General features: G+C 55.5%; 55 protein-coding genes and 1 pseudogene (1 of these 56 only partly in view). 42 read left to right on the forward strand and 14 right to left on the reverse strand.

Features of this window, described 5'->3' with window-relative positions:
* The first annotated feature begins 63 nt into the window (after nucleotides 1-63).
* Complete coding sequence (locus HF984_RS04060; RefSeq protein ID WP_281727782.1) at nucleotides 64-2382, forward strand: FdhF/YdeP family oxidoreductase; 2319 nt, start codon at nucleotides 64-66, stop codon at nucleotides 2380-2382.
* A gap of 179 nt (nucleotides 2383-2561) precedes the next feature.
* Here HF984_RS04060 and HF984_RS04065 read toward each other — a convergent pair whose 3' ends face one another.
* Nucleotides 2562-4010: a glyceraldehyde-3-phosphate dehydrogenase gene (locus HF984_RS04065; RefSeq protein WP_168614405.1), complete on the reverse strand. Its 1449-nt coding sequence runs from the start codon at nucleotides 4008-4010 to the stop codon at nucleotides 2562-2564.
* Nucleotides 4011-4618: 608 nt separating this feature from the next.
* Here HF984_RS04065 and HF984_RS04070 point away from each other — a divergent pair.
* The 18 genes from HF984_RS04070 to HF984_RS04155 all read left to right on the forward strand — a co-directional run bounded on the left by HF984_RS04070 (nucleotide 4619) and on the right by HF984_RS04155 (nucleotide 19480).
* On the forward strand, nucleotides 4619-5050 hold the full coding sequence (locus HF984_RS04070; RefSeq protein ID WP_168614406.1) for a hypothetical protein: 432 nt from the start codon (nucleotides 4619-4621) through the stop codon (nucleotides 5048-5050).
* A 58-nt stretch (nucleotides 5051-5108) separates the two neighbouring features.
* Nucleotides 5109-6053, forward strand: coding sequence for a carbohydrate kinase family protein (locus tag HF984_RS04075; RefSeq protein WP_168614407.1), 945 nt, complete (start codon nucleotides 5109-5111; stop codon nucleotides 6051-6053).
* 78 nt (nucleotides 6054-6131) lie between these two features.
* Nucleotides 6132-6650, forward strand: a complete 519-nt coding sequence (locus tag HF984_RS04080; protein ID WP_168614408.1) for a YbhB/YbcL family Raf kinase inhibitor-like protein — start codon at nucleotides 6132-6134, stop codon at nucleotides 6648-6650.
* An 18-nt stretch (nucleotides 6651-6668) separates the two neighbouring features.
* Nucleotides 6669-7511, forward strand: coding sequence for a Cof-type HAD-IIB family hydrolase (locus tag HF984_RS04085; protein WP_168614409.1), 843 nt, complete (start codon nucleotides 6669-6671; stop codon nucleotides 7509-7511).
* Nucleotides 7512-7639: 128 nt separating this feature from the next.
* Nucleotides 7640-8479 (forward strand): glycerophosphodiester phosphodiesterase family protein, encoded by an 840-nt coding sequence (locus tag HF984_RS04090; RefSeq protein WP_168614410.1) that lies wholly within the window; start codon nucleotides 7640-7642, stop codon nucleotides 8477-8479.
* Nucleotides 8480-8883: 404 nt separating this feature from the next.
* On the forward strand, nucleotides 8884-9249 hold the full coding sequence (locus tag HF984_RS04095) for a hypothetical protein (protein WP_168614411.1): 366 nt from the start codon (nucleotides 8884-8886) through the stop codon (nucleotides 9247-9249).
* Nucleotides 9250-9640: 391 nt separating this feature from the next.
* The gene (locus tag HF984_RS04100) at nucleotides 9641-9943 is read left to right on the forward strand and encodes an urease subunit gamma (protein ID WP_168614412.1); all 303 of its coding nucleotides are present in this window, start codon (nucleotides 9641-9643) and stop codon (nucleotides 9941-9943) included.
* Between the two features lie 9 nt (nucleotides 9944-9952).
* Nucleotides 9953-10390, forward strand: coding sequence for an urease subunit beta (locus HF984_RS04105; protein ID WP_168614413.1), 438 nt, complete (start codon nucleotides 9953-9955; stop codon nucleotides 10388-10390).
* Between the two features lie 17 nt (nucleotides 10391-10407).
* Nucleotides 10408-12123, forward strand: coding sequence for an urease subunit alpha (gene ureC, locus HF984_RS04110; protein WP_168614414.1), 1716 nt, complete (start codon nucleotides 10408-10410; stop codon nucleotides 12121-12123).
* Between the two features lie 12 nt (nucleotides 12124-12135).
* A complete protein-coding gene (ureE, locus tag HF984_RS04115; protein ID WP_168614415.1) occupies nucleotides 12136-12627 on the forward strand; it encodes an urease accessory protein UreE in 492 nt (163 codons plus the stop codon).
* Between the two features lie 3 nt (nucleotides 12628-12630).
* Nucleotides 12631-13320: an urease accessory protein UreF gene (locus HF984_RS04120; protein WP_168614416.1), complete on the forward strand. Its 690-nt coding sequence runs from the start codon at nucleotides 12631-12633 to the stop codon at nucleotides 13318-13320.
* Nucleotides 13321-13514: 194 nt separating this feature from the next.
* Entirely contained in the window at nucleotides 13515-14129 is a 615-nt protein-coding gene (gene ureG / locus HF984_RS04125; RefSeq protein WP_168614417.1) for an urease accessory protein UreG, read from the forward strand.
* Between the two features lie 6 nt (nucleotides 14130-14135).
* Complete coding sequence (locus tag HF984_RS04130; protein ID WP_168614418.1) at nucleotides 14136-15002, forward strand: urease accessory protein UreD; 867 nt, start codon at nucleotides 14136-14138, stop codon at nucleotides 15000-15002.
* An 18-nt stretch (nucleotides 15003-15020) separates the two neighbouring features.
* Nucleotides 15021-15902: an urea transporter gene (locus tag HF984_RS04135; protein ID WP_168614419.1), complete on the forward strand. Its 882-nt coding sequence runs from the start codon at nucleotides 15021-15023 to the stop codon at nucleotides 15900-15902.
* A 22-nt stretch (nucleotides 15903-15924) separates the two neighbouring features.
* A complete protein-coding gene (locus HF984_RS04140) occupies nucleotides 15925-17004 on the forward strand; it encodes a FecCD family ABC transporter permease (RefSeq protein ID WP_228008134.1) in 1080 nt (359 codons plus the stop codon).
* Nucleotides 17005-17019: 15 nt separating this feature from the next.
* Nucleotides 17020-18000 (forward strand): ABC transporter substrate-binding protein, encoded by a 981-nt coding sequence (locus HF984_RS04145; protein ID WP_168614420.1) that lies wholly within the window; start codon nucleotides 17020-17022, stop codon nucleotides 17998-18000.
* Nucleotides 17997-18770, forward strand: coding sequence for an ABC transporter ATP-binding protein (locus tag HF984_RS04150; RefSeq protein WP_168614421.1), 774 nt, complete (start codon nucleotides 17997-17999; stop codon nucleotides 18768-18770). Before HF984_RS04145 ends, HF984_RS04150 begins: the two co-directional genes overlap by 4 nt.
* The gene (locus tag HF984_RS04155; RefSeq protein ID WP_168614422.1) at nucleotides 18767-19480 is read left to right on the forward strand and encodes a class I SAM-dependent methyltransferase; all 714 of its coding nucleotides are present in this window, start codon (nucleotides 18767-18769) and stop codon (nucleotides 19478-19480) included. Before HF984_RS04150 ends, HF984_RS04155 begins: the two co-directional genes overlap by 4 nt.
* 95 nt (nucleotides 19481-19575) lie before the next feature.
* Here HF984_RS04155 and HF984_RS04160 read toward each other — a convergent pair whose 3' ends face one another.
* Nucleotides 19576-20919, reverse strand: a complete 1344-nt coding sequence (locus HF984_RS04160; RefSeq protein ID WP_168614423.1) for a uracil-xanthine permease family protein — start codon at nucleotides 20917-20919, stop codon at nucleotides 19576-19578.
* Nucleotides 20920-21293: 374 nt separating this feature from the next.
* Between HF984_RS04160 and HF984_RS04165 the strand changes: the two genes are divergently transcribed.
* The 12 genes from HF984_RS04165 (at nucleotide 21294) to HF984_RS04215 (ending at nucleotide 31022) form a co-directional block, all read left to right on the forward strand.
* Nucleotides 21294-24359: a Na+/H+ antiporter subunit A gene (locus tag HF984_RS04165; protein ID WP_168614424.1), complete on the forward strand. Its 3066-nt coding sequence runs from the start codon at nucleotides 21294-21296 to the stop codon at nucleotides 24357-24359.
* Nucleotides 24356-24955 (forward strand): Na(+)/H(+) antiporter subunit C, encoded by a 600-nt coding sequence (locus HF984_RS04170; RefSeq protein WP_168614425.1) that lies wholly within the window; start codon nucleotides 24356-24358, stop codon nucleotides 24953-24955. Before HF984_RS04165 ends, HF984_RS04170 begins: the two co-directional genes overlap by 4 nt.
* 3 nt (nucleotides 24956-24958) lie before the next feature.
* Nucleotides 24959-26554 carry a Na+/H+ antiporter subunit D gene (locus tag HF984_RS04175; protein ID WP_168614426.1) on the forward strand — a complete coding sequence of 532 codons (1596 nt, stop codon included), beginning with the start codon at nucleotides 24959-24961 and terminating at the stop codon, nucleotides 26552-26554.
* Complete coding sequence (locus HF984_RS04180; protein WP_168614427.1) at nucleotides 26554-27210, forward strand: Na+/H+ antiporter subunit E; 657 nt, start codon at nucleotides 26554-26556, stop codon at nucleotides 27208-27210. Before HF984_RS04175 ends, HF984_RS04180 begins: the two co-directional genes overlap by 1 nt.
* Entirely contained in the window at nucleotides 27207-27545 is a 339-nt protein-coding gene (locus tag HF984_RS04185) for an MrpF/PhaF family protein (RefSeq protein WP_168614428.1), read from the forward strand. The genes HF984_RS04180 and HF984_RS04185 overlap by 4 nt, the downstream gene beginning before the upstream one ends.
* 3 nt (nucleotides 27546-27548) lie before the next feature.
* Complete coding sequence (gene mnhG, locus HF984_RS04190; protein ID WP_168614429.1) at nucleotides 27549-27950, forward strand: monovalent cation/H(+) antiporter subunit G; 402 nt, start codon at nucleotides 27549-27551, stop codon at nucleotides 27948-27950.
* 249 nt (nucleotides 27951-28199) lie between these two features.
* The gene (locus HF984_RS11455; RefSeq protein ID WP_247596461.1) at nucleotides 28200-28478 is read left to right on the forward strand and encodes a hypothetical protein; all 279 of its coding nucleotides are present in this window, start codon (nucleotides 28200-28202) and stop codon (nucleotides 28476-28478) included.
* Nucleotides 28433-29230 (forward strand): FecCD family ABC transporter permease, encoded by a 798-nt coding sequence (locus HF984_RS04195; RefSeq protein ID WP_343947473.1) that lies wholly within the window; start codon nucleotides 28433-28435, stop codon nucleotides 29228-29230. Before HF984_RS11455 ends, HF984_RS04195 begins: the two co-directional genes overlap by 46 nt.
* A 2-nt stretch (nucleotides 29231-29232) precedes the next feature.
* Nucleotides 29233-29712, forward strand: coding sequence for an ABC transporter ATP-binding protein (locus tag HF984_RS04200; protein WP_168614430.1), 480 nt, complete (start codon nucleotides 29233-29235; stop codon nucleotides 29710-29712).
* A gap of 29 nt (nucleotides 29713-29741) precedes the next feature.
* Nucleotides 29742-30002 carry an ATP-binding cassette domain-containing protein gene (locus HF984_RS04205; RefSeq protein ID WP_168614431.1) on the forward strand — a complete coding sequence of 87 codons (261 nt, stop codon included), beginning with the start codon at nucleotides 29742-29744 and terminating at the stop codon, nucleotides 30000-30002.
* Between the two features lie 17 nt (nucleotides 30003-30019).
* The gene (locus HF984_RS04210; RefSeq protein WP_168614432.1) at nucleotides 30020-30307 is read left to right on the forward strand and encodes an ABC transporter substrate-binding protein; all 288 of its coding nucleotides are present in this window, start codon (nucleotides 30020-30022) and stop codon (nucleotides 30305-30307) included.
* Nucleotides 30261-31022 carry an ABC transporter substrate-binding protein gene (locus HF984_RS04215; RefSeq protein WP_168614433.1) on the forward strand — a complete coding sequence of 254 codons (762 nt, stop codon included), beginning with the start codon at nucleotides 30261-30263 and terminating at the stop codon, nucleotides 31020-31022. The genes HF984_RS04210 and HF984_RS04215 overlap by 47 nt, the downstream gene beginning before the upstream one ends.
* Before the next feature lie 110 nt (nucleotides 31023-31132).
* Here HF984_RS04215 and HF984_RS04220 read toward each other — a convergent pair whose 3' ends face one another.
* The 3 genes from HF984_RS04220 to HF984_RS04230 are packed head-to-tail and all read right to left on the reverse strand — an operon-like array spanning nucleotide 31133 to nucleotide 35072.
* The gene (locus tag HF984_RS04220) at nucleotides 31133-31966 is read right to left on the reverse strand and encodes a glycosyltransferase family 2 protein (protein ID WP_168614434.1); all 834 of its coding nucleotides are present in this window, start codon (nucleotides 31964-31966) and stop codon (nucleotides 31133-31135) included.
* Complete coding sequence (locus HF984_RS11835; protein WP_210729569.1) at nucleotides 31960-32955, reverse strand: glycosyltransferase; 996 nt, start codon at nucleotides 32953-32955, stop codon at nucleotides 31960-31962. Before HF984_RS11835 ends, HF984_RS04220 begins: the two co-directional genes overlap by 7 nt.
* Entirely contained in the window at nucleotides 32952-35072 is a 2121-nt protein-coding gene (locus HF984_RS04230; RefSeq protein WP_168614435.1) for a glycosyltransferase, read from the reverse strand. The genes HF984_RS11835 and HF984_RS04230 overlap by 4 nt, the downstream gene beginning before the upstream one ends.
* 162 nt (nucleotides 35073-35234) lie before the next feature.
* Here HF984_RS04230 and HF984_RS04235 point away from each other — a divergent pair, with 162 nt between their 5' ends.
* Together HF984_RS04235 and HF984_RS04240 are read left to right on the forward strand one after the other, a co-directional pair.
* A complete protein-coding gene (locus tag HF984_RS04235; RefSeq protein ID WP_210729570.1) occupies nucleotides 35235-36227 on the forward strand; it encodes a WcbI family polysaccharide biosynthesis putative acetyltransferase in 993 nt (330 codons plus the stop codon).
* A complete protein-coding gene (locus HF984_RS04240) occupies nucleotides 36224-38536 on the forward strand; it encodes a glycosyltransferase (RefSeq protein WP_168614436.1) in 2313 nt (770 codons plus the stop codon). Before HF984_RS04235 ends, HF984_RS04240 begins: the two co-directional genes overlap by 4 nt.
* A gap of 21 nt (nucleotides 38537-38557) precedes the next feature.
* Here HF984_RS04240 and HF984_RS04245 read toward each other — a convergent pair whose 3' ends face one another.
* Complete coding sequence (locus tag HF984_RS04245; protein ID WP_168614437.1) at nucleotides 38558-39349, reverse strand: glycosyltransferase; 792 nt, start codon at nucleotides 39347-39349, stop codon at nucleotides 38558-38560.
* A 305-nt stretch (nucleotides 39350-39654) separates the two neighbouring features.
* Between HF984_RS04245 and HF984_RS04250 the strand changes: the two genes are divergently transcribed.
* A complete protein-coding gene (locus HF984_RS04250) occupies nucleotides 39655-40848 on the forward strand; it encodes a zinc-dependent alcohol dehydrogenase (RefSeq protein WP_168614438.1) in 1194 nt (397 codons plus the stop codon).
* Between the two features lie 73 nt (nucleotides 40849-40921).
* On the opposite strand, the gene HF984_RS04255 is transcribed toward HF984_RS04250, so the two are convergent.
* On the reverse strand, nucleotides 40922-41428 hold the full coding sequence (locus HF984_RS04255) for a nitroreductase family protein (RefSeq protein ID WP_168614439.1): 507 nt from the start codon (nucleotides 41426-41428) through the stop codon (nucleotides 40922-40924).
* A 75-nt stretch (nucleotides 41429-41503) separates the two neighbouring features.
* On the opposite strand from HF984_RS04255, the gene HF984_RS04260 reads away from it, so the two are divergent.
* Together HF984_RS04260 and HF984_RS04265 are read left to right on the forward strand one after the other, a co-directional pair.
* On the forward strand, nucleotides 41504-42724 hold the full coding sequence (locus HF984_RS04260) for a hypothetical protein (RefSeq protein ID WP_168614440.1): 1221 nt from the start codon (nucleotides 41504-41506) through the stop codon (nucleotides 42722-42724).
* The gene (locus HF984_RS04265; RefSeq protein WP_168614441.1) at nucleotides 42700-43092 is read left to right on the forward strand and encodes an alpha/beta hydrolase fold domain-containing protein; all 393 of its coding nucleotides are present in this window, start codon (nucleotides 42700-42702) and stop codon (nucleotides 43090-43092) included. The genes HF984_RS04260 and HF984_RS04265 overlap by 25 nt, the downstream gene beginning before the upstream one ends.
* A gap of 344 nt (nucleotides 43093-43436) precedes the next feature.
* Here HF984_RS04265 and HF984_RS04270 read toward each other — a convergent pair whose 3' ends face one another.
* The 4 genes and pseudogenes from HF984_RS04270 to HF984_RS04285 all read right to left on the reverse strand — a co-directional run bounded on the left by HF984_RS04270 (nucleotide 43437) and on the right by HF984_RS04285 (nucleotide 48248).
* Nucleotides 43437-44765 (reverse strand): MFS transporter, encoded by a 1329-nt coding sequence (locus HF984_RS04270; RefSeq protein ID WP_168614442.1) that lies wholly within the window; start codon nucleotides 44763-44765, stop codon nucleotides 43437-43439.
* A gap of 272 nt (nucleotides 44766-45037) precedes the next feature.
* Nucleotides 45038-46061, reverse strand: a pseudogene (gene nrdF, locus HF984_RS04275) (class 1b ribonucleoside-diphosphate reductase subunit beta).
* 38 nt (nucleotides 46062-46099) lie between these two features.
* Nucleotides 46100-46543, reverse strand: coding sequence for a class Ib ribonucleoside-diphosphate reductase assembly flavoprotein NrdI (nrdI, locus tag HF984_RS04280; RefSeq protein ID WP_168614443.1), 444 nt, complete (start codon nucleotides 46541-46543; stop codon nucleotides 46100-46102).
* Between the two features lie 220 nt (nucleotides 46544-46763).
* The gene (locus tag HF984_RS04285) at nucleotides 46764-48248 is read right to left on the reverse strand and encodes a peptide MFS transporter (protein WP_168614444.1); all 1485 of its coding nucleotides are present in this window, start codon (nucleotides 48246-48248) and stop codon (nucleotides 46764-46766) included.
* A 314-nt stretch (nucleotides 48249-48562) separates the two neighbouring features.
* On the opposite strand from HF984_RS04285, the gene HF984_RS04290 reads away from it, so the two are divergent.
* Complete coding sequence (locus HF984_RS04290) at nucleotides 48563-48718, forward strand: hypothetical protein (RefSeq protein ID WP_168614358.1); 156 nt, start codon at nucleotides 48563-48565, stop codon at nucleotides 48716-48718.
* Nucleotides 48719-48797: 79 nt separating this feature from the next.
* Here HF984_RS04290 and pgm read toward each other — a convergent pair whose 3' ends face one another.
* On the reverse strand, nucleotides 48798-50435 hold the full coding sequence (gene pgm / locus HF984_RS04295; protein ID WP_168614445.1) for a phosphoglucomutase (alpha-D-glucose-1,6-bisphosphate-dependent): 1638 nt from the start codon (nucleotides 50433-50435) through the stop codon (nucleotides 48798-48800).
* A gap of 460 nt (nucleotides 50436-50895) precedes the next feature.
* Complete coding sequence (locus HF984_RS04300; protein WP_168614446.1) at nucleotides 50896-52278, reverse strand: NAD-dependent succinate-semialdehyde dehydrogenase; 1383 nt, start codon at nucleotides 52276-52278, stop codon at nucleotides 50896-50898.
* Nucleotides 52279-52501: 223 nt separating this feature from the next.
* Between HF984_RS04300 and HF984_RS04305 the strand changes: the two genes are divergently transcribed.
* Nucleotides 52502-52831, forward strand: coding sequence for a rhodanese-like domain-containing protein (locus tag HF984_RS04305; protein ID WP_168614447.1), 330 nt, complete (start codon nucleotides 52502-52504; stop codon nucleotides 52829-52831).
* A gap of 290 nt (nucleotides 52832-53121) precedes the next feature.
* Nucleotides 53122-54681: an aminodeoxychorismate synthase component I gene (pabB, locus tag HF984_RS04310; protein WP_343947474.1), complete on the forward strand. Its 1560-nt coding sequence runs from the start codon at nucleotides 53122-53124 to the stop codon at nucleotides 54679-54681.
* 87 nt (nucleotides 54682-54768) lie between these two features.
* On the opposite strand, the gene HF984_RS04315 is transcribed toward pabB, so the two are convergent.
* Nucleotides 54769-55179 (reverse strand): DoxX family protein, encoded by a 411-nt coding sequence (locus HF984_RS04315; RefSeq protein WP_168614448.1) that lies wholly within the window; start codon nucleotides 55177-55179, stop codon nucleotides 54769-54771.
* A gap of 141 nt (nucleotides 55180-55320) precedes the next feature.
* Between HF984_RS04315 and pyrE the strand changes: the two genes are divergently transcribed.
* From pyrE to HF984_RS04330, 3 genes are all read left to right on the forward strand, one after another.
* Nucleotides 55321-55902, forward strand: coding sequence for an orotate phosphoribosyltransferase (gene pyrE / locus HF984_RS04320; protein ID WP_168614449.1), 582 nt, complete (start codon nucleotides 55321-55323; stop codon nucleotides 55900-55902).
* Between the two features lie 68 nt (nucleotides 55903-55970).
* Entirely contained in the window at nucleotides 55971-56705 is a 735-nt protein-coding gene (locus HF984_RS04325) for an RNA methyltransferase (protein ID WP_168614450.1), read from the forward strand.
* Nucleotides 56706-57053: 348 nt separating this feature from the next.
* A protein-coding gene (locus tag HF984_RS04330; RefSeq protein ID WP_210729571.1) for an MFS transporter crosses the window boundary here: on the forward strand, nucleotides 57054-57671 show its beginning. It continues 843 nt past the right edge of the window; only the first 618 of its 1461 coding nucleotides appear in the window; the start codon lies at nucleotides 57054-57056; its stop codon lies off the right edge, out of view.

Here is a 57671-nt window from a genome sequence, read left to right on the forward strand (position 1 = left end):
GTAATCTTTAACAACACGCAACCAAGAAAAGTCATACCACCACAACCCTGTTAGGTTAGAGCTATGAACGCTCCACTAGAATCAAAGAATATGCCGACGGTGAGTCGCGTTAGTGCAATCGCTAACGAGTACGACCACCCCAAAGTCGGTCACCGCGTCAAAGCGGCAGCAGGCACTGGCGGTGTCTTGCATGCAATGCAGCATGCGGTGCCCGCTCGTGGCCTTTTGCCCCTGATTAATATGAACCAGCACGGTGGCATCGACTGCCCCGGCTGTGCCTGGCCCGAGCCTAACCAGCAGGAACTTAATTTTGTTGAATTCTGCGAAAACGGTGCTAAGGCTGTTGCAGAAGAAACCACCCCCGACCGTGCGGGTGCTGACTTCTGGGCAGAATACAGCGTGACCGAACTGCGCGATAAGACCGACCACTGGTTGGGCAAGCGTGGACGTATCACTGAGCCGTTGCTCTACGATCGCTCATCGGGTGATGACCACTACCGCCCTGTTTCTTGGGAAAAGGCTTTCTCGCTGATTGCTGACCAGCTCAAGCGCACCGACCCCAATAAGGCTGTTTTCTACACCTCAGGACGCGCGTCCAACGAGGCAGCATATGCCTTCCAGCTTTTGGCCCGCCGCATGGGTTCTAACAACCTGCCCGACTGTGGCAACCTCTGCCACGAGTCAACCGGTACCGCTTTGAGCCAGACTGTTGGCCTAGGCAAGGGTTCTATCACCATGAAGGATTTGGAGACCACTGATCTCTATATCTCTATTGGTCAGAACCCCGGCACCAACCACCCCCGCGCGCTGACTACCTTCAAGAAGATGAAGGAAAACGGCGGCAAAATGGTTGTTCTCAACCCCATGCCCGAGACCGGTCTGATGAAGTTCAACGAGCCTCAGTCCATTAAGGGTGGCCTTGGCATCTCAGAGAAGCTCGCTGATGAGTACCTGCAGGTTCGTCTGGACGGTGACCGCGCTTTCTTTCAGCAGCTCAGCAAGGAACTGATTAAGCGCGATGCTCTCGACTGGGTATTCCTTAACCGCTTCTGCTCAGGCTATGAAGAGACCATTGAGCACATCAAAAACCTGGACGACGCTGAACTTGAGCGCGGCTCAAACATCTCTAAGGCTGAAGTCTCAAAGATCGCTGACATGGTAGAGAAGGCCGACTCAGCAGTTGTTGGCTGGACGCTCGGCGTCACCCAGCACAAGAACGCTGTTTCAACCCTGCGCGAAGTTGTGAACTTCTTGCTGCTCACCGGCAACATGGGCAAGCCCGGCGCAGGTACCGCACCCTTCCGCGGCCACTCCAACGTACAGGGCAACCGCACCGTCGGCATCTGGGAAAAGATGCCCGACCGCTTCATGAACGCCCTGCAGGAATACTTCGGCTTTGAAGTACCCAAGGAGCACGGTCTAGATACCGTTCAGTCACTGCAGCAGATGCGCGACGGCAACAACCAGTTCTTCATGTCGCTCGGCGGCAACCTGGTGCGCGTCGCATCCGACACCACCGCCTGCGAAAACGGCATGAGCCAGCAGGAAATGACCGTTCACCTTTCCACCAAGCCCAACGGTTCACATGCGTGGCCCGGTGAAAAATCACTGATTCTGCCTGTTCGCGCTCGCACCGACCTCGACATGCAAAAGTCAGGTCCGCAGAAGGTTACCGTTGAGAACTCGGCTGGCGTGGTGTCAGCATCCATCGGTAAGCGCACCGCTAACAAGGATCTTAACCTCAAGTCAGAGGTCGATATCATCTGCTCCGTTGGCCGTGAAACCTTTGGCGATGACTTCTGGCAACCCATGATTGACGACTACGGTGTAATCCGCGATGCTATCGAAGGTACTATTCCCGGTTTTGAGCGCTACAACGAGCGCATCGAAAAACCCGGTGGCTTCTACCTGCCCAACGGCCCGCGTCAGCGTGTCTTTAACACCGATGACGGTCGCGCGCACCTGACCATTAACCAGACCAACGTTCTTGACGTTCCTGAAGGCCACCTGCTGATGTCGACCGTGCGTTCGCACGATCAGTTCAACTCAACCATCTATGGTTTGGATGACCGCTACCGTGGCGTTCGCGAGGGTCGTCGCGTGATTTTCATGAACAAGGAAGACATTCGCGAACTTGGTTTAGCTGACGGCGAGCTGGTAGACATCGTTTCGGTGTGGTCGGACGGCGAGCGTCGTGCACCTAGCTTCCGCGTGGTTGAATACGATCATGCTAAGGGCTGTACCTCAACCTATTTCCCCGAGGCAAATGTGCTTGTACCCCTGGACTCAGTTGCAGAAGAATCAAACACCCCGGTCTACAAGTCGGTTTTGATTCGCCTGGAATCCTTGGGCAAGAACGCTAAGGATCTCGAGAAGAAGTAAGCTCTTCTTGCGCTGAAAAGTGCCCCACTGCGGTATGCAGTGGGGCACTTTTGCGTTTGCCGGTGTTTTGCGCAAAAAATTACTCCTAAAATGCGTTTGTACTGACACTGGCGTCAGTACAAACGCATTTTGGGAGTAACTCTTAGGCAGGACGCGCCGGAGGCTTTAGAGGGCCGGCCTTACAATTCCTCGGGCTTAGGGAAGACCGGGGTGGTGCGTCCTGACATGGTCTCAAGCACGCGGATGACCTGTGATGAGTAGCCGAACTCGTTGTCGTACCAGACGTAGACGATGACGCTGACGGGGGTGACGATGGTTGCGAGGCCGTCAACAACGCCCGCTGCGCGTGAGCCTACGAAGTCGGTGGAGACGACCTCGTGTGAGTCGGTGTAGTCAATCTGGCGACGCAGCGGTGATTTGAGTGCTGCTTCGCGCAGGATGTTGTTGAGTTCGTCCTTGTCAGCCGGCAGTTTGTCGAGCTGTAGGTTGAGGATTGCCATGGAGACGTCCGGGGTGGGAACGCGAATAGCGTTACCGGTGAGCTTGCCTTCAAGCTGCGGCAGAGCCTTGGATACAGCCTTCGCTGCACCAGTCTCGGTGATGACCATGTTCAGTGCTGCGGAGCGTCCGCGGCGGTCACCCTTATGGAAGTTGTCGATCAGGTTCTGATCGTTGGTGAAGGAGTGAACGGTCTCAACGTGGCCGTGTATTACACCGTACTCGTCGTCGAGGACTTTGAGGACGGGGGTGATCGCGTTGGTGGTGCAGGATGCCGCTGAGACAACGACGTCTGAGTCTTCGATAGTGTCATCGTTGACGCCGCAGACAATGTTCTTCATGCCCTTACCCGGTGCGGTGAGCAGTGCGCGCTTGATGCCCTTTGACTTCAGGTGCTGGCTCAGTGACTCTTCGTCGCGCCAGCGTCCGGTGTTGTCTACAACGATGGCGTTGTTGATGCCGTAGGCGGTATAGTCGATGTCTGACGGGTCTGAGGCGTAGATGAACTGGATGGGGGTACCGTTGGCGATGATGGTATTGGTTTCTTCATCAATGCGGATGGTGCCTTTGAAGGCGCCGTGCACGGAGTCGCGGCGAAGCAGCGAGGCACGCTTGTAGAGGTCGATGTCTGAGTTCTTGCGAACAACAACTGCGCGCAGTGCTAGGTCTGAGCCGGATGAACGCTCGAGTAGGATGCGTGCGAGCAGGCGGCCGATGCGTCCAAAGCCGTAGAGAACAACGTCCTGGGCAGGCTGAGTATCGGTGCCCTTCTTGCCTACGACCTCGGAGAATTCTTCGCGCAACCAGCCTTCGAGGTCTGAGGACTTTGATGCCTCAAACTTGTGCCAGAGAGCTGCAATATCAACGGATGCTGCGCCGAGTTCGAGGCTGCTGAGAACCTGCAGCATCTTGAGGGAATCTGCTGGGTTGAGTTCAGCGGTGTCAACCTGACGGGCAAAGCGGTGCGCCTTGAGAATCTGAATGACTGACTTGTTGATGAGGCTTCTGCCGTGAATGCTCACCACCACATGGTTTTCGCGGTTGAGCTTGCCAATCAGAGGGATCATTGCCTCTGCTTCTGCTTCGCTTGCAACCCACTGTTCGTGAGCGTTTGCGGTAGAAATAGTCACAGTGCGACCTTCTTCCTCGGCACCTGCCTCATTGCAGTTACCGGTAGGGCACAAAATTGGTGTGCGATTTTTTGTGTCGGCGTGCTGGTGCCAGAACAATCAGTGAGCGACCGAACCGTCCTTGAACCGAGCACTCTAGCACCAGCTTATACGGTGAGCCCGCGCGGTGCACAGTTGAAGCGCAATATGTAGCTTGGTTACACAGCGGGTGGACGCATTGGGACGAGTTGGGTGCTGACGTTCGGACGGGGGCGAAAAGCACTGGCCCTGCGCCATAAAGCAACACAAGCCGTACCGAGCGACGCTGGCGTCACTGTTGGGTGTATGTTCAAAGGGTTATACCCATAACATCTTGCGAAAACAGTAACCACAGCCGTGCGGTATCGGTGTCCTAGCACCAGATTTTCCGAGAACCGTGCACGGAATATAAAAGATATAAAAATGAAATTTAAACGTAAGCCACTGGATAAAAACGGCAATACTATTTGGGACTACGTGTGGCTTGTGATCCTGCTAATCGTCATCGTAAAAATCATTGAAATTCTGCCCTTTTAGAATGAACCACTTTTCTTGCCGTCAGGCGAGACAATACCTAAAGAAACGCGGAAATGTCAGAAAATCCCAAGAGCCAGGCCACTGGCACTGCTCAGGCTAAGAACCCCCAATCTTCGATTGCAACTGAAAGGCTCAAGCGCACCTATGAACACGGCAAAAAATCACTCACAGCTCTGTCAATAGTTTTATTAGCAGGTGCTAGCGATGTGATTGAGTCAGCGTTCAAGCGGTCGCTCACTGTCGATGGCATCATTATCTGGCTTCTTGGTGTGACGCTTCTTGCCTATCTTTACTTTAAAAAGAAATCTTTGAGCCCAAAGATTCTGGGGTTCACGTTTGTGGTTATCGCTTTACTAGCAGTGATGCTCCACTCCATTAATGGGTCTTATACCTGGCTCATGGCGAAGTATTCAATGGTCTATGGCATGGCTTATCTTTCTCTGACATATCTCATCGCTAAATACAGGGCAAGGGCAGAAGACTAGTCCGACGAAATGCGTTCACTCCCGCGTCTCTTCCCACCTCCGCTGGTAAAATTGAGCCATGTTGACTGTAATTGGCGAAGCCCTCGTAGACGTTGTTAAGCGTCCTGACCAGCCCGAACACGCGTACCCCGGTGGTAGCCCCATGAATGTGGCTATCGGTGTCTCCCGTTTGGGGCACAAGACCCAGTTCATCGGCCGCTATGGTGACGATGAGAACGGCAAGATGATCGACGCGCACCTGCGCGACTCCGGCGTCCTTCTGCCTGTGGGTGCTGACGATAAAAAGACATCCACTGCCCAGGCGAACATCGGTGAAACCGGTGCCGCCGAATACGAGTTCGATCTCGACTGGTCGCTGGACGCCGCCAAAGACACCCTGCGCGAGGTTGCCGAAACAGCCACCGCAATCCACGTAGGCTCCATTGGCGCAATGCTCGAACCCGGTGCAACAACCGTCGTCGAAACCCTGCAGGCAGCAGACGGCACCGCGCTGATTACCTATGACCCCAACTGTCGTCCCACTATCATTCCCGACTCATCCGTCGCCCGCGACTGGGCGCAGCGCATCATCAAGCACGCCGATGTTGTCAAAGCAAGCGACGAAGACCTGCTGTGGCTCTACCCCAACCGCACCCTCGAAGACACCGCGAAAGCATGGCTAGAAGCCGGCGTTAACCTCGTGATCGTGACGCGCGGTGAAATGGGCCCCTGCGCCTTCACCAAGTCAGTGGCATCCCAGGGTGTCGCAGTCCCCGCGCACAAGGTAGAGGTAGCAGACACCGTCGGCGCTGGCGACTCCCTCATGGCAGCGCTGATTACCACCCTGTTAGACCGCGGCATCGAAGGTGCAGACGCATCCACAAAAATTGAGGAACTCACCGAAGACGACCTCAAAGAAATCCTGACCTTCAGCGCAACCGCAGCGGGCATCACCGTCTCACGCGCAGGCGCTCACCCGCCCACTCGCGAAGAACTAGAGACGGTTCTCAGCAACCGCAAGTAATCGCTAGTATGGAGGGTGTACTCGAGAAATCGTGTGCACCCTCGCGGTTTCTTAGACGCATATATTCAAGGAGGAATCATGCTCAATCGTGAACCTTACGCAGACCTGCCCGAACTGCCCACCTTCACCCTGACTTCAGAGGACATTAAAGACGGCGACCAGGCACCCGACTGGATGCTCTCCAAGGCAATGGGCATTGAGAAGGGCGAAGACACCAACCCGCAGCTATCGTGGAGCGGATTCCCCGAAGAAACCAAGTCGTTCGTCATTACCTGCTATGACCCAGATGCGCCGACCCCCAGCGGTTTCTGGCACTGGACTGCCTCCAACATCCCGGCAGACATCACCTCTGTTGCACGCGGCGCGGCAGATGAGCTCAAGGCAGTTAAGCACACCAACGACGGCGGCACCGACTCTTTCATGGGCTTCGCACCTCCTGAAGGTCACGGCGCGCACCGCTACATCTTCTGCGTCACCGCTGTAGACACCGAAGAACTCGACATCGATGCAAGCGCCAGCCCCGCCGTCGTGAACTTCAACCTGTTCTTCCACGGCATTGCTCGCGCCTTCCTCACCGTCACCCACGAAGAAAAGTAAGAGAGCACCTGACGCACCATGATCAAACTGATCGCCAGCGATCTTGATGGCACGCTGATTGGGCACGACTTTAAGTTCCGCCCGCGCACGCTTGCCGCGCTGAAATCCGTGCAGGACGCTGGCGTCCAGGTGGTTCTGGTGACGGGGCGTCCGCACCGCTGGCTAGAAGCCGTGGTGGAGCAGATGGACGGCTACAACTCTTACGCTATTTGCTCAAACGGTGCGGTGACCTACCACCTGGGTCGCGCCGAAGTTGTTTCAACGCACACGATGGCAGGGCGTGAAATCCACCGCGTCCACCAGCTGTTAGAGAAGGAATTTCCCGAGGCTCGTTTTACCGCAGAAACGCTGGACACAGCCTACCTGCAAAATGCTGAGGACACTCCCGCGCAACCCGGTGGTCCGCTAGAGAATATCGAGCTGGTCTACGGCCCGTTAGGCGAGGTTCTGCCTGCTGATGCGCAGGTCGTGAAGTACCTGATGTTCTCAGGGGCTTACCAACCAGAAACGCTGTTGAAAAAGGTGCGCGATATTGCGGGGGAGCGGGTCTCGGTTACCCACGCTGTACCGGGTAACCCATTGATTGAAATGTCACTACACGGCATGAATAAAGGCTCTGTTCTAGCTGAGTTCGCCCGCGAAAGAGGAATTACCCCGGACGAGGTGGTTGCTTTTGGCGATATGCCCAATGACACCGAGATGCTGAGATGGGCAGGTCGAGGTTACGCAATGGCATCAGGTGCTCCTGCGCTGATTGAATCTGTAGAACGCGTGTGTCCGGGATTCGACGAAGACGGTGTGGCGCAGAAAATCGAGAAGCTCCTCGGGCTATCTGAGGGTTTCAACGACATCCAACGGTAGCTATTATTCTTTCGATTTGAAGTTTTTCTTCGTAATATAGGGTGAGATTAGTCCCTATTCTAGGACGCTTAATGCGCGGCTAGGTGAAACCCTCATTAGGTTACTACTCGGTAGTGTAAGTTGAGCTTATGCCTTTTCCTCAGCACACTGGCGTCACACACACCACTGCCTCACACCAGCTAGAAATCTTTGCCCATCGTGGCCTTAGCCTCGACTCACCCGAAAATACTCTCGCATCTTTCAAAGCAGTAGAAGCATATGAAGATGCGTGGGTAGAAATCGATGTTCACACTACCGCAGACGGCATCGCAGTTGTTTCCCATGACCCAACGCTTGACCGTGTTGCGGGTGTCCCCGGCAAAATTGCTGCCATGAGCTTTGCTCAACTACAAGCCATAGATTTGCCTGATGGCCATAAAGTACCTACCTTGTTGCAGACCCTCCAAGAATTTCCGAAACTCTCTTTCAACATAGATATGAAAGACTATGCCTCGGCTCGAACAGTTCCTCAGGTATTAGGGCAGATTGATAACCCCAAACGTATCCGTATCACCTCATTTTCAGAACGTACCCGCCGCCGTGCCTACAAAGAGTTGTGCGCTCTCGGCCTAGAGAAAATGGTGCCGCTGGGCGCATCAGAAATTCTGATGGGACTCATTTACATTTCATCGTGGTTCGGTCCTCGCGTATGGATAAAGCTAGCCCCGCTGGTGCATCGCTACCTGCCCGTTGCCGACGCCCTGCAGATTCCAGAATCCTATGAGATCCTTGGTCGCACTTGGAACATTCTTACACCTTCCCTGCTGAAAACAGCGCATGTCAACGGTTACAAGGTGCACGTATGGACGGTCGACGAGCCTTCCTGTATGCGACGCCTCTTTGATATGGGAGTCAACGGCATCGTGAGTAATCGCATCGACATACTTGAAAGTGTACGACGCGAATACACTGCGGTAGAAAGCAACTAAACCTTCTTTTCTTTTCCCGGTCTATAAATAATCCCGCGAAACTCGTGCATGCAAGGTGCAGGATTTTCTGTTGTGACGAACTGCCCGCATCACTAATTCTCGCTACTATTGAAAGTTTGCTTTTTAACTGAGAAAATAACTGCCACTTCATGGAGCCTCTCCAATTTGCTGTGGAAAGGGATACGCTTTGTGAACAATTATTTTTCTCGTCGTAAGTTTGCTAAAAGCGCCGTGTGGGCAACCCCGGTAGTGCTCGGCGCCACAAGTGTGCCAGCTTATGCAGCGTCTACGCGTCAATTAAGTCTGATGGGTAGTGGTCGTATTACCAAGAACACTAACTGGGCGGAAACCGAAGTAGATGGTCTAAAAAATACAAAATTTATACGACAGATCCCGGATATTATGTGCAGGGCACCGAGGCCGGCGATACCATCGATAACTTTCGAATTACTATTTGGTTGGCGGGATCCGACGCATTTTTCTCACCAGGTGCTCTTACTAACCCCGATGGTTGGACGACGCTAACACGCGACCCTTCAATTCCTGATGAAACACGTGCTGGCATAACCTATTACGCCTATACGATGACATTCGCGGAAGAAATCTTTGCCCTTGACGGCACAACTTATCTTCACGGTTTTTCATTTGAAAGCGATTTTGATTCTGCCCCCAACCCAGGAGAAGACGCTTTCAAAATTCTGAGCAGTATCGACGTCAACGGAGAAACTCTTTCCTTTGAAACGTGGAGCACTATCGCTGTGCTTACTTAGTAAGCTACCAATCTAGACATACGAAATTCCCGAGGTACATATGGTTTTCATATGTACCTCGGGAATTTTGTATGTGGTCACCGGTATCGACAAGGACGCTTGTCTGCTGTCGTCCTATATGGTGGCGGATACGCGCCGGAACGAGGGTTCGTGTTGGATTTTATGTCAACGTAAAGCTTATGGGTACCGGTGTATCCCCTTGGAAATTCAGGTCAAAATCACCTTTTCTTCACTGTCTAGATAAGCGCATCTGCCTGCCTACTAGGCATTATTTACCGAAAATTAACAGGTTTCTTCTTTGGGGCAATAATCTCTCTAGGTGTATAACGTAAATAGAGAACCATTTGGCACTCTGTGTGTTTAAGTAGGAATTTGTGAGGTAAGGAACCCGATGCACCTACAACCCAAAGATCAAGAAAAGCTGCTGGTAGTAGTTGCCGCAGACCTGGCGCGTCGTCGTCAGGCTCGAGGTCTCAAACTCAACTACCCCGAAGCTATCGCTATCATCACCTACGAACTGCTGGAAGGCGCTCGCGACGGCCGCACCGTTGCAGACCTCATGAACTGGGGTAGCACCATCCTCACTCGTGAGGACGTCATGGAGGGGGTTCCCGAGATGATTCCCGATGTGCAGGTTGAAGCCACTTTCCCCGACGGTACCAAGCTTGTGACCGTCCATCACCCCATTCGCTAGGAGCTGTCGATGATTCCCGGAGAATACATTCTTTCCAAAGACCCCGTGATCTGCAACGAAGGACGCGAGGCAATCACCCTTGAGGTGCTCAACCGTGGCGACCGCCCCGTTCAGGTAGGTTCACACTTCCATTTTGCTGAAGCTAACCGTGCCCTCGAATTTGATCGTCAGGCAGCACTAGGATGCCGCCTCGACATTCCTGCTGGCACCGCGGTTCGCTTGGAACCCGGTGATAAGACCACCGTGAGTCTGATTCCGATGGGTGGCGATCGCATTGTGTACGGCTTCCGCGACCTTGTTGACGGTCCGCTGGATCCTCATGAAGCAACCACTTTCGACGATGAAGCTTACGAGTACAAGCAGCGTCCTCGTCGTTCATCGGTAGGTGGCGACGCGCCTCAGCCGCTCAATGAGCGCGAAGGCTATTCGAACGAGACTAACGACTAAGGCTGAGGAGCATAATAATGAGTTTTGAACTGAGCCGCGAACGCTACACCAGCCTTTACGGACCGACCACCGGCGATGCGATTCGCCTGGCAGATACCGAGCTGTTCGCAGAAGTTGAATACGACCTCACCACCCCCGGCGAAGAAGCTGTGTTCGGTGGCGGCAAGGTTGTTCGTGACGGCATGGGCCAGAACAGCCACATGGTGCGCGATATGGGTATTCCCGATCTCGTGATCACCAACGTTGTGGTCATTGACTACACCGGTATTTACAAGGCTGACGTTGCTGTCCGCGACGGTCACATTATGGCAATCGGTAAAGCAGGCAACCCGCACACCATGGATGGTGTGACCATTCCTATTGGTGTGGCAACCGATATCGTGGCAGGTGAGGGCAAGATTCTGACCGCTGGCGGTATCGACACCCACATCCACTTCATCAGCCCCGACCAGATTGAAACCGCTCTGGTTTCAGGTATCACCACCATGTTCGGTGGCGGTACCGGCCCCAGCGAATCGACCAAGGCAACCACCATCACTCCCGGTGAGCGCAACATCCACAACATGTTGCAGGCTTTTGAAGAGTTCCCCATGAACTTTGGTCTGCTGGGCAAGGGCCACGGCTCGTCCATCTCACCTATGGCTGAGCAGATTCGCGCCGGTGCTGTGGGCCTGAAGATTCACGAAGACTGGGGCGCAACCCCGTCATCCATCAACACTGCGCTTGAGGTAGCTGACCAGTACGACGTTCAGGTGGCAATTCACACTGACACCCTGAACGAGGCTGGCTTTGTTGAAGACACCCGCGCAGCAATCGCAGGACGCGTTATCCACACCTTCCACACTGAAGGTGCGGGCGGCGGCCACGCACCGGACATCATCGAGTTGGCTGGCGACGAGAACATCCTTCCCGCATCCACCAACCCGACTCTGCCCTACACCAAGAACACTCTTGAAGAGCACCTCGATATGCTCATGGTCTGCCACCACCTCAACCCCTCAATCCCTGAGGACGTTGCCTTCGCAGACTCCCGCATCCGCAAAGAAACCATTGCGGCTGAGGACGTTCTGCAGGACATGGGCGTGTTCTCCATGACCTCGTCTGACTCGCAGGCTATGGGACGCGTGGGCGAAGTAATCATGCGCACCTGGCAGGTTGCGGACTCCATGAAGAAGCAGCGCGGCCAGCTACCTGAGGACGAAGGTAAAACCGGCGATAACTTCCGCATCAAGCGCTTTATCGCTAAGTACACCATCAACCCGGCTATTGCGCACGGTATCTCGCACGTGGTGGGTTCTGTTGAGCCCGGCAAGTTCGCTGACCTGGTGCTCTGGGAACCGCAGTTCTTCGGTGTTAAGCCCGATCTGATCATCAAGGGTGGTCAGATGGTCAACAGCATCATGGGTGATCCCAACGCATCGATTCCTACCCCGCAGCCACGCTGGTACCGCAAGGCATTCGGTGCCTACGGAAGCGCTGTTCACAGCACCTCCATCACCTTCATGTCGCAAGCATCCCTGCTCAACGGCGTCTCACGCCAGCTGGGTTTGAAGAAGCACGTGCGCGCGGTCAAGGGTATTCGCGATCTCAAGAAGTCAGATCTGAAGCTCAACGGCGAAATGCCCAAGCTCAGCGTTGACCCCGAGACCTACGAAGTACGCGTGAACGGTGAAGTAATCACCGCTAAGGCTCAGGACGAGCTGCCCATGGCTCAGCGCTACTTCATGTTCTAAGAAGGAAAATTCTTGATTATTACCGAAATTCTAGGCAATACTCACGAGGCTGACGGTGCAGCGCTGGTTGAGGGACGCCACCTTGAAAAAGTCGTCCTGCCCAGTGCTGACCTGGTCAAACGCATTCAGCGTTTGACCACCGACCACAATAACGAGGTAGGTTTGCGCCTGCCCGCCAGCTCACCCGATCTCAAAGACGGCGATATTCTCGCGCTTGAAGATTCCGGTGAGCACGGCAATGCCATTGTGGTCTCGGTACTGCCCACCGACGTGCTGGTGATCGCGGCGTCCTCCATTGTAGAAATGGCGTTCGTGGCGCACTCACTGGGCAACCGTCACCTTCAGGCACAGTTCTTCGACACCGACAGCGAATATCAGGCTGCAGTCATGGTTGTGCAGTATGACCACACCGTCGAAGACTTCCTCAAGCACCACAAGGTCGCGTACTCGCGTCAAGAACGCGTCATGCCCGTGCCCTTCCGCCACGCTGAGCACACGCACTAGAACATGGTGAATACATCGCTGGCATCCATGCTGGGAATGATGCAGCTAACCGACTCAGCCCTTCCCACCGGCGCATTTAGTCACTCCCTCGGGTTTGAAACCTACATGCACCGCGAAGAGCTAGAGGACGAAGCCTCGTTCTCAGCGTGGATGCGCATGTTTGTGGAACAGCAGCTCACCTACACGGACGCGTTGGCTATTCGTATGGTCTACGCGGCGCACTCTTTCGACGACGTCGCTGACCTTGATGAGCTGGTGACCGCTCAGGCGCTACCGCAGCAGATTCGCGACGGCGGCATCACCATGGGCAAGCGTCTGCTGTCTTTGGCGTCGGCGTCATACCCCAGCGAATGGGCGGACGCTTACGCCGCCGGGGTAGCGGACGGCAGTCTCTACTCGCATCAGGCTGTTGTGTGGGGGGTGATTGCGCGTGATCTTGAGGTGCCGGTGGACGAGGCCGTGGCGTCACACCTTTATGCCACCGTTATCTCGCTGACGCAGAACGCTGTGCGCGCGATTCCGCTGGGGCAGAACACCGGTCAGCGCGTGATCCGTGCGGCTCAGGAGTGGATTGCCCGCGCCGTTGAGGAGTCTGCTGCGCTCGATGAGGAAGACCTGGGCGCTATTGCCCCCGGCCTTGAAATCGCGCAGATGCAACACGAGCGTCAGCGCGCGCGTCTGTTTATGAGTTAAGTGTAAGGCTGCTAGGGATAGAGCGATTCCGCGATGCGCTATCGTCAGCAGTCCCTCTCGCTTCACTCGCGCGGGGCGCTCGGAAGCGATTCACGCCAGCCCCGATGCCAGCTGGCGATAGTGCATCGCGGACTCGCTAGTGGTTCACTCCACTGAAGTTTTTAAACCAGAAGATTTTGAAAGAAGGTTTGACTATGGATCCGATTATTATTGGTATTGGCGGCCCCGTGGGCGCCGGCAAGACCCAGCTGATTGAACGCATTTCACGTTCTATGAGCGATGAAATTTCAATGGCTGCAATCACCAACGATATTTACACCATTGAGGACGCTAAGATTCTGGCGCGCAATTCCGTGCTCCCTGAATCTCGCATCATTGGTATTGAGACCGGCGGTTGCCCGCACACCGCTATTCGCGAAGACACCTCGATGAATGAGGCAGCTATTGAAGAGCTGAAGAAGCGTTTTGATGACCTGCAGATCATCTTCGTGGAATCCGGTGGCGATAACCTTTCGGCAACCTTCAGCCCCGAACTTGTTGACTTCTCTATTTACGTGATTGACGTGGCGCAGGGTGAGAAGATTCCGCGTAAAGCTGGTCAGGGCATGATCAAGTCAGATCTGTTCGTAATCAACAAGACCGACCTCGCACCGCACGTGGGTGCTGACCTGGACGTTATGGAAGCCGACTCCAAGGTCTTCCGCAAGAACAAGCCCTACGCTTTCACCAACCTGAAGACCGACGAAGGCCTTGAGACCGTGGAGAACTGGATTCGCCACGACGTGCTCATGCTCGACCTCGCATCCTAATTTTCGATGGCTACTGAACACGAAACCCATAACTGGGCAGGCGTGCTTAAGCTCGGTGTCACCGAACGCAATGGACGTTCGGTGGCTAAGAGCCAGTACCACGAGGGCGCGTTGCGTATTCTTCGCCCGCATTACCTGGATGCGTCCGGGCAGGTCACCTACACCGCCATTAACCCCGGCGGTGCATACTTTGGCGCGGACCGCTACCTGCTGGATCTGAAGGTTGAGCAGGGCGCGTCACTACTGCTGACCACGCAGTCGGCAACCAAGGTGTACAAGACTCCGCAGGGTCCCGCCTACCAAGAGATGACGGTGAATCTTGGCCCCGGCGCTGTCTTCGAGTATGTGCCTGACCAGCTGATTGTCTACCGTGAAGGCGCGTACAAACAGCGCACACTGGTGACCATGGATCCTACCGCCTCGCTAGTGATGTCAGAAATCATCACGCCGGGCTGGGCGCCGGACGGCTCGTCCTTCAAATACCAAGAGTTGCGTATGCGCACCGAAATTCGCGTGACGGGGGAGGGCGGTGACAAGCGTCTAGCGGTTGATCAGCTGCGCCTCAAGCCCAGCGAACTCGGTGATATCCGCGGCGTCGGGCTCATGGAGGGGCATAGTCACACCGGGCAGCTACTCCTAGCGGACGCCCGCATCGACGATGCCCTCTATGACGAGCTGGCGGCAATGGTGGAAGGCTCCAATACGCTCTCTGGCATCACCCGTGCAGGACGCGACGCTCACGGTGTGCACTGCGTGGCGGTGCGCTCCCTGGCGAACTCCACCGCCGACATTGCTCAGTTGCACCAGGACATCATTAACCTCACCCGTAAAACCTGGCGTTACCAGGCGAAACTTGATCTACGAAAGCACTAAAAAGAGGAAACACGAACCATGAAGATTCAGGATGTTCTACGGGGTGTCTCCCAAATCTACTTTGCGCGAAGCTCCGCCACCGGCGTCCTGATTCTTGCAGGCGTTGCACTTTTTGATCTGCGTACTGCCGTGCTCATGGCACTCGGTGCTCTCGTGCAGACACTGACCGGTCTTGCCGTGAAGCGGCCTGAGGCTGTGACTGACGGTCTCTTTGGCTTCAACGGCGCGCTCGTTGGTGCTGCCGCCGGTGTTCAGTTGCAGAACTGGCCCATCGGTTTAGCAATGACAGTGGTCGGTGCTGCACTGTGCACCCCCGTGCACTTTGCCTTTGAAAAGCTCTTTGCCACCAAAGCTCTGCGCGGTGCGGCACTTCCTGTCTCTACCGCACCGTTCTGCACTGTCACTGGCATCCTCATCACCCTGCTCGCAGGCTTCAAAGCAACCGGCGGTGCGTTGAGCTCCGGAACCGGCGTGAACGGGGTTTATGTGGGGCTCACCAACAATATCGCCGAGGTTGTTCTTGCTGACGGTGCGGTGACGGGCGTTCTGATTGCAGCAGGTTTGTTTGCAGCATCCCTCGTGCTTGGTGGCTTCGCCCTGTGGGGTAGCGTACTGAGCCTGCTCATCGCGTCCCTGGTGCACGGCGGTCTTGCTACCACCTCAACCGGACTCTTCGGTTACAGCGCGGTGCTCGTCTCTATCGCTATCGGTGCCACCTTCTGGAACGACCGCCCGCTATCAGCGCGCATCACCGGTGCAACCGTGGGCATCCTGCTCACCCTGTGCATCCAACCCCTGCTGACACTGACCCCGATTCCCGTCTACACCTGGCCCTTCCTGCTCTCCATGTGGATTGTGATGCTGGTAGGCTCAAAGTTCACACCAACCGCCCAGAAATAGGCGTTACTCTATCTCAGTGACTGTGCAACAACAGAAAATTCAAGATGACCCGCTGGGGCTCAAAAGCTTGCGTACCCGCGTACTGGTATGGGCTACAGTGCTCCTGATAGCGCTCGCGGTCGCCGCTTTTCTAGGGATTACTGTAGGCGCTGTGCCACTGACCTTGGGGGAAACTCTCAACGTTATTGCGCACCATACTCTCACCCCTCACAGCCCAATTACGTGGTCACCTTCTGTGGACGCCATCATCTGGCAGGTGCGTTTACCGCGTGTTCTGCTTGCTGTAGTTGTCGGTGCGAGTCTTGCCGTGAGCGGCATGGTCTTGCAGGCGATGGTACGCAATGTTCTGGCTGAACCATACCTGCTCGGCATTAACTCGGGTGCTTCAGCGGGTGCTGCACTGGCGATTCTCTTTGGTGCAGGCGTTGGTGCGTTTGGTGCTCATGCTCTACAAGCAACCGCTTTTCTAGGGGCGCTAGCGTCGTCCATTGCGGTCTACCTTCTAGCTCGGACGGGCGGACGCATTACCTCCCTGCGTCTGCTTTTGGCTGGTGTGGCTGTGGGCTACGCTCTCAACGCTGTTACCAGCTTCTTAATCTTTGCTAGCGGCGATGCCGAAGGTACGCGTTCTGTGATGTTCTGGTTGCTCGGTTCACTCTCGCTTGCCGCCTGGGGAACTCCGCTGACAGCAACAGTCATTATTACTGCACTTACCGGGATTATCTTCTGGGCGATGAGCAAACACCTTGACGTCCTATCTGTTGGCGATGAATCGGCGGTAAGCCTTGGTATCTCACCCGAGAAAATCCGCCTCATCCTGCTCGTTATCATCTCGCTTAACGTGGGCGTAGTGGTTGCCACAGCGGGCAGTATCGGCTTTGTTGGACTCATCATCCCGCATCTTGCCCGACGATGCGCCGGTGCCCTACATCGCGCGTCCTTACCCATTGCCGCCCTGATGGGTGCAACCCTGCTCACCCTTGCAGACCTTGTAGCGCGCACGGTCTTAGCACCCCAAGAAATACCCATCGGCATCCTTACCGCCTTAGTGGGCACACCATTCTTGCTGGTACTGATTAAGAAAATGCGCTCGTACTCCTAGAAAGACCTAAGCTTTATGAAACACTTATTCACTGTTGTTGGTGCGCTGGCAGCTGTAGGAGCACTTGTGCTGACAGGATGCTCTAGCGCAGAAAATTCCTCGGCTGGGGCATCGGGAGAATCGGTGACCGTGCAGAACTGCGGTACTGACGTCACCTTCAATAAAACACCCGAACGCATGGTTTTGCTCAAGTCCGCAGCTGTTCCGGCATTGCACGACCTCGGTGTACTTGACCAGGTGGTAGCCCGCGCGGGCGCCTACCCAGACGCGTACTACGATCAGGCAACCCGCGATGAACTGAACAAGATTCCCATGCTGTCCGACGACTTAGATGCCGGTGGCCACCTGAACATCTCAAAAGACACGGTGATTGCCCAGCAACCAGACCTCGTACTGGGTGAAGTCGATAACCTCGACCGCGCTTCTCTTTCGCAACTTGGTATCCCGCTGATTGAAGAACCTGCCATGTGCAAAAGCGGGGCCCCCGAGCATCAAAGCTTTGACTCTATCTACGATCAGCTTGAAACGTACGGCACTATTTTTAATAAAAAAGACCGGGCGGACGCTGCAATCAGCGACCTCAAAACCCGAGTGGACGCGGTGAAAAAGCAGGTGGGTGACGGCGACGGACGCACCGCTGCCGTCCTTTACCCCACGGTGGGTGGCGGTACTACCTACGCCTACGGCAGCAAATCGATGGCAGAACCTCAGCTAGAAGCTGCCGGTTTTAAGAACGTTTTCGGTGACGTTGACCAGCGCGTTTTTGAAGTCACCGGCGAAGAACTGATTAACCGCAACCCCGACGTTCTGATTCTTCTCTACTCGGAGGGTGATGAACAGGCCGTCGCTGACGCCGTCAAAAACCTCCCGGGCGCAGACTCAATCACTGCTGTGCGCGACAACCAGATGCTGGTTCAACTCATGAACTTCACCGAACCCGCAACCCCTCTGGTGGTGGACGGTCTTGAACGCATTGTTGAAAGGTTCTATCAGTGATTCGCGCGCAGAACCTCACCTACGCCTACGGCACTCAGACTGTTTTACACGGTGTAAATCTTGAACAGCGAGTGGGGCGGGTGCTGGGACTGGTGGGCCCTAACGGTAGTGGAAAATCAACACTGATTCGCAACCTCAGCGGCGGTTTAAAACCGGTTGAAGGACGCGTCACCATCGGCGGAAAAGACCTAGGGTCCTACTCGGCTCAAGAACTCGCGCGGGAAGTTTCTACCGTCATTCAAGAACGAGACAGCGAACCCGGGTTAACCGTTGCGCAGATGGTGATGCTCGGTCGCACCCCTCGCCTTGGCATGTTCGCGCGACCGGGAGCGTCCGATGAAGAAAAGGTCATTCGCAGTCTTGAATCGGTCAATGCTCTGCACCTTGCCCAGCGGTTCTTTGCAGAACTCTCCGGCGGCGAAAAACAGCGCGTTCTCATCGCCCGATCGCTAGCGCAAGATACGCCCTACATCTTCTTAGATGAGCCCACCAACCACCTCGACATCAGACACCAGCACGAGCTGCTGGGACTGATTCGCACCAACTCGCGTAACACCGTGATTGTTCTGCACGATCTCAATCTCGCCGCGCAATATTGCGATGACGTGGTGCTCCTCGACTCTGGACGCGTGGTCGCACAAGGTCCCGTGGGCGACGTCTTGACGCCTGCGTATCTAGAGCCCGTTTACGACATGGCCGTTCATCGCATAGAACACCACGGCAAAACCCACCTACTATTCGAGCCGCGCAACCCCGAAGGGAGCTCATGAGCGCACAGGAATCAATCAACGCCTACTGGGATCAGCGCGCTGAAACCTACCATCGCTTGCAACAGCGTCCAGACCGTAAAAATGTTGACCGTGAAGTATGGGGCGACATCATGCGCGATGCCCTGCCCTCTCATGCGCAGAGAGTCCTTGATATCGGCACAGGCTCAGGATTTCTCGCTTTCGTGCATTCTGACGTGGGCAAACAGGTCACAGGCGTAGATTTATCAGAACAGATGCTGGAGATCGCAAGACACGAGGCTCTCAATCTACCCGAGCAGCAGCGTCCTGAATTCATCATGGCGGACGCGGTTGAGCCAGCACTCACCCTTGGTGAGCGAACCTTCGACGCGGTCACCAGCCGCTACCTCATGTGGACGCTCCGCCACCCGGTTGAAGCGTTGAAAAACTGGCGAGGGCTTTTGGTTCCCGGTGGCACACTGATCGTAATCGATGCGCCCTGGTTTCCTCGCGGTTTGGATGAGAATAAGACCGAAAACTTCGCTGAACTTTACGATGAAACCGTACGCGCAGAACTGCCGCTGGCCGAGGCGCAAAGCATCGAATCAACCGTTGCGGTCATTGAGCGGGCGGGCTTTATCGACATTCAGGTGCGCGAGCTGACCCAGGTGCTTGAACTGGACTTAGCCCAGGGCGCTACTCCCGGGCATCAGCCGACCCTGCAGTACCTAGTGAGCGCGACGCGTCCTTAGATATAACCGTTGCTACATACGAAATGCCCGAGCTACATATGATTTTCATGTGTAGCTCGGGCATTTCGTATGTGGTTGGTCGGGGCGCGAGGACGCTAGTGCGCCGCCGCTTCCGGAGATTTGGGGTCGGTCGCGTCCGGCGTGAGCGGGTCTGCCCCAGCGGCACCGGTTCCCTTATTGATAGCTGCCATGACGTGGTAGATCACCAGGGTGGCGGCGGTACCCAGGGCAATGCCCGCGAACTGCAGGTTGCTGAACTCCCAGGTGTAGTCGGCGATACCGATGATCATAGCGATGGACGCGGTGGTCAGGTTCACCTGGTTAGAGAAATCCACGCGGTTCTGCACCCAGATGCGCACACCGAGCATACCGATCATGCCGTAAAGAACGGTTGCAGCACCGCCCAGGACGCCCGCGGGCACGGTTGCCACGGCGGCACCGAAAACGGGGAAGATAGACAGCAGAATCGCGAAAATTGCAGCTACCCAGTAAGCGGCGGTGGAGTAGACCTTGGTCGCCGCCATCACGCCAATGTTCTCAGCGTAGGTGGTGGTGCCTGAACCGCCGCCCATGCCCGCAACGGTGGTTGCCAGGCCGTCAGCCATGATCGCGCGTCCTGAGTAGGCGTCCAGGTTAGTGTTGGTCATCAGCGCCACCGATTTCACGTGGCCGATGTTCTCGGCAACCAGCACGAGAATCACGGGAATAAACAGGCCAGCTAGGTTCCAGTGGAACTCAGGATGCTGAAAGTGCGGCAGACCAATCAGACCCTCGGATTCCCAGGTCTGGTGAATGGTCGTGAAGTCTACTTCGCCGCGCAGGACAGCGGTGATGTAGCCGATGATGACGCCCAGAAGAATAGACAGGCGTCCGATCATTCCCTTGAAAATGACCGAAATCAGCACGATGCTGGTGAGCGTGACCAGCGCGGTGATAGGTGCCTTCATAAAGTTGTCTTTAGCGGACGGCGCCAGGTTGAAGCCGATGAGCGCCACGATAGAGCCGGTCACCAGCGGTGGCATGAGCTTGGTCAGCCAACCCGTGCCCGCAAACTGCACAATCAAACCGATGATGAACAGCGAAATACCCGCCATCACAATGCCGCCCAGTGAGCCGCCGGGGCCGTACTGGTTGGACGCTGCCGCAAGGGGAGCGATGAAGGCGAAGGACGAGCCCAGGTAGGAGGGCACGCGTCCTGCCGTCAGAAGCAGGAAGATGATGGTGCCGATACCCGAGAAGAACAGGGTAGTCGCCGGCGGAAAACCGGTCAGCAGGGGCACAAGGAAGGTCGCACCAAACATTGCGATCACGTGCTGCGCGCCAATGCCGATAGTGCGACCCCACGAAAGACGTTCATGCGGAGCAACAACTGCGCCGGGGGCAATAGCCTTGCCGTTGCCGTGCAGCTGCCATGAAAAAGGAGAGCGAGAAGATGCCACGAGAGTTCATCCAAACCATAGAGTGCGAGATAAATCGTGGCTAGTTTACTCTGCTTGCCTTAGAGGTGACCACGTAAACACCGCAGTGACCACAAAAGCGTCAAAACCCACGGGAAAAACGGTGTACATTGACGTTATCATGGTCACTCTGATGTTTTTGTGGTCACCTTCGAAAGGCCGCGGTCGTTCGGGGTAAGTTTTGCGCCGGCGTCATAAACGTTATTTTATACCAAGGTTTGTACCGCGTGAAAAGCAGAAAAAACAGCATATTCCCATAAAAAGAGCTTTATTTTGTGGAACCCACCATAACACTAAGTGCACTTTATTAGCTAAACTGAGTAAAGATAAACCCCAGACACATGTAAGGCCCACTCGTGACCTTAATTCTTATTGCTTTCTTTGTGTGTTCGTTGGTGACTCCCGCCCTTTTTAAGAAGTTTGGCGTTAAAACCTTCTACGCACTTGCAGTCGTACCCGCACTCAGCCTTGCCGCTGTGCTGACTCAAACTTCACGCATCCTTCACGGTGAGGACGCGTGGGTTGAGTCTGTGCCGTGGATTCCTCAGCTGAACCTCTCCCTGACCTTCCGTCTTGATGTTCTGTCGTTCATCATGTGCTTGCTGGTGCTGGGCGTGGGTTCGCTGGTGCTGTTCTACTGCGCGTCCTATTTCTCGCCTAAGCAGAAGGGCGTGGGGGCGTTTGCTGCCTACCTCTTTGGCTTTGCCGGTGCGATGTTCGGTTTGGTGACCTCTGACGACGTTTTGGTGATGTTCATTTTCTGGGAGATCACCACCATTTTGTCGTATCTGCTGATTGGCTTCTCACGTACGCGTTTGTCTGCGCGTCGTTCGGCCTTGCAGGCGATGACCATTACGACCTTCGGCGGTCTTGCCATGTTCATTGGTTTGGTCATTGTTGGTCAGGCGCTGGGTACATACAGTTTGCACGAGTGGACGCTGCGCGGTGCTGACTGGGCTGCGGACATTCAGGCTGGTCACGGCAATATTTCTTTGGGTCTGCTGTCTACGGCAATGATATTGATTCTGGCCGGCGCCGTTTCTAAATCAGCGTTGATTCCCATGCATTTCTGGTTGCCGGGCGCGATGGCTGCACCGACCCCTGTGAGTGCTTACCTGCACGCGGCGGCAATGGTGAAGGCCGGTATCTACCTTTTGCTGCGCCTGTCGCCTGCTTTTGCTCAGGTGGATGCTTGGCATTACACCCTTCTTATTTTGGGTTCTTTCACCATGATTTTTGGTGGCTATGTGGCGCTCAAGCAGTTCGACCTCAAACTCATTCTTGCCTACGGTACTGTCTCGCAGTTGGGCTTCTTAGCGCTCATTATTTCGCTGGGAACTCCGGATGCGATTTATGCGGCAATCGCTATGACACTGGCACACTCCATGTTCAAGGCTGCTCTCTTTTTGACCGTGGGCATTATCGACCATCAGGCGGGTACCCGCGATATTCGCAAGATGTCGGGTATCTACCGTCGAGCACCCAAGCTTTTTGCAGTGGGCGCGATTTCGGCGGCATCTATGGCTGGCGTACCGCTGTTTGCCGGGTTCGTGGCTAAAGAAGCTGTGCTAGAAACAGCGATTCACGACCTCTCAACCTGGGCGGGTATGTTTGCGTTTGCTTCTGTGGTGATTGGTTCTATCTTCACCTTCGCGTATTCTGCCCGCTTTGTCTGGGGCGCTTTTGCTCGTAAGCGTGAGAGCTACATGCTCGATGAAGGTGTTAAATACTGTGCCGATGTAGATTATGCGCTGGCTAAGCACGGTAAGAACCAGTACAGCCCCGATACCCAGTTCCATTCGGTTGAGGGCAGTTTCTTAGCTGCTCCTGCCGTTCTTACCTTGCTCACCGTGGTATTCGGTCTTTACCCCGAACCCTTGCACAAGCTCATTGCAGCACATGTGAAAACTGTTGGTGAGTACGAACTTCACCTTGCTCTGTGGCACGGTCTTACCCCTGCGCTCTTTACATCGCTGGGAATCATGGTCGTAGGTCTGCTGATTTTCCTCTTCCGCGAGCCGGTTGAGAAGATCCAGACCTCGATTCCTGAGCTGCCTCGCGCGCGTCATATCCACCGCGGCGTCATGGACGTTCTCGACCGCTTTGCTGTGTGGGTCACCGCGAAAACCCAGCGTGGTTCGCTGGCGTTCTACCTCTCCGTCATTCTGGTGACGGCAGTGACCGTTCCAACCGTTGCGCTGTTTGTGCAGGAGACCCCGCCGCTCAAGGGCGTGCGCGTGACCGAATCACCGGTGCAGTGGGTCATCGCAATCGTGATGATTGTGGCAGCTATTGTTGCAGCAACCGTTCGCAAGCGCTTCCTCGCTATCTTGATGGTGTCGGTTACCGGCTACGGCATGGTGCTGATTTTCGCCCTGCGTTCGGCACCCGACCTGGCTCTGACCCAGTTGCTGGTTGAGACCATCTCGATGATTGCCTTCGTGCTTGCGCTGCGCGTCCTACCCCGCGAAATGCCGCGTGAGGACGTCGGTGAGCGCAAGAACCCGCTTAACAAGACCACGCGCCTGGTTATCGCTATTGGCTTTGCCGTGCTGATGATGGCGCTGGCAATGTTCACGTTCTCATCGCGTTCGCTAGATCCCATTTCTCTTGAGATGCCCAAGCTCGCCTACGAGCACGGTCACGGCTATAACACCGTGAACGTCACGCTCGTTGATATGCGCGGCTGGGACACCTTCGGCGAAATTTCCGTGCTTGCGCTGGCAGCTACCGGCGTCGCGTCCTTGATCTTTATTGGCGGACGCAACGACTCGATAGGTGCGCACCCGACGACAGAGGCACTGCGCGTTGTTGAGCAGTCCTACGCAGAAGGTGAGCAGAGCCGTCAACGTCAGATCTCTACAGAGTTCGGCCACGTTGAAGAAGAACGCGATCCATTTTTGCTGGCAGGACGCACACTGCCCCCCGAATCACGTTCGCTACTGATGGAAGTCATGACTCGTCTGATTTTCCACACTTTGCTGATCGTTTCGCTGTACATGCTTGTAGCTGGTCACAACCTGCCCGGCGGTGGCTTTGCCGGCGGTTTGATTGCAGGTTTGGCGTTCTCCATTCGCTACCTCGCAGGTGGTGGCACAGAGCTACGCATGGCAACGCCTTTTAGCGCTGGTACCTTCCTCGGTGCCGGTCTAGCGATTGCGGTGCTCTACGTAGTGTGGCCACTGTTCATTGGCGATGCGGCCTTTACCTCCCATGTCTATGACTTCTGGTTACCGGTGTTCGGTGACGTCCACTTCGTAACAACGATTATTTTCGACGTTGGCGTCTACCTGCTGGTTATCGGCCTGGTTCTCGATATTCTGCGCAGCCTCGGCCAGGGTGTTGACGACGCGATTGCCGACCACACCGTGAACATCAACGAAGAAGTAGTTGCAACACCCCACCGAAAGGCAGACTCATGATTATCGATTTGAGCCTCATTCTCGTGATGGGTGTGCTCTACGCCGTGGGCGTCTACCTGGTGCTCGCTCGCACGCTCACCCGCGTCCTGCTCGGACTCATGCTGATTTCAAACGCAACCAACCTGCTGATTGTTCACGCGGGCGGGCCTGCGCTATTACCGACCTTCTACGAGAAGGACATTCCGGCTGACCAGTACACCGATCCGCTCCCGCAGGCGCTGACGCTTACCGCCATCGTGATTGGTGCGGCAATGGTCGCCTTCGTGCTCGGTATGATTTACCGCGGCTGGGTTCTGGCACGTGCCGATGAAATTCAGGACGATGACGAAGACTTGCGCGTTGCAACCAGCGACCACTTCGACACCGAAGAAGACACTCCGATTGAAGATGACGAATCAGAGTTCGAAGGTGATGAAGAAAGCCGCAAGCTTCAAGAAGAAGAACTTCAAGACGAGCAAGCGCATCTGCACGCAGGTCAAGAGAAACTGCGCCGAGCACAGACCAGCACCGACAACCCGGATGAGCTGATAAATCTTGCGTACAAAGAACACAACTTGGCAGAAAAAGAATCAGCAACAAGAGGAAAGGAGAACTAAAACGTGAATATTTTCTCGCTTGCTCCGCTCTCTGTTGCCATTCTCTTTTTTGCTGCAGCGCTGACCTTCATCCTGCTACGTTTTCCTCGTGTGCAGGCGGTTATCTCGTTCGGTGCTATCGTCGTTACTTTAGCCCTCGATATTGTCTTGCTGCTTGCAGTGTGGGGACGCGAACCTCAGGCTGTGAAGTTGGGTGGCTGGGACGCTCCCTTTGGTATTGTGCTGGTTGTCGATCAGCTCTCAGCTCTTATGCTGGTAGTTTCATTGATTGTCTCCCTCGCCGTGCTCATCTTCGCAACCGGTCAGCATCTGGCAGATGAGGACGATGAAGTGCCGATTTCGGTGTATTACCCCACCTACTTGCTTCTGATTGCAGGTGTTTCAAACGCCTTCTTGGCAGGGGACCTCTTTAACCTCTACGTGGGCTTTGAGATTCTGCTGTTTGCGTCCTACGTGCTTATGACCATGAACGCGAGCACCCCGCGAATTCGCGCCGGCGTCACCTACGTGGTGGTCTCCATCATCTCGTCCATGCTGTTCTTGATTGCTATTGCTTTCGTATACGCATCCGTAGGTACCGTGAACATGGCTGACCTTGCCCTCAAGCTTGGCACCTTGCCCGAGGGCACACGTATGCAGTTGCACCTGATGCTTCTGATTGCTTTTGGTATTAAAGCAGCAGTCTTTCCCCTATCGCTCTGGTTGCCGGACTCCTACCCAACAGCCCCTGCACCCGTTACCGCGGTGTTTGCTGGATTGTTGACCAAGGTCGGTGTCTACTCAATTATTCGTACCGAAACCCTGCTCTTTCCCGGTGGCCACCTCAACACGCTGCTATCCATCGTGGCGATCCTGACGCTGTTCGTCGGTATCCTCGGCGCGCTGGCACAAAAAGACATCAAACGTCTGCTCTCCTTCACCCTCATCAGCCACATCGGCTACATGATTTGGGGTATCGCCTTGAATACTGAAGCCGGTCTTACCACCGTCGTCTTCTACATTGCCCACCACATCGTTATCCAGACCGCCCTATTTATGGTGGTTGGTCTGATCGAACGACGCGCGGGCACTACCAACACCGACTGTCTCGGTGGCCTCATGGCAATCTCACCGACGCTCGCAGTGCTCTACTTTGTACCCGCACTGAACCTGGGCGGCATCCCGCCGTTCTCCGGCTTCATCGGCAAAATTGGTCTGCTGCAAGCAAGCGCGAACGTTGGAACCTGGCAGGCATACACCATGGCGGGCGTCGGCGTCTTTGTCTCACTACTGACCCTCATTGCCCTGTTACGCGTATGGAACAAAGCCTTCTGGCGTCCTGCCGAACAAGCGAACAACCCCGTTGACGCTCTGGTGGAGGCAGAAGCATCCTCAAACCCCGCAGAATACGCACGCAAGCCCATTCCGCGCTCGATGAAGTTCTCAACCATCGGCTTGGTCAGCGTCAGCGTAGCCATCACTCTGCTGGCAGCCCCGCTGTACAACCTGGCGGATCACGCATCAGACAACCTCTTTGAACCCGACCGCTACGTACACGCTGTCTTCGGTGATAACGCATCGACCATTGAACAGTACTGGGCAGAAAACGGGGGCAAATAATGCGCCAAATTAGAGACTTCATTCTTCATGGACTGCCGCCGCTACTCTGGCTGGTTTTGGTCTGGTGCGCGCTGTGGCAGGACTTCTCAGTGCCCAACGTTGCCTTTGGCTTACTGCTGTCGATTCTTGTCACCTACGTGTTCCGCATGCCGCGCCTCTACCTGTCTGACAGGTTTAATCTGTGGCACTCGCTGAAGTTCCTTGCGTACTTTCTCTGGGGAGTCACGGTGGCAAGTTACCAGCTGGCCAAGCTATCTTTCGCTTTCGGTAAGCCCATCAATAGCGCGATGGTTGCTGTTGAGCTGCGCACCCGCTCAGATTTGTTTATCACCGCAACCTCGCACGCGCTCTCACTGATTCCCGGCTCGCTGGTGGTAGACGTCGACCGCGCGCACTCCATTCTCTACCTGCACGTGATTGACGTGGACACCCCTGAAGGGGTCGAGGAATACCGTGTCAGCGCCCAGAAGATTGAGGCAATGATTCTGCGCGCGGCAGGTCACTCTGACGAGTACGAAGCACTGCTGCGTGAGGACGTAGAAACCGACGAAGACTACGCCCGCACCGTTGACGCCGCAGAACGCGGTGAACACGAGCTTCAAGAGCAAGACGAACGCAAAACCGTTGTTAACGAGATTGGAGGGCACGACTCATGACCGCAGTAATTTGGGCGTGCGGCATTATTCTTGCCGTGGCAACTATTGGCACCCTCTACCGCCTGTGGAAGGGCCCGACTCTGCTGGACCGCGTGGTTTCATCGGACGTCCTGCTCACCATCATCGCCGCCGGTATTTGCCTGCTGGTCTTTGCCTACGACCGCTACATTTACCTGCCGATCCTCGTGGTTCTGTCCATGATCGGCTTTATCAGCTCGGTGACGGTGGCGCGCTTTGCATCCAACGCCCCGGTGAACGCTGAGATTGACCGTGTGACAGAGGTTGACCAAAAGGACGTTGAGAAAAACCTAGAAACCGGTTCTGAGGAGGGCTAACCCATGATTGATATTATTGCCGCTCTCTGCATGATTATCGGTTGCCTCATGTCGCTGGCAGCGGCTGCTGGTCTCTACCGTTTTCCGGATCTTCTGACGCGTCTGCACGCCGGCTCTAAGCCGCAGGTATTCGGTCTGATGATGTTGCTGTTGGGCATCGCCTTGGATGCGGGTACCTGGAAGGTTGTGCCGGTTCTTTTGGTCGCGCTCATCCTGCAGTTTTTGACCATTCCGATTTCAACGCACATGATGGCGCGTTCGGGCTATCGCAATAAGCACTTCCGCCGTCAGGATCTGGTGCGCGATGATTTGCGTGCCCGCGTTGAAGATGAACTAGAAACCGAACAGCGCGAGGGCGTTCCCGCCGAGGAACGCATGCCACACCAGCAAGGCGGCAGGGCATAGGCTAGCTGGGGGGCTTCCCGAGTGAGCGAGGAAATAAAAATCCTCAGCTAGAAAACCCACTGTCTCTTCTTGTGAGAGGGGAGCGATGTACCACTTTTCACCCGAAAAATGGCACATCGCTCCCCTCTCGGTGTATCTGTATTCTTACTCGCATCAGTTATAAGCTGGCGGTGCGTGGCGTTGTCTAACCCGCACCCTTCCCACTATTATTGAGAATCATTATCAATAATAATTTGGGAGGGGACGCGTTTGTCTGCCACCGCCCGTTGTCGCCTGTGGATGCTGGCTGCCACCTTGAGCATCATCGCGCTGGTGGTCGCATCCACCGCCCACGGTTCGCTGGGTACCTCACCAGCAACCGCCGCCAAAATCGTCCTCGGTCATCTACTTCCCGGCATGCTCTGGATGAGCGACGGCAGCATCCCCCTGCCCAAGACCAAGCCGTCTGGAACTCCCGCCTGCCCCGTGTTCTACTTGCTATCGTGGCCGGGGCTGCGCTCTCGCTCGCTGGCGTCATCTTGCAGATGATTGTGCGTAATCCGCTAGCGGAACCTTACATCCTGGGTATTTCAGCCGGTGCGGGGCTCGGAGCCGTGGTGGCCATTGTTGCGGGATCAACTGCTCTAGCGGGCATCGCTCTGAACGTCTCAGCATTTATCGGTGCTGCCATCACCATTGCGTTGGTCTACTCACTGGCGCTCAAGCGCGGAATCATCATGCCCTCACGCCTGATTCTGGTGGGCGTTGCGGTGGGGTCTCTCTTCGCCGCCGTGACCAACTTCTTAATCATGACCACCGATGCCCAGAACATCTACAGCATCCTGCACTTTATGCTGGGCTCTGTCTCAGCAGCGCATTGGGAAAGTCTGACGCTACCTACCCTCGCGCTGGTGATCGGGCTGGTGACGGTTGGCTTTAAGACTCGCGCCATGAACGCCCTGCTCGTAGGCGATGAAACCGCGACCGCGCTGGGTGTCAACGTCTCATCCCTGCGCAAAATTCTTCTGCTGGTGACTGCCATGCTGACGGCTGCCACCGTTTCTGTTGCCGGCGGCATCGGCTTTGTGGGGCTCATTATCCCGCACCTGACGCGCATGCTAGTGGGAGCCGACCACCGCCGACTCATCCCGTTGAGCGCACTCGGTGGCGGTGCATTTTTGGGACTCTGCGACTTTTTAGCTCGCACCCTAGCTGAGCCGGTGGAAATCCCCATCGGCATCCTAACCGCCGTCGTTGGCGCGCCCTTCTTCCTCTGGCTGATGCGAACCAAGGACGCCTAAACATGAACTTAGAATTCAAAAATATAATCGTTGACATGGGGCAACGTCGCATCCTTGATAACGTGAGCCTGCGTGTTGAACCCGGCACCGTCACCGGACTCATCGGTTCGAATGGCAGTGGTAAGTCCACCCTGCTCAAGACCGCCTACCGCGTACAGCCGCCCACACAGGGCGCAGTGTTCGCCGACGGGAAGGACGTGGCGTCCCTCAGTTCAGTAGAGGTCGCACGACGTATCGCTGTGATGGCGCAGGAAATCAGCTCCGACTTTCCGCTGACCGGACGCGAAGTGGCGATGCTAGGACGCGTGCCCCACCAGCGCGGATTTGGTGCGGATTCCCCCCGAGATATTGAGATTGTCGAAACCGCGCTCGTAGAAGTGAGTGCGCAGAAATTCGCTGACCGCACGTTTTCATCGCTATCTGGCGGTGAGAAGCAGAGAATCTTGCTGGCGCGTGTTTTGGCGCAGGAAAGCCCGTTCTGATTCTGGATGAACCCACTAACCACGCCGATTTGGGCTTTCAGCACGAACTTCTGCACCTGGTCACCGCACGCGGTGGAACCACCCTGGCTGCCCTGCACGACGTCAACCTCGCTCTTGCCTACTGTGACCGGGTAGCCGTCCTCCAAGCGGGCAAGCCGGTCGCGCACGGCCCGGCAACCAGCGTCCTTGTGCCCGACCTCGTGGATGAGGTGCTGGGCGTGGAATCCGTAGCACTCGATGATCCGCGAGGCGGGCACACTCTCTCATTTAGACGACACACTCACTTATAACCCTCAAACGAGATTCCATGAAGCACACGCGTGCCACTACTTTTTACGCATCCTTGGCACTTGCTGGCTTGGTAGCGCTGACCGGCTGTGGGCAGTCCGTTACCGAAAACACCGCGCAGAGCTCGCAGTCGCAGAATGTTTCGCTTGAAAACTGCGGTGAGCCGGTGGACTTTGCCACTAATCCCGAGCGCATTGTGGCGCTGAACCCCGGACAGGCTGATCTCATGGCGCGTTTGGGCGCCGGCGATAAGGTAATCGGTGTTGCCCCAGACCAACGGCAAAGAACTGCCAGAGTCACTGACTAGCCAAGGCCATAACCCGCAGGTGATCAGTGAGGATGCGCCGCCCTCCCGCGAGGATTTGCTCAAACTCAACCCTGATCTTGTTCTTTCACCCACCACCTACGAGTTCACCGCTGAACAGGGGTATGCAACCCAGGATCAGCTGAAAGAAGCGGGTGCGGCGTCTTACGTTGCAGAAGCTGGCTGCTTTAATAACCGCTCCACCGCGAAGGTGAGCGATTTGCTGACTGACATTGAGGCATACGGCAAGATTCTGGGCAAGGAGGACGAGGCGAAGAAGCTGTCCGAGCAGGCTCAGGCTCAGCTGGATGAGGCTAAGAAGCGTTCTGAGGGAAAAGAGAAGCAGACCCTGGCGCAGCTCTATATTGAGGGTGACACTCTGACGGCTATCGGCGCTGGTGTTGAGCACAGCATGGCTGAAGCCGCCGGTGCGCAGAATGTCTTTAATCCTGAAGATTCCGGCTTCAAAGACTTCTTTGCTGCTGAAGTGTCACGCGAAGAACTGCTGAAGAAGAATCCGGATGTCATTGTATTCACCACCACCAGCGAGGAACATGAAAAGACCACTCGCGAGTGGTTAAAGAAGAACCTGAGCGGCGTCAAAGCAGTGCAGGATGACCGCCTGGTGGCAATCCCGTCCTCAGACACCTTGCCGGGAACCTGGGGCACCCTCGACACCGTCACCACCATCAGCAAGGCGCTGTACCCGGATAGCTAGTTCTAGGAATTTACATTCGCCGAGAGTGCACTTTAACCCCCTGGTTTTTACTGAAAATCGGGGTTAAAGTGCACTTTCGCCGTTGAACGGTGAAAGCTCTCTGCCCACGATTAGACCAGTTCCCACCGGTCTTTCACGCGCCGTACCGCACCGGCAGCTTCAAATTCTTTGAGCCAGTCAAGCATGGCCCACTGCCCCCATTTCTCATAGAAGGTGTTGGCATTGGCAACAATATCTGTCAGGTTTTCCCAGGGTGGCGATGAGACGGGGTGCCACACGTGGTAGGCGTGCGCACCGCCAACCCACCACAGCTCAACATCGTGCTCGCGTAGCTTCCACCCAAAATCGGTGTCTTCGCCACCGTAGCCTTTGAAGTCTTCATCGAATCCGCCCCACTTGGCACGGATTTTCTTCCATGTGCTAGCTCGAAGGGCGAAAGTGAGTGACCAAAAGACGTTGTACTGGTCGGGGGTGGCCGCGAACATGGTGCCCTCTTCGGGGTACGGACGTGCCGGATGCGGGCTGGTCACGGCGTCCAAAGTGGCAGGGCTGGCGCAGTACTTTGCTACCTGTTGCTCTGTAGAGTCCTGAGCTTCTAGATAGGTCACAGGGCCGGTGACCACCGCGTGCGGGTGTTCATCTAGTGCCTGCACATACCGCTCAATCAGGTGTTTTCCCGGTAGGCAGTCAGCATCTAGAAAAATGATGATTTCATCGTCAGAGTTTTGGGCGGCCCAGTCTCCTGCCGCGTTGCGCGCGTGGGCGAGCAGCGGCTTGTCGTCGCTCAAATGCGCAATGGTTTGAACACCGTCAACGGAGAATTCTTCGTGTTTGAGCACCACCAGGCCGTGAGAAATATCCGGGGCTGATTGTGTCAATGCTACATGCTGGTTCTGAATGCGTTGATGACGCGCGGCATCAGCCAGGGTTACGAGACTCACCATGTTTTTCCTGCCTTTTCTTCAATGATGCGCGCGGCGCGCTGGGCTGCACCGACCACCTGCCAGCGGTTCCACTGTGCCGGTTTCTTGCAGGCTTGTTCTAAGATTCCTGCCCAGGTGTTCTCCTGCGGTAAATCCCACACGACGGTAGCTAACCCCAGGTTTTCAAGAACCCGGGCTGTTGCCCGCTGCTCACCGAATGCCCGCTCTTGCGGGATAAAAATCGCTGACGTTCCCGCCAGAGCTATGTCGGCTACCGAATTTTGCCCGGATGCGCTGATCACGACGTCGGCGTGCGTGAGATAGGGCATCGGATTCTCCACCCGGTTGTTTCCGCCAAGTACCGTGAAGTTCCAGCTAGGGCAGGCGAGTGCCACCGCGTCCCAGTAGTCTTGCGTCCACGCTGTTCCGCCGCGTCCTTGAAGAACTACAGCCTGCATCTTTTTAGGTTGTTCTGTATAGGGGCTTTCACTGGTCAACGATTCTTGGGCTTCAAAGCGAGAGATGCCACCGACTGCATAGAGTTTATCCGCAAAACCTTGCAGGTGTGCAGGCACGGGAGCATCAGAAGGACATGCCGCAATTAATGCTGTGGCTTGGGCATACATGGTCTGATGTGGTGTATCGGTGCGTTCACCGGGCATGGCAATAGTAATCACCGGCACTCCCATGAGCCTGACAAACTGAGCGACTTCAACGGAGACATCAACAAAGAAAACATCGGGTTTGTTGATCTGAATCCACTGGGCAATCAACGCCATTCGCTGTCTTAACCCATCCACGTGCAATGGCACCCAGTGCAAAGTATTGTCCGCTGTGAACTCGGCGTAGTTTTCAATCTCAGGGGCGGTATCTAAGGGCAGGCCGATGTCCGCATCGGGCAGTGACGACAAAATAGTGACCTGCGCGTTCAGATGCTCAGCAATCGCTCGGCAACGTTGCAGGTGCCCGGCTCCCTGATGATGCGCATACATTCCCACGGTAATGTTCACAGTACTTCACCGACCGTCTGGCTAAAGAGATTGGTGTAGCGTTTGGCGAGTTCTTTACTGCCAAAGGTGCTGTGTGCCCAGCGGGATAATTCAGCGCGACTCAGCTCTAAAGCACGAGGTACCGCGTTGGCTAACCCGGTAGCACCCTCGGCTGGGCTTACTAAAAGCTGAGGGTAATCTGCCAGAATTTCGGGAATGCCACCGCGAGCAAAGGCAACTACTGGGGTTCCGCATGCTAGCGCCTCAATGACCACCATGCCGAAGGGCTCATCCCATTGCGGAGTAACAAAGCAGATTGCCGCCTTACCTACTTGGGTGCGCAGTTCCTGCTGACTACACTCAGAAACCATCTCGACATCAGTACCTAGTCGCGGAGAAATCTCAGCGTCGAAATATTCGGGATCTCCGACTCTGCCAATGACAGTGATGCTTAGACCGGCTTGACGCGCGGCGTCAATCGCTAGGTGTGGGCCTTTTTCGGGTACCACTCGACCAAACCATACGGCTCTTTGTCCACCGGGGCCGGGCGTCCATAGGTTTTCGTTCATGCTGTTAGGGATAATGTGCGCGGGAGCAGGCAAACCCCAGGTGGATGCGCTTGCCTGGCTGACCGCCGTGAAAACACCGGCACCGGTTGCGCCGTGCTGACTGACCGCCTGTGCAATGCCTTCTTGCATTTCTTCGAAGGCAGGAGTGTGCAAGGTGGTGATGAGCCGTGGATGCAAGGCGCTACCGAAGAACTCGGGGTGTAGCGAGTTGTTGTAGACCAGGTCAATAATCCCGTTGGCTAGGTCTTTTTCTAACCGCTGGCGGAGGACGCGAAATTCGGCGTCCTCTTTCTCTCGTTCACCGGGCGGGTAGGTGTGGTCGGTCATTTGATGCTCGTAACCAGTCCAGTCGATGCCCGAAAACTCAAAATTTTTGGTGTTTCCCGCTGAACCTTGAGCGGCGTAAAAATCAACGCGATGCCCAAACTCCCTCAGCGCACGCACCGTGCTGGCACAAAATGCCTCTAACCCGCCAGCATAGGGCTCCACAATCGGAAACCTGTTAGGTGCTACGAAGGCGATATTGAACTTTTGACCACTCAATTCCTCAGCCATTTGGTGGTGAAGGGAAACTGCGTTCTTAAGCTGGTGCGCTCGATTGCCTTGGTAGGGAATATGTCCGCGGGCAGCTAGGTTCGATGCTGCTTTACCGGCTAGATTGCCATCTCCCGTGGGGTAGGTGGCAACCGCGTCCGCAGAATCTGCCTGCCCACTAAAACAACCGCAATCAGGCACTGCTACGGGTACGGAAAGGTCGCGGCACATTTCCATCCATCCGGAGTGCGTGCCTCCCTGATAGGGGAGCAAGACAGCCTGGCAGCTGGCGATTGCAGCAAAGAGCTGGTCGTCGGAAAATTCATCGTGCGCTCGTAGATCAATATCTGCGCAGTTCTCTAACTGTTTGAATAGTTCAGTGTCTTGTTGATCTTGATGAATAAAGACGCTCAGACGCTGACCTTGCTGTGCGCACTGCGCGGCGGCATCCTTGTAGAACTGAAAATCACTAACTACGTTAGAGCGCACGGATTTAAGAAAAGTACCCACCTGCACGGGTGGATGTGCGGGCTGTACGGTGGTCTCGGCAGGGACAACTTGGGGGTGCGCGACCACCTGAATACGGGCAGGGTCGACGTTAAATTCCTGGGTAAGTCGCTGAGATGCTAGAGGGGTAAGGGTGAGGATGCGTGCGGCGTCCTCAAGCAATACCCTCAACTGCTGGTGGTAAGAACTTTGATCGTTGAGGTGCGGGTTGTCGATATCGTGCACAGTAATAATCAGTGGGATGCGACGGCGGCGAAGTTCTGCCACAAATTCGCGGGTTTCTTGCACGCTGAGGTGTTCGAATCCAAAGTGAACATGCACCGTATCGATGGACTGTTTATCCTGCCAAGAAGTGTCGGCGGTATCTTGTTGCCACCACTGCGGTGTGAAAGCGGGATGCGGCCACCACCGCGCGGGCTCCTGCGGGTCTAAGAGCGGATCGTCTAATACCTTTACATCATGTACAGTGAGGCGGGGGTAAATTGAGCGCACGTAAGGGTGCTGGGAGGGTATAGATAAAACTGCCACGCAGAGTTCCTTTCCAAGAACGTTACCCCGCTGTTGCCAGAAGTACATACTCTTTATCAGGGTTCTACGGCTATCTTACGGCAAGAGTTAAGTATGCTTATTAGAGGACGGTGATGTTTTCACCCCTCACCTTATTTTCGCGTCGTGGCTAGGGAAGGCACAATGAAACAACAAGAGCGTACAGAAGCTGTTTTGCCTCCTGCCGAGGAAACAATAACCGGACGGCACCACCACTACGGTGAGTTCTATCGCCTCAAACACGTAAATTCACCTGAAGATTCTGCCCACCTGCCCCGCGTCGCCGTTGTCGGTAACTGTCAGGCAGAATCCTTGCGCATCCTTCTTGACTCATCGGGTGCTGTGAGTTCCTACCGCATTCCGCCTGTTCACGAATGGACAGCAGACGATATGCGCTATGTTGGCGCTACTCTTGCTCAAACCGATGTGTTGATTTCTCAACCTATCCGCGATAACTATCGTGACTTACCCAGCGGTACTCAGCAACTAACGCAATTGCTGCCGCAAGACGCCCGAGTGATTAAATTTCCCGTTCTACGCTTTAACGGTTTGAACCCCGCCATCGCGATCGTGCGTTCACCGCAGGACCCCTCACTCAACCCGCCGGTGGTGCCCTATCACGACCTGACTCTTATTGCCGAGGTTGCCGGTATAGAAAAGACTCGACCGGTCGACTACCTTGCCTGCGCACAGCAGAGCATCCGTCAGCTCGCAAGCCGAGAGGACGCCCACGGTTGTGTACGAATCTCTGACGTTCTGGCTCATAACCCGGTCTGGCATATTCTCAACCACCCCGATAACAGCACATTGACGACGCTAGCTCAGCGCGTCCTCAAAGCTATCGACCCGCAGATTTCAGATGCGGCAGTGTCAGCTGTCGGAGCTGACCACGAACTCCTGGGAAATCTACAATCGCCCATCGACCCGCACGCTGCCGCCTTCTTTGAGATCAATGAGCGTCGCGATCAGTGGACTCTCAACGGCGAGGTTATTCCGGAGGATAAAATCCGCACCGAACAACTGGCGTTTTACAAGAAACACCCGGAAATCATTGACGCTGCCCTCACCCGTCACCGCGCACTCCTGAGCTACTTGGGGTACGACGTTCCCGCATTACCGCAAGAAAGCAATAAGTGAAGAATTCTCCTCAGCACATCGTCGTCGGCCCCGCTGAACACGGTGTAGTGACCTACGCACTTCAGCTGTGCGATGCACTGAATGTAGAACCCTTATGCTTTGAGTCCTGGCAAGACCTTGAAAGAGCGTTGCCTTTGACTCTTGAAACGCAGAGCGTTCACATCTGTTTCACCGACCATCTACTAGGCGACACCCCGGCGCGGGCTGTACAACTCATGCATCGCCTGGGTGAACAGTTTTACCTAAGCATCTCTTTTCACGATGTGCCGCAGGTACAAGAGGGTGAAGAGAGGTTTGCCTCTCGCACTCGCGCCTACGTTGAGTTAGGTGAGCGCGCCGATGTTTTGGTGGTTAATTCCGAACATGAAGCAGCTTTTTTCAGACGGCACTGCCGAAAAGCTGTGTACCCGCTAGTTCTTCCCCTACCGCTTGCCGCCGTTGAAACTCAAGGCAACTACCGGGCAAAGCCGCTCACTGAGCAGCCACTAGATATTAGTGTCATGGGTTTTCTCTACCCCGGTAAAGGGCATCAAGAATTACTGGAATCGCTGAACGGTGTTAACGCTAACGTGCGAGCCTTAGGCAAGATCTCAGAAGGCTATGACTGGTTGCTCGAAAAGTTAGAAGCAACAGCGCAAAACGCCGGGGCCGGTTTTGAAGTCACCGGCTACCTCAGCGAACCTGAATTAGAAGAGCAGATGCTGCGCACTCAAATTCCAGTGTGTGCACACCGCCATTTCTCTGCCTCGGGCTCACTGATGAAATGGATCAGCTTAGGACGACGCGTGCTGGTTTCAGACAACACGTATTCGCGTGAGCTAGCGAAAATCTGGGGCGATTTCATCACCCTGGTTCCCAACGATGAGTGGGCACGCGTCATTAAGAACCTACCCGTTGATTTTTCACAACGTTTAGAAGCCCCCACCAACTGGACCTGGGCTCATGTTGCCCAAGGCTACGAACGCGCATGGGCATCAGGGATTTTTCCTGAGCAAGACCCGCACACGCTGGTAGAACGTGAACCGAGAAACTGGCCAAGCGTGAGCGTTGTAGTTCCCTACTTTGAAAACCCTGACGGCCTCACCGCCATTTTCAGAGCACTTGAACACCAGGATTATGCCGGCAAGATCGAATGTATTGTCGCCGATGATGGCTCTGCTGATACCCCGCCGGTGCCGGACAACCTGAGCTTTCCTGTGAAAGTTGTTCGTCAAGACAACCTGGGTTTCAGAGCAGCTGCTGTTCGTAATCTCGGGGCGCAGGCGGCATCGCATGACGTTCTGGCTCTCATCGATGGCGATACCGTTCCGCGACACGACTATCTGCGCCATGCGGTTGCCTTGCTGGCGCATCAGCCACACGCGCTCGTCGTCGGCACACGTGTACACGGCGATGGCAAAGAGCCAGCCTGGTTGCAGGACGCCTGGGCACAGACCAATCACCTTGCAAAGGCCGATGATTCCGCCTGGCGATTTATCATCTCTGCTGTACTCACCTGCTCCCGTGATTTCTTTCACCGCGTGGGTGGCTTTGACGAAAGCATGGTCGGTTACGGGGGAGAGGACTGGGAATTTGCCTGGCGCGCATGGAACTGCGGGGCAAGATTCTGGCATAGTGAGCTAGCGGTGGCTGATCACCCCGAGGACGATTGGGGTAAACGGTTTACCGATGACACCGCAGCTATCGCCCAAAAGAACTGGGAATCGGTGATGCTGGCACAACGTATTACCCACCCTATGGCGCGTCCCTCGCACACGATATTTACCCGCCCAGACATCGAAATTCTTATCCCCGAAGAAGCGAAATTCTGGCAACCGGGTGTGCTCGAAACAGTGATTGAGGGGTGGCTTGCACTACCCGGTGTTCATATCATCGCGCCGTGGGTGGAAAGCGCAGCTACGGTGTTCACAGCAGACCCGCGGGTACATCTCCTCAAAAACGGTGAGGCTGGTTTGCCCGGTGGCAACCATGGCACTGCTCGCCTTCGTGTGCATCTTTTGCAAGCTACTACCGTGGAAAACCTCAATGATATTTACCGCGTAGAAAACCACGACGGCAATGCCCTGCTCACAGACAGCACAGGCCGTAAAAAATTCGCCCGGGTAGATAGTGCTCGCTGGCGTAGCCGCCGAGCAAACGCTTCTGTTGCCTGGGTGGGCGCAGGGAGGGAAACCGAGGACGCATCACCTCTTGTGGCGTCCTCGGCGATGGTCCCAGCAGGTGGCAAATGCTCGACTTTCACCGTAGAAGCGCAGTGGACGATCTTTGATGAACCCGTGCGTTTAGAAGGTTTCTTCGCGGGGTGGTAGCCAAAGATTACAGGGTGTTCTCTACCAGTGAGTAGAGGGCACCCTGGGCGCCTTTAAGAGGCGTCTAACAGCAACTGTCGGTGGGAGAGGCTCGTTAGCTGGCGATGCTTTTTCGGCAATGAGATCAGCCAAGTAGGTGCTAAAACCGTGCACCACGCGTCCTTGTACTCGACCCGAAGTTACCGCGCGAATACGGTCGGTCTTCAGCATCTCAAACCCGGCATCCTCTACAGCTTTCACCAATGAGGAATCTTCAGAGTGTAAGAGGGGCAAGAACCCGCCAACCTGTTGGTAGGCAGATGCACGCACCCCCAAATTTGCGCCGAAAATATGCTTGTGGCCTTCGCAGAAATCGTGACGCTCTCGCCACAGATTGTAGACCTGATCTCCTAGCTCAGATTTGCGTGGTTCTACTGTGCCCACCACGCAGTCAGTGCCGTTGTTTGCGGCAGTTATTTGGTCGGTTAACCAGTTGAGCGGTACAACGGTGTCCGCATCCGTCATGGCAACCCAAGCGTTATGTGCCGGGCACGACGAGAACCGGTGAACGTAGGCAAAAAACTGTTGGATGCCGTAGTCGCGAGTGAGCCCCGGTTTGCGAAAATCCACCTGAAGAAGGTGCAGGTTATCGACGTCGGTGAAATTTTTTAGAACGATGTTCTCGGTGTCATCGGTGCAGTTATCAGCTACGCACCATATTGAAACATTTAGATGCGGATACTTTGTGCGGGCATCTTTGCGCGCTGCAACGATGGCGGTGAGGCACTGTGTGATGTCTTCGGCTTCGTTGTGTGCGGGAATAATGATTCCCACGTGTGTGATGGCTCGGTCCGCTGAGCCTGTGACTGGAAGGGTAATGAAATTTCTCCTCGATTGCACAATGAATAGGTGGATAGAAAGAGCTTTGACTCGTCAATCTCGGGTTACTGGGGAGACGCGTCATGCTATAAGCACCCTTATGAGATGATAATAAGCGTACTGAAAGCATTCGTGTGGTTAAAAATGTGCAAACTTAAATAATTAGGATCGCTCGTACAAATAAATGCGCGAGAAATGCTCACATCTTTACTTTCCCCTGGTCTTCAGTTAATACAAACAGACATCAACAAGGAGTACTCATGCGTGCTTTAACCTGGCAAGAACCAGGGAAAGTCGAAGTCATCGACGTTCCTAAACCCACCATTCAAGATCCCACGGATGCGATTATTCGCGTCACCTCCACCGCAATCTGCGGTTCAGACTTGCACCTCTACGGCGTGCTTGGCCCCTACCTCGGCAAAGGCGATGTGCTCGGCCACGAGTTCATGGGCATCGTTGAAGACACCGGATCGCAGGTCGCCAACCTTGTTCCCGGCGACCGCGTGGTAGTTCCCTTCAATATTTCTTGCGGTAAATGCTGGATGTGCTCTCGCGGTTTCTTTGCCCAATGTGAGACTACCCAAAATACCAAGTATGACAAGGGTGCCTCTCTCTTCGGCTTCTCCAAAATGTACGGTGAAGTTCCCGGTGGGCAGGCAGAATACGTTCGCGTACCTCACGCAGACTTCGGCCCCGTGAAGGTACCTGAAGGCTTTGCAGATGAACGCGCGCTTTACCTCTCAGATATCCTGCCTACTGCTTGGCAGGGTGTGAAGTGGGCGAATGTTCCCAAGGGTGGTTCTTTAGCTATCATTGGCGCTGGCCCGGTTGGTCAGCTGGCGGTGCGCTCAGCTATTCAGCAAGGCAATGCTGAACAAATTATTGTTGTGGATCTTGTGGACGAGCGTTTGGAACTAGCGCGCGACTGGGGTGCGCAGACTATCGACCTGCGCGAGGTAAAGAGCGTTGGCGACGCTATTCGTGACCTCACCGCTGGTCGCGGCGCTGATTCCGTACTGGACGCGGTGGGTATGGAAGCTCACGGCAACCCTGTGCGCGAGAAGGTCATCAACACTGTGGGTAAGTTGCCCGGTGTTGTTGCTCAGCCGCTGATCAATAAAGCCGGTATTGATCGCACCGCTGCACTGATGAGCGCAATCGATGGCGTGCGCCGTGCGGGCACGGTTTCGCTGAGCGGTGTTTACGGTGGTAACGCTGATCCCATGCCCATGATGAAGATGTTTGATAAGGGTATTCGCATGACTATGGGTCAGTGCCATGTTCGTCAGTGGACGGATGAGCTCTCAGATATCCTCTTTCAGGATGAGGATGTCTTGGGCGTGGAGCAACTAGCAACCCACCATGTTGGCTTGTCGCAGGCGGCTTCTGCCTATGACATGTTCCAGAAGAAGCATGATGGTTGCATCAAGGTAGTGCTTGATCCTACTCGATAAATAGATGTATAAACCTAAGGTGGGCCGAGAAGTTTTTCTTCCCGACCCACCTTACTTTTAAGAACGGTTTTTCCTAGCGAGAAGGGTGTTCTTGGTTCTTCTTGCTGGCGCGATCGCCTAAGAAGGTCAGTACTTTCAGCGGAAGTGACGTCTTCGGGTTTTTGACGTCGCGTCCTTCTTGGGGTTCACCCGCATTGGCTTCGGTTGAACCAGAGGGCAGAACGCGGGACACCAATCCCAGCCCCTTGACCACGAGTTGCGGTGATAGGCCGTGGATGCGCATGCCGATCTTGGCAATGGGGATGAGGATGACGTGCGTTTTGCCCGAGAGGGTGCCGGTAACGATGCGTGCTGCCGTCCTGCGGGGGAGAGCAGCGATGACGACTCGCGCACGCTCGGGTGGAAGGATCGCGGTTGAAGTGGGGCGTGCACGAGCGCAAAACTCCCCGGTTTCGGGGTCGCAAGAATAGATGCCGGCGGGAAGGTCGAATCCCTCCCCGCACAGCAGGTGCCACTGAAGCGGATAACAACCGCCCGCAGACGGCACTCCGCGCTTGCGCACACTCGTGGATGCGCCCACGCCCCTTAAAGACGGCGGGCATCTGGGTTGGTTTTCGCCTGACACTGCGCTGAATGAGCGCGACGGGGTGGGGCGATGAGTAACTTTTTAGGCGAGATTCGTCGGTTTTCTCGGCTCAAACAGTGGAGCGCACCAGTTCTGGTGGAGGGCCAATACTTTCACCTCTTTCGCCCCGAAGGTATGTTTGCTTCTGAACTCTGGCAAGGGCAGGAAGAACAACTTCTGGCGGGTGATCCCGGTGAGCTGGTTGCTCAGGTGAACTCGACACTAGCATCCTTGCCCAACCAGCGCGCTGTCGGGCTTTTGGCATCTGAGCACCGAGTGTTGATCTGCTTGCGCAATACCGCTGATGAGAGGCTGAGCGTCATGAACATGGCGGGCGAAATTATTGCCGCCGCCCTGTCGCCGTTAGCACCCCCGGCGCTCAGCTCTGCCGGTGAATTGGTTCTTTTGCCGCCGCCGGCTCGCGGGGAGCGTCTGCGCTATACCGAGGTTCGTGTGGATGGCACGCTTCAGCCCTGCCTGGTACGTATGAGCGGCGGTGAAACCACGATTATCGAAGCAGAAGTGGACGCCACCGGGCAGTTGCGCGCCCGCACTCAAGAACCGCTATTGGTGAGTAAAAATGGTGAAAAAATCTGGCTGGCCGGGGAGAAAATTTTCAGTGTTTCGGGTGGCTCCCTCCTGGATCTGGCGGGGTTTAGCTACCCTGTACCCGACGGAAAAATCCTGGCAGTGAGCGCTCCTTGCGCCAGCAACTCACACATCTTCATCGCGGTGCGACAGTGCGACGAGACCGGGCCGAGTACGCGCATCCTTGCTCTATTTCCCGGGCGAAATCCACAGCTCATCGCCGAACTTCCTACGGGAGTAAAGCTGCGGGGATTTTCTGCGGATGAGAGTGGTCGACTATGGCTGACTCTCGCTGAAGCATCGCGGGGCAGCAACCTAGCATCCGTGGACTCGGAGTCTTTAGAACTTCAGAGTCAATGTACAGATACTGAAGGGGAGATCATCTACGAGCAACACACTGTTCGTTCTGATGATGGTCAGAGTATCCCCTACATTCTTGCCTTTTCGCCTGAGCATCGTCGCGATAATTCACCTCTTCTACTCACGGTGTATGGCGGGTTCGGTATTGAAAATGCCCCGGATGCTGAACCGACCCTTCCCGCCTGGGCGAAAGCCGGTGGAATTATGGTGTTTGCGCAGGTCAGGTGTGGTTCTGAAAAGGAGAAGACTGGCATAGAGCGGGGCAAGGAGCATCAAAGATGCGCACTATCAATGATGTTTTAACCGTTGCACAGGCAGTGCGGGAGCATTCGCGCGGACGGCTGACCATCTGCGGCGCATCCTTTGGCGGTCTCACGGCACTGATCTCTGCGCTCGAGGCGGATGCTCGCGGGTGCGCACTTTTTGACGGCATTGTGGTGACCTCGCCTCTACTAGATGCCTTGCATCTAGACCGCCACCCTAACGGAGCTTTTTGGGAGAGCGAACTGCCAGCCGATGAAGCCGCGCGCGCTGATCTCTCGCCACTGCATCGTCTGCGAAATTTTATCGGAGACACTCTGCCGCCACTGTGGTTGGCATCTACCGGGCAGGACGCCCGGCTTGCCGATAATGCACCCGAGTTTGCAGAACTCTGGTCGGCATTCGGGTAAGTGCAACATTGGCGCGACGAAAACCTCGGACACGTTGGTGCCCCGTTAAAGCGCATCGGCGCGCGTGCCGCATCCCTCTTGCAATTTCGCTGCGGCGGGTAGGTAGAGGGCGGTTAGGCCAGGAAAAAGACCACCGCGAGAACCACGATGAGAGCTAGGGACCCACCTATCGCGGCATTCGCAGCTGGAGAGCCTCCTGAACTTTTTGTAATTCCAAGAAAATCTAGAACGCGACGCACAAGGTCGCCCCTTTCTGAGATGTAGGTGCCGAGAGGCCACTTTAAGACAGCTTTTCTCTCAAAACCTGTCTTGAAATTGACCCCTCGGCATGAAATGGTCAGTGCCTAGTTCTCCAGCGCGCGTCCGCGGAACTCCGGAAGGGTGAAAGCCACCACCGCTGCGATCATAAAAGCGGCAGCGAACACCGCAAAGAGTGCGCTCGCGCCCCAGCCTGCGAGAATAGGCGGCACGATCAGCGGGGCAATGATCGACGCGATTCTGCCAAAACCGGCGGCTGCTCCGGTGCCGCGTCCACGCAAGTGGGTGGGGTAAAGCTCCGGGCCAATGGCGTACAGCGCGCCCCACGCGCCCAAATTGAAGAATGATAGTAGGCAGCCGGCAATAATCAGCTGAGTTTCCGAGGACGCAAAACCATACAGTCCCGCCGAAAGAGCAGATCCAACCAAAAAGGTTGCGAGGGTAGAGCGGCGTCCCCACTTTTCAATGAGGTAGGCGGACACTGCGTACCCCGGTAGCTGGGCAAGCGTCATTAATAGCGTGAACGTAAATGATTTCACCAGCGTGAACCCCTGCGCGTGAAGAAGCGAGGGAATCCAGATAAACGCGCCGTAGTAGGAGAGATTGATGCAGAACCACATGGTCCACAGCGCAAAAGTACGACGCCGCAACACCGCTGACCAGAGTGAAGACGCATCCTGAACTTCATGCTGGGCAGGTGTAGAGGCTACCTGACGTTCGCGTGGTTTAGAAGGGGCGAACATCGCCGGGGACTGCTCAAAGCTACGGAAAATTTTCTGTGCCTTCTCGTGTTCGCCTCGCGATTCAAGGTAGCGCACAGACTCCGGCGTGCCCCAGCGAATCACCAGTGAATACAGTGCCGGTAAAATACCGATTGCCAGCGCCCATCGCCAGCCGTTATCCGATGCCGTCACCACGAAGGTGCCAATGCACGCGGCCGCAATCCAGCCAACAGCCCAAAAGCCTTCAAGAATAACTACGATGCGTCCGCGAATACGCGCCGGGGCAAACTCTGACATCAAAGTGGACGCCACCGGTAGCTCAGCGCCGAGACCCAGCCCCACCACAAAACGGAAAATCAATAGCATCACGAGCGATGTTGAGAGGGCGGATGCGCCGGTCGCCAGCCCGTAAATAAGCAGGGTGAGCGCAAAGATATGACGCCTGCCGAACTTGTCGGCGAGTAGCCCGCCAAAGGTTGCCCCCAGTGCCATGCCCATAAAGCCTATTGACCCTAGCCAGGACGCCTGATGTGGGGTGAGCTGCCATTCGGCGATGAGGGCTGCCATGATGAAGGAGATGAGACCGACATCCATAGAGTCCAGTGCCCAGCCGATGCCGGAGACCGTCAAAAGTTTGCCGTGTTTGCGGGTGAAGGGGAGTTGCTCAAGGCGTTCAGTAGTAGAGGTTTTCATGTTTTCTGTTGTGGTGAGGGAAGCCAATACTGTAAAGGTTGTTAATACCTTAAGCTTTTGACGTGGAAAAACAATGTTTTCAAAAGATATTTCTTTACCTGTGTTGAGTAACTTGATGCTAGAGAATCTTCAGCTTTTGCCTGCGGTGATAGGTTCTTCACTCGTAAAAGGTGAAAGAAAGAAGCCAGAAGGCTTTCTAGGGGTAAAAATGTATATGCTCGCTCGATATTTTCACCCCTAGCTTTTAGTCATCAGAACCAGAAAATGCGGGGTTAGAAGTCCCAGTCCGCCTCGTCCGTTTCTTCGACCTTGCCGATGATGTACGAGCAGCCGGAGCCCGAGAAAAAGTCATGGTTCTCATCCGCACCGGGGGGCCAGTGCCGCCAGAATCTCCGGTTTCACGCGCGTCTGCTCAGCGTCAAAATAGTTGTCGTAACCCAGGTTCATCAGCGCCTTGTTGGCGTTGTAGCGAACAAAAGTGGCAACATCATCCATGAGCCCAAATGGCTCGTACAGCTCCCCTGAATATTCCAGTTCAAGCTCGTAGAGCTCTTGCAGAAATTCAAGGGTAAAAACGCGCAATTTCTCTTGTTGTTCGGTCGTGAGCGTCTTGAGTTTTTGCTGGAATTTATACCCCGAATAGTAGCCGTGAATTGCTTTGTCGCGCAGAATTAGGCGGATCATATCCGCCGTATTAGTGAGCTGCGCGTGCGCCGAAAAGTGCAGTGGCAAGTAGAAGCCCGCATACAGCAAAAGAGAGGAAAGCAGAGTGGACGCTATCTTCCGTTTGAACGGGTCATCGCCAAAGTAGTGCACTAGAACTTTCTTGGCGCGCGTTTGCAGTACCTGATTCTCAACAGCCCAGCGGTAGGCGCGATCAATCTCAGCAGTGTAAGAAAGCGTGGAAAACACCGGTGAGTACGAACGCGCATGGACCGCCTGCATAAAAGCAATGTTGGTGTAGACGGCTTCTTCGTGCTCGGTTTGAGCGTCCTGAATCTGGCTGATTTCACCGACGCTTGCCTGCAGAGTATCGAGCAGGGTAAGACCGGTGAAGACGCGCATGGTGAGCGTCCGCTCGGTTTTAGAAAGCCTGTTCCAATCTGCAAGGTCGTTAGACAGCGGCACTTTTTCGGGTAGCCAAAAGTTGGCGGTGAGGCGGTTCCAGACTTCTAAATCTATGGGGTCTTGCGGTTTGTTCCAATTGATGGGGCGTAGCGGCAGGGCTTGGTTGTGCGCGAACCCCGGCGGGGTAATCGAAATGTCGTGGATGCGGGTGTTTGGTTGCGTGCTCATAGTGATTCCCCTGAAATGTTGGTCCAAAATTCGGTAAGTCAGCGGGTAACAGTGCGTACATCGTCCTGAGTGCCGAGCAGTTCAAAGGGGTAGAGCTGTGGCACTTTGCATTTGCGTGAGATGACGCTGCCTGTCAGGCAAAAGTCGGCGCCAAAGTTAGTGTTGCCCGATGAGATGACGCCTCGCATCAGCGACCTGTTGACGGGGTCCTTGAGAAAAGCGATGACTTGCGGCGGCACGGCCTTGGCAACGCGTCCACTGCCGTAGGTGGGCACCACCAGCACGTAGGGTTTGTGGACGCGGATCATTCCCTCTGCGCGCGGGGCTAGCGGGATGCGGGTGGCCGGCCTGCCCAGTCTTTCCACGAATCTTTTGGTGTTTTCGGATGCGCTGGAGAAGTAGACCAGGCCGGTGCAGCTCTCGGTGGGAAGGTCGATAAACCTAAATGTTTTTCGCGGCGGTGTTTCTGTGGGTAGTGGCATCAAAAGTGTCTCTCGGTAGAACTTTTTGGGGTTTTGGTGCGCGCGAGAACAGCTTATCGTTAATTATTCGTCTAGGCGAACAATTTTAATGAGATTAAACGAACTTAACGGGTGGGAGAGTTCAATCCCAGAACCTCCTTAAACACCGCCAGGGGTCACCTATCATTCAAAAATCGTCTGATTTTGAACGATAAGGGACCCCTCGCGGGTCAAAGAGGACTTAGCGAACGCCTGCCATCTTGCGGGTAATCCACTTGTTAAGGCTCCACAAGATGAAGCCGACGATGATGGTGCCGATACCCAACCACAGGAAGTAGGGAACTTCAGTTTCTAGCGAGTAGAACTTACCTAGCCAGCCTGCAAGTACAGTACCCAGTGCTACTGAAGTGAAGTACAGTGCCACCATGTTTACGCGGTGACGCGCGGGTGCAAGCTTGGTTGAGAGTGAGGAACCGACCGGTGAGATCGAAAGCTCTGCCAAGGTGCACACGAAGAGGATAAGCACAATCCATCCAACGTTCACGCTCATGTTGCCTGCCTGGGTGAGGAAGATGAGGAATGCGATGCCTACGCCGATGATACCCAGCGAGAATTTTGACACTGAACCGGGCTGGCGTGAGCCTAGGCGGGTCCACATAATAGAGAACAGCGGTGCAAAGATGATGATGAAGATTGGGTTAATGGAGTTCACCAAGTTAGGGGTAAGTTCCATGCCCAAGATATGCCAGTTTAGGCGGGTATCTGAATAAACCGCCATCACGGTAAACTGCTGCTGGTAGAGTGCCCAGAAAACCGCGTTACCAATCCACATGGGGATGAATGAGACCACGCGTGAGTGTTCTTCAGGGGTAATCTGCTTATCGCGCAGCATCAAGGTGAAAAGGACAATCGCCCCAATGAAAATAAATGCCATTACCCAGCTTGCCAAATTGGTAGGGGTGATAAGGCCAGTCAAAACAAGAATGACTACGATGGCAAGAATTGCTACTGCCAACAGTGAGTACTTCTTTTTCTCGCTCGAGGAGAGGGGTGAGGAAAGTTCATGTGCTGACGCGGGAAGGTTTTTGCGAGTCAGGGCGTACTGGGTCAGACCAATTGCCATGCCGATTGCAGCCATCAAGAAGCCAGCGTGGAAACCCCAGCGATTCCAGCCCCAGCCTGTAAGGATCGGGCCAAAGAGTGAGCCGATGTTGACACCCATGTAGAAGATGGTGAAGCCAGCATCGCGACGTTCATCGGTGCGGCTGTAGAGCGATCCGACTAGAGCTGATGCGTTAGTCTTCAGGCCACCTGAACCTAATGCAACAAGAATGAGGCCGACAACAACGCCAGCTACGCCCGGGATGACAGCTAGGCCAATGTGACCGGCCATAATCAATAGCGCTGAATAGAACAAGGTACGTTCAGGACCTAGAATGCGGTCACCCACAAAGCCGCCAACGATAGCTAGCAAGTAGACCATGCCGCCGTATGCACCGATAATGCCGGTTGCGGCTGTTTGATCAATACCTAGACCACTCTCGGTGACAGAGTAGTAGAGGTAGTAAATCATAATGCCCTGCATACCGTAGTACGAGAAGCGTTCCCACATTTCTACTGAGAAGAGGTTTGCGAGCATGCGGGGGTGGCCGAAGAAGGTCTTGCCCTCGCTGTTGTGCTGAGCGTTAGGCGGGGTTGCCTGTGCGCTCTCGGAGACTGATGCCATGAGATTCTCTATATGCCGAAGTAAGCGTCCGTGTGTATGTGTGCGGGCGCATGTTTGTTTGTGTGTGAGTTTACTCCTTAAGCACAAATATTTATTCACGTGGGTATGAATAAAAATTCACTTTAAATGGGGTGTAAACCGCGTCATGACGCGGTTTTATAGGGGTGTCGTGCGGCACATAGAATTCAGGGGGTGTGGGATAAATTACTTTAAATAGGATAAAGCGCGACAATTTTTAACATGGTGAGATGACATGAAGGTAGAGATACATGGTTGGTCGGCGGAGAAACTCCACGCCGCAAGGTGCAGTGGACGTGGCGACTCCTGTGCTCTCTGATGATGACGAATTTCCCAAAGGCTTCTACCTGCGGGTGGTCGACGATGTGCCGTGGCTACGCGGGTACAGGTGCGATGATCTGTACATGCACCCGCTGGAAAGCCAGTTTCTCTTTGTGAAAACACCGGCTTAAACGTCGAAAGTGCAGTTTAACCCGGATTTTGAGTAAAAAACCGGGTTAAACTGCATTCTCGGCGCGGGCGTCCTAGACGTTAGGCTATGACGCCGTCCACCAGTGCCTTCGCTTCCTTCTGAACCTGCGCTAGGTGGTCAGCGCCCTTGAAGGATTCAGCGTAAATTTTGTAGACATCCTCGGTGCCAGAGGGGCGAGCCGCGAACCAGGCGCTCTCGGTAGTCACCTTTAGACCGCCGATGGACGCGCCGTTACCCGGTGCCTCGGTCAGCTTGGCGGTGATGGTCTCACCGGCAAGTTCGGACGCGGTGACGTCCGCAGGCGATAGCTTGCTCAGCTTTGCCTTCTGCTCGCGGGTGGCGGCAGCGTCCACACGGGCGTAGGCGGGGTCACCGAAGGAGCGGGTGAGCTCAGCGTAACGCTGCGACGGGGTCTTGCCGGTAACAGCGGTCATCTCGGATGCCAGCAGGGCCAGGATGATGCCGTCCTTGTCGGTGGTCCACACCTTGCCATCGCGCATCAAGAAGGACGCGCCAGCAGACTCCTCGCCACCAAAACCTATGGTTCCATTGCTCAAGCCGTCCACAAAGTACTTAAAGCCCACGGGAACCTCAACCAGCGCGCGACCCAAAGAGTCAGCCACACGGTCGATAATCGACGATGACACCAGGGTCTTGCCCACGCCAGCGTCCTGCGCCCAGCCGGTGCGGTTGCGGTAGAGATAATCGATAGCGGTTGCCAGGTAGTGGTTGGGGTTCATCAGACCGTGATCGGGGGTGACAATACCGTGGCGGTCTGAGTCGGCATCGTTACCGGTGGCGATATCGTACTTGTCGCGGTTAGCAATCAAGGACGCCATCGCGTTGGGTGAGGAGCAGTCCATGCGGATTTTCTCATCCCAATCCAAAGTCATGAACGCCCACTGCGGGTCAACCTGCGGGTTCACAACGTCCATGTTGAGCTTGTACTGCTCGGCAATACGTTGCCAGTAAGCCACGGACGCGCTACCCATGGGGTCCGCGCCAATCTTCAGGCCGGAGGACGCGATAGCCTCCATATCGATGACGTCACCGAGTTCGTCAACATAGGAGCCCAGGTAGTCGTAGGTACCGGTGGTCTCAGCGGCCTGAGCTTTCTCAAGCGACAGACGCACGACGTCCTTGTTGCCACCTTCCAGCAACTCGTTAGCGCGATTAGCGATCCAACCGGTTGCATCAGAGTCAGCCGGGCCGCCGTGAGGAGGGTTGTACTTGAAGCCACCGTCAGCAGGCGGGTTGTGGCTAGGGGTAATCACGATGCCGTCAGCCTGCGCGGTGTTCGCGGGGTTGGCGTTGTGCACAATAATCGCGCGAGATAGCGCGGGAGTGGGCACAAAACCGTCAGCTGCATCCAGCAGAACGGTGACGCCATTAGCCGCCAGAACCTCCAGCGCGGTATCCTGTGCGGGGCCAGAAAGAGCGTGGGTGTCTTTACCCATGAAGAGCGGACCAGTAATCCCCTGACCCTTACGGTACTCAGCAATCGCCTGCGAAATAGCGGCAATGTGAGCGTCATTAAAGGAGCTCTTGAACGAGCTACCGCGGTGACCGGAGGTACCAAACGCTACACGCTGTGCAGGGTCTGACATCTCGGGAGTGAGGTCGTAATAAGCGCTGATCAGCGCATCAATATCAACAAGATCTTCTGGGGTGGCAACAGTGCCGGCACGATTAGACATACTTTAAGACTAGCCCGACAACCCTGATACGTGGGTGAGCATTGCCTGTATTAAGCCTAATTGTGGACGCGGGTGGGCGGGGTGGTGACGCGGAGCCAAGACGCCCCTCGCGCCAGAGGTCAGCCAGGTAAAAGCAGGACACCCCTCGCGCCAGCAGTCCCTCTTGTGGTCTCGCGCGGGGCGCTCGCCCACGATTCACGCCAGCCCCGAGCCAGCTGGCGCGTACGGGCGTCCTGCTCACTCGCATCCGTTCATGCCTTGAACCGGCTTAAAACGCGTGAACCGGCGGTTGGCTACCGCCGGTTCACATAAAAACGCCGGGTCAGCGACGAGAAGGACGTCGGATCTAGTAGCTGGCTCGGGGCTGGCGGTTAGGGGAGGCTGCTGGCTCCGGCGTCCTGATGGCCGCGTAAGCTAGCTGGTTCCCTTTCGCGGCAGCCCTTGATACGAGCAAGCAAGGTTAGCTGAGCTTGGTTCCGCGAATCAGCTTCTCGTTGGTGAACTCGAGCAGGCCCCATTGGGTGAGCTCGCGTCCGTAACCTGACTTGTTGATGCCGCCGAACGGCAAATCAGCCTGGGTGACAACGTGTTCGTTGACCAGCACCATGCCTGCTTCAATCTGGTCGGCTACTTCAAGGCCGTGGTCCATATCGGCGGTCCATACGGATGCCTGTAGGCCGTACTCGCTGGCGTTGGCGAACTTGATGGCTGCTGCCTCGTCCTTGACCTTGTAGACAACCAGTGCAGGGCCAAAGAGCTCGTTGCATGAGAGGTCGTCGTCAAAGTCAACGTCGGTGAGCAGCGCGGGGCTCATGAACCAGCCGGGGCGGTCCAGCTTCTTGCCGCCTACGTGCAGGGTTGCGCCGTCCTTGACTGCCTGCTCGATGCGCTCTACAGCGTCATCACGTGCTGATTCTGAGGACAACGGGCCCATCTGAGTCTTGGGGTCATCGGCATCGCCCACCACAAAGTTTTCAACAGCGGTCTTGGCTGCCTCAACGAACTCGTCGTAGATATCCTCAACCACGATGATGCGCTTGGGTGAGGTGCAGACCTGACCTGCGTTGGAGAAACGCAAACCCGCGAGGGTTTCAGCTACCTTGCCAACGTTGTCAACATCGGATAGGACGATGGCGGGGTCGTTGCCGCCGAGCTCCATGACAGACTTCTTGAGGTTCTGTGCTGCTAGCTCGGCAACCGCAACACCGGCACGCTCTGAACCGGTGACGGATGCGCCCTTCACACGGAAGTCTTCCATGATCTGCTTGACGTCCTCGGTGTTGAGGTAGAGGTTCTGGTAGGCGCCCTTGGTCAGACCAGCGTCCAGTAGAACTTCTTCGAAAGCTGCTGATGAAACGGGGCAGATAGATGCTTGCTTCATGAGAATAGTGTTGCCCACCAGCAGGTTGGGTGCTGCAAAGCGTGCTAGCTGGTAGTAGGGGAAGTTCCACGGCATGACGCCCAGCAGGATGCCCAGCGGGTCGTGACGCACGAAGTTTACGGGTGCGCCTTCAGCGTTGAGAGGTGAATCTTCAAGGTGCGCCGGGCCTTCGGTTGCGTACCAGTTGAAGATATCCACTACGAGCTGGATTTCTGCCAGTGCCTCTTCGCGCGGCTTACCCATTTCGCGTCCGATAATCTCAGCAAGTTCGTCCTTGCGAGCGTCGAAGCCCTTGGAAGCTGCCGAGAGAATCTTGGCGCGCTCTTCTACGGAGTTGGTCTTCCAGGAGAGGTAAGCCTCGTGTGCTGCATCGATGATGCCGGGAATGTCGCTGGACTTCAGCGAATCAAAAGTCTTCTCAACTTCACCGGTGTTGGCGTTGGTCAGTGCGTAGGTGCTCATGGCAACCTCCTTTGAATCAGCGCACGCTTTTATAAGCGTGCTTTTTATTAACTGTAGTCGCCTATGCTGGTTCGTCAAAGAGCTAACCTCAGAAAGCTCTGCGCTAAAAGCGTAGCGACAGCAAACCCGCGTCTTTGATTTCGATACCGGCTGAACAGCTTGTGAGCCGTGAACCATCCTGTCTAAGCTGAAATCGATAAAGCTAACGAAAGGACTTTCAATCATGAACGAAGATATTCCCCAGGTAACTGTTGACCAGATTCCTTCAGACGCAAAGATCTTGGATGTGCGTGAGGACTACGAGTGGCAAGAAGGTCACATTGAGGGGGCACAGCACTTGCCGCTGGGTGAAGTTCCTGAGCGTTACGGTGAAGTTCCGCTAGACGAAGACGTTTACGTTATTTGCCGTGCCGGTGGACGCTCACTGCGCGCCGCAGCCTACCTGAACCAGTACGGTTTTGACGCGATCAACGTTATCGGTGGCATGGGCGCATGGCAGGATGCCGAACTGCCCATGGTTTCAGAAAACGGCGAAACCCCGCAGGTGCGTTAGGCTACCTTTTATGTGGTGCGAAAGGGTAGGGAGGGACCGTTTTTATCTAAAAAAGGTCCCTCCCTACCTTCTCGCGATTTTCGATTAGTTGTCACCACACTTTGGGGACAGTGCGCTCTTGCACAAGGCAACCTGCGCTCGAACCGGTTAATATATTCTGGTGGCTACTTTTCCTCGTCATGCTTCTTCTCACATGAGTTCAAGGAGCGGGCGAGGATTTTTTATACCCTTCACTGCGCCTTTTCAGAACGTCGGGATACAGATGGCGTCCGTATGGTTAGAATTTGTGAGTGAAGTTCAACGATGGCTATTCCAGCAACGGCGTGATGTACGAGTCCTACAGCTCAACTGATTTTCCTTTCGATTCCGATTACCCCAACAGCCGCGGCGCCCAGTTGCATACGCGCGTCCTTGATGTAGAGATTGACTGCGCGAATGCTTACCGGCTGATTTCGTCGGTTTCTGCATATTCGTTTTGGTTAGACTCTGCGCGCGAAGAATCACCCATGTCACGCTACTCGTACATGGGTGTTGTGCCTGATGAGGCAACGATTTTGCTTGATGCGAATGTCAGCGAGTTCTACAGTCATGAGGTTCCGGGGGCGCATGCTACCTATGAATTTGACGGTACAGGTAAAGAAATCTCGCGCAGTACCGGCAACGTTGCGCAAACGCTCCGCACTTTTCTTTCATTCGCACCGAAGGTAGTGGACGCTCCCGCTGAGCTTTCGCAGGCTTTACTGGGAGGCTACGTGGGGTACTTTGGCTATGAATTCCGTGCACACACTGAGCCTGCCTCGCCAGTGACTCATCATGCCTCCACCCCCGATGCCCTGTGGATGCAGGCGGTGCGCTACATGATTCACGACCACCATACAGGCACAAACTGGCTGGTAGGTGATTCTCAGTGGCTCGATGAAATTGAGACAGTTCTGCGGACGTTTGCGGAATCAAACGACAACGCCGCGACTTCAAGTCAACAAAACCCCTTGTCAGAATTGGTTTTTGCTGTGCCTACGCGCGAGAGCTACACCGCCGACGTTCGCGAGTGCCAACGCGAAATCTATGAAGGCAACAGCTACGAAATCTGCCTCACCGCACAGACCCGTGCACAAGCGTCCGCGTCCGTGAGCAAAGAAGACGCTCTTGCCATCTACCTCGCCCAGCGTCAGCACAATGCCGCCCCTTATGCGGCGTTTGTGCACTGCAATGACTTCTATATTCTCAGTTCATCACCCGAGCGATTTTTGTCTATTAGCCCCGCCGGGCGCGCAGAAACCAAGCCCATCAAGGGAACCATCGCACGTTTTACTGATCCGGCAGAGGATGCTCGCCGCGCCACCTGGCTGAAAAATGACCCCAAAACCCGCGCCGAAAACCTCATGATCGTGGATCTGCTGCGTAATGATTTATCGCGGGTGAGCTATTCGGATTCTGTGCAAGTACCCGTGCTCATGGGTGTGGAATCGTACTCGACCGTTCACCAGCTGGTTTCTACAGTGCGCTCATTAGTGCGTCCCGATGTTCATCCGGTTGATGCTGTGCTGGCGTGTTTTCCCGGTGGCTCCATGACGGGAGCACCTAAACCATCGACCATGGACATCATCGACCGCCTGGAGGGGCGTGCTCGCGGCGTCTACTCGGGCGCACTGGGTTTTTTCTCAGAGTCCGGTGCGGTGAATCTTTCTATTGTGATTAGGACGCTGGTGGTTGCCGCGTCCGGCGAGGTCACGCTTAGCGCGGGCGGCGCAATCGTGGCTGACTCAGATCCGGACGCAGAGTATGACGAGATGGTCACCAAATTGCGCGCCGCCCTGCCGCCTGGGGTGGGGAAGGTCGCCGCGTACTAGGTGACCGGGCCGTTTCGCACACCCTTTCTCTCTTTGTACACGGATAATCGGTGTACGCGGAAAGAAACAGTGCACAAAACGGGGGTGCTACTTCTTTGCCACGTACAGTGCCCCGGCGATCATCGGAATCTGCATGGGCAGGCGGCGCAGGCGCTTGGCGTCAGTGTCTAGGAGTCCGGGAACATCAATGCGCTCGGTGTATTGGTAGACATTGGCGGGAAAGACCGCTGCGAACAGAGTGGCGGCGCCGAGTCCGGATGCGCGTCGTGCGCTCGGTGCAGTCAGCATACTCAGGCCCAGAGCAAGTTCAGCCACGCCGGATGCGTATACCGTGGTTTCGGGTTTACCGGGCATCCACGGCGGAACGATGGATGCGAACGACGGCACGGAGTCTTTTTTGAAGTGCAAAGCACCCATGAAAGTCAGGCCTGCACCCATTCCTAGGCGGGTAAGTTTCTGACCGGTGGTCTCGGTGGGGTCTTTCTTAAAAGGATTCATGTTTTCCATGCTACGCCTACTGACTGACCTGCCAACCCCTCCGAGATGCCACTTTGACCCCGATTTCTGCCCAAAACCCGGGTTAAAGTGGCGGTCTTGGCGTCATGAAAAACACCTGTGCTACCCACTACACTAGAAAACATGACTAACCTCTCTGAAACTCTCCCCATTGAAGAAGCACGCGAACGCCTGCGCCAGCTGATCTCAGAACTCGCTGTGGTGCGCGGCAAGGTGACCCTCGCGTCCGGCAAAGAAGCTGACTACTACGTTGACCTGCGCCGCATTACTCTGCACCACGAGGCATCACGCCTGGTAGGTCAGGTCATGCTTGACCTGCTTGATCAGAACGGCATCGAGTTCGACGCTGCCGGCGGCCTCACCATGGGCGCTGACCCCGTAGGTCACGCGATTATGCGCACCGCAGGCGACCAGAACCGCGCTATCGACACTTTTGTAGTGCGTAAAGCGCAGAAGTCCTACGGTATGGGTCGCCAGGTTGAAGGCCCCTCAGTTGAAGGACGCCGCGTCGTCGCCGTTGAAGACACCTCAACCACCGGCGGTTCCGCGCTGACCGCTGTTGAAGCGCTGAAGAAGGCGGGCGCAGAAGTGGTTGCCGTTGCCGTCATCGTTGACCGCGCAACCGGCGCTAAGGAGCACATCGAAGAAGTTGCGGGCGTCCCCTGCTTCTACGCGTACTCCAAGGACGACCTCGGTCTCGATTAAAGAAAATTCTTGAGTGAGAACGCTGCCGGTAAACTTATCGGTGGCGTTTTTACTTTTGGGTGAGGGTTATGAATTCAGAAAATTTTGAGCAGGACGCGGCGCAGCAGTCCGTCGAAGCACAGGCAAGCGCCGAGCAGGTTCCCGGTGAGGCCGTGGCAGAGGCATCGGAGAAGACTTCTGCTGAGGCTAACCACGTGATTGGTGTTGGCCCTTGGGAGGGCGAGTGGCCTTCAGGTGACCACTGGGATGAGGAGCTTTTGCGTGAGGGCGACCGCCGCAACGTGGTTGATAAGTACCGCTACTGGAGCATGGACGCGATTATCGCTGACCTCGACACGCAGCGTCATGAGTTTCATGTGGCAATTGAGAACTGGCAGCACGATCTGAACATTGGCACCGTGGTGCGCACCGCCAACGCGTTTCTGGCGAAAGAAGTGCACATTATTGGTAAGAAGCGCTGGAATCGACGCGGCGCTATGGTGACCGATCGTTACCAGCACGTGCGTCACCACCCCACGATTGAAGACTTTTTGGCGTGGGCTGAATCCGAGGGCGTTGCCGTGATTGGTATTGATATCTTCCCGGATTCCCAGCAGCTTGAAACCTACGACCTTCCCGAAAAGTGCGTGCTGGTTTTTGGGCAGGAAGGCCCCGGTCTTTCCCCTGAAATTCATGAGGCAGCGCAGGCTACCCTATCAATCGAGCAGTTCGGTTCGACGCGGTCCATGAACGCCGCGTCTGCCGCTGCTGTGGCCATGCACGCCTGGGTACGACGCCACGTCTTCGGGCAGAAGGTTAAGTAGGACGCGCGTCCGCCGCCCGGCTACTCGCAGGCAGCTTGTTGCACCCCGCAACCACCGGCGTCCTACCCGACTACCCGGGGAGACTACAAAAGTTGCACTGTGACCACAAAACTCTCAAAAACACCTCAAAAAACGGTGTACTTTGAGAGTTTCGTGGTCACTATGAAGCAAACGTGGTCACCTGCGCAGAACCGCATCATCGACAACCCCTAACCCTCATAACCGTGCATTCGACGCACGATTTTGAGGGTTTTGCTCTCATTACTGTTTTGCTCATCAAGCAAGAGGTATACCCTTGCCAAGGATGTAAATACCCGAGCCCGCCATCCAAACGAAACGAGGAAGACTGTGCCGCCTAACGCGCAAACGCATCCTAAGAAACTTTTATTTGCCCTACTCATCCCGCTGTTTATGGCACTTGTCGCGGTGTCTGTTGTCAACGTGGCGCTTACTCCCATCGGCAGTTCGCTGGGCGCATCATCAAGCCAAACGCAGTGGGTTGTCTCGGGTTACGCGCTAGCTTTTGGTGTGCCGCTGGTTGCCGCCGGACGCATCGGGGACGCGACGGGCCGCCGCCGCGTCTTTATCATCGGCATCGCTTTCTTCACCGTGGGCTCTTTGCTCAGCGGCCTCGCCCCTAACGCCGCGCTTCTCATCGCCGCACGCATCCTGCAAGGCCTCGGCGCAGGCTTTTTGAACCCGCAAACAACCGGCATCATTCAGCAGAACTTCTCGGGGCAATCTCGCGCCCGCGCGTACGGAATGTTCGGAACCACGGTGGCGCTCGCCGTGATTGTCGGTCCGGTGCTGGGCGGATTCTTGCTTAAAATCTTTGGCGATTCACTGGGCTGGCGCATGATGTTCTTGCTCAACGTGCCTATCGGTCTGCTAGGTATCATTCTGGCTTTGCGCTGGATTCCCGCTGACCGCGCGCAACTGGCAGCTACCAAAGATACCGCCACAACA

Source organism: Rothia terrae (genome assembly GCF_012396615.1).
Classification (GTDB): domain Bacteria; phylum Actinomycetota; class Actinomycetes; order Actinomycetales; family Micrococcaceae; genus Rothia; species Rothia terrae.

Coding starts and splice junctions, on each gene's coding strand:
- HF984_RS04060 (WP_281727782.1), top strand. CDS start 64: ATGAACGCTCCACTAGAATCAAAGAATATGCCGACGGTGAGTCGCGTT.
- HF984_RS04070 (WP_168614406.1), top strand. CDS start 4,619: ATGTCAGAAAATCCCAAGAGCCAGGCCACTGGCACTGCTCAGGCTAAG.
- HF984_RS04075 (WP_168614407.1), top strand. CDS start 5,109: ATGTTGACTGTAATTGGCGAAGCCCTCGTAGACGTTGTTAAGCGTCCT.
- HF984_RS04080 (WP_168614408.1), top strand. CDS start 6,132: ATGCTCAATCGTGAACCTTACGCAGACCTGCCCGAACTGCCCACCTTC.
- HF984_RS04085 (WP_168614409.1), top strand. CDS start 6,669: ATGATCAAACTGATCGCCAGCGATCTTGATGGCACGCTGATTGGGCAC.
- HF984_RS04090 (WP_168614410.1), top strand. CDS start 7,640: ATGCCTTTTCCTCAGCACACTGGCGTCACACACACCACTGCCTCACAC.
- HF984_RS04100 (WP_168614412.1), top strand. CDS start 9,641: ATGCACCTACAACCCAAAGATCAAGAAAAGCTGCTGGTAGTAGTTGCC.
- HF984_RS04105 (WP_168614413.1), top strand. CDS start 9,953: ATGATTCCCGGAGAATACATTCTTTCCAAAGACCCCGTGATCTGCAAC.
- ureC (WP_168614414.1), top strand. CDS start 10,408: ATGAGTTTTGAACTGAGCCGCGAACGCTACACCAGCCTTTACGGACCG.
- HF984_RS04120 (WP_168614416.1), top strand. CDS start 12,631: ATGGTGAATACATCGCTGGCATCCATGCTGGGAATGATGCAGCTAACC.
- ureG (WP_168614417.1), top strand. CDS start 13,515: ATGGATCCGATTATTATTGGTATTGGCGGCCCCGTGGGCGCCGGCAAG.
- HF984_RS04130 (WP_168614418.1), top strand. CDS start 14,136: ATGGCTACTGAACACGAAACCCATAACTGGGCAGGCGTGCTTAAGCTC.
- HF984_RS04135 (WP_168614419.1), top strand. CDS start 15,021: ATGAAGATTCAGGATGTTCTACGGGGTGTCTCCCAAATCTACTTTGCG.
- HF984_RS04145 (WP_168614420.1), top strand. CDS start 17,020: ATGAAACACTTATTCACTGTTGTTGGTGCGCTGGCAGCTGTAGGAGCA.
- HF984_RS04155 (WP_168614422.1), top strand. CDS start 18,767: ATGAGCGCACAGGAATCAATCAACGCCTACTGGGATCAGCGCGCTGAA.
- HF984_RS04170 (WP_168614425.1), top strand. CDS start 24,356: ATGATTATCGATTTGAGCCTCATTCTCGTGATGGGTGTGCTCTACGCC.
- HF984_RS04180 (WP_168614427.1), top strand. CDS start 26,554: ATGCGCCAAATTAGAGACTTCATTCTTCATGGACTGCCGCCGCTACTC.
- HF984_RS04185 (WP_168614428.1), top strand. CDS start 27,207: ATGACCGCAGTAATTTGGGCGTGCGGCATTATTCTTGCCGTGGCAACT.
- mnhG (WP_168614429.1), top strand. CDS start 27,549: ATGATTGATATTATTGCCGCTCTCTGCATGATTATCGGTTGCCTCATG.
- HF984_RS04200 (WP_168614430.1), top strand. CDS start 29,233: ATGAACTTAGAATTCAAAAATATAATCGTTGACATGGGGCAACGTCGC.
- HF984_RS04210 (WP_168614432.1), top strand. CDS start 30,020: ATGAAGCACACGCGTGCCACTACTTTTTACGCATCCTTGGCACTTGCT.
- HF984_RS04220 (WP_168614434.1), bottom strand. CDS start 31,966: ATGGTGAGTCTCGTAACCCTGGCTGATGCCGCGCGTCATCAACGCATT.
- HF984_RS04235 (WP_210729570.1), top strand. CDS start 35,235: ATGAAACAACAAGAGCGTACAGAAGCTGTTTTGCCTCCTGCCGAGGAA.
- HF984_RS04250 (WP_168614438.1), top strand. CDS start 39,655: ATGCGTGCTTTAACCTGGCAAGAACCAGGGAAAGTCGAAGTCATCGAC.
- HF984_RS04260 (WP_168614440.1), top strand. CDS start 41,504: ATGAGTAACTTTTTAGGCGAGATTCGTCGGTTTTCTCGGCTCAAACAG.
- HF984_RS04265 (WP_168614441.1), top strand. CDS start 42,700: ATGCGCACTATCAATGATGTTTTAACCGTTGCACAGGCAGTGCGGGAG.
- HF984_RS04270 (WP_168614442.1), bottom strand. CDS start 44,765: ATGAAAACCTCTACTACTGAACGCCTTGAGCAACTCCCCTTCACCCGC.
- nrdI (WP_168614443.1), bottom strand. CDS start 46,543: ATGCCACTACCCACAGAAACACCGCCGCGAAAAACATTTAGGTTTATC.
- HF984_RS04285 (WP_168614444.1), bottom strand. CDS start 48,248: ATGGCATCAGTCTCCGAGAGCGCACAGGCAACCCCGCCTAACGCTCAG.
- pgm (WP_168614445.1), bottom strand. CDS start 50,435: ATGTCTAATCGTGCCGGCACTGTTGCCACCCCAGAAGATCTTGTTGAT.
- HF984_RS04300 (WP_168614446.1), bottom strand. CDS start 52,278: ATGAGCACCTACGCACTGACCAACGCCAACACCGGTGAAGTTGAGAAG.
- HF984_RS04305 (WP_168614447.1), top strand. CDS start 52,502: ATGAACGAAGATATTCCCCAGGTAACTGTTGACCAGATTCCTTCAGAC.
- HF984_RS04315 (WP_168614448.1), bottom strand. CDS start 55,179: ATGAATCCTTTTAAGAAAGACCCCACCGAGACCACCGGTCAGAAACTT.
- pyrE (WP_168614449.1), top strand. CDS start 55,321: ATGACTAACCTCTCTGAAACTCTCCCCATTGAAGAAGCACGCGAACGC.
- HF984_RS04325 (WP_168614450.1), top strand. CDS start 55,971: ATGAATTCAGAAAATTTTGAGCAGGACGCGGCGCAGCAGTCCGTCGAA.